Annotated in this window: 56 protein-coding genes and 1 riboswitch (2 of these 57 running past the window's edge); of the genes, 18 read left to right on the top strand and 38 right to left on the bottom strand. The window is 67.2% G+C overall.

What is annotated here, in order from left to right; translation table 11 throughout:
* Positions 1 to 23 carry the start of a LysR family transcriptional regulator gene (locus QZM67_RS15610; protein ID WP_301804581.1) on the bottom strand. 904 nt of this gene lie to the left of the window's left edge, so 23 of the gene's 927 nt are visible here — the first part of the coding sequence; it begins with the start codon at positions 21 to 23; its stop codon lies beyond the left edge, outside the window.
* Between the two features lie 160 nt (positions 24 to 183).
* Between QZM67_RS15610 and QZM67_RS15605 the strand changes: the two genes are divergently transcribed.
* Both QZM67_RS15605 and QZM67_RS15600 read left to right on the top strand, forming a co-directional pair.
* Entirely contained in the window at positions 184 to 909 is a 726-nt protein-coding gene (locus tag QZM67_RS15605) for a 5-formyltetrahydrofolate cyclo-ligase (RefSeq protein ID WP_301804578.1), read from the top strand.
* 14 nt (positions 910 to 923) lie between these two features.
* Positions 924 to 1,607: a hypothetical protein gene (locus tag QZM67_RS15600; RefSeq protein ID WP_301804575.1), complete on the top strand. Its 684-nt coding sequence runs from the start codon at positions 924 to 926 to the stop codon at positions 1,605 to 1,607.
* 60 nt (positions 1,608 to 1,667) lie between these two features.
* Here the strand turns inward: QZM67_RS15600 and QZM67_RS15595 are convergent, their stop codons facing one another.
* Positions 1,668 to 2,801: an AAA family ATPase gene (locus tag QZM67_RS15595; RefSeq protein ID WP_301804572.1), complete on the bottom strand. Its 1,134-nt coding sequence runs from the start codon at positions 2,799 to 2,801 to the stop codon at positions 1,668 to 1,670.
* Positions 2,802 to 2,842: 41 nt separating this feature from the next.
* The gene (locus QZM67_RS15590; RefSeq protein WP_301804569.1) at positions 2,843 to 3,712 is read right to left on the bottom strand and encodes an RNA ligase family protein; all 870 of its coding nucleotides are present in this window, start codon (positions 3,710 to 3,712) and stop codon (positions 2,843 to 2,845) included.
* 733 nt (positions 3,713 to 4,445) lie between these two features.
* Between QZM67_RS15590 and QZM67_RS15585 the strand changes: the two genes are divergently transcribed.
* From QZM67_RS15585 to QZM67_RS15575, 3 genes are all read left to right on the top strand, one after another.
* A complete protein-coding gene (locus QZM67_RS15585) occupies positions 4,446 to 5,594 on the top strand; it encodes an RNA ligase RtcB family protein (RefSeq protein WP_301804568.1) in 1,149 nt (382 codons plus the stop codon).
* Positions 5,594 to 6,202 (top strand): peptide chain release factor H, encoded by a 609-nt coding sequence (prfH, locus tag QZM67_RS15580; protein WP_367620447.1) that lies wholly within the window; start codon positions 5,594 to 5,596, stop codon positions 6,200 to 6,202. Before QZM67_RS15585 ends, prfH begins: the two co-directional genes overlap by 1 nt.
* Positions 6,203 to 6,584: 382 nt before the next feature.
* Complete coding sequence (locus QZM67_RS15575) at positions 6,585 to 8,048, top strand: MFS transporter (RefSeq protein ID WP_301804563.1); 1,464 nt, start codon at positions 6,585 to 6,587, stop codon at positions 8,046 to 8,048.
* A gap of 69 nt (positions 8,049 to 8,117) precedes the next feature.
* Here QZM67_RS15575 and QZM67_RS15570 read toward each other — a convergent pair whose 3' ends face one another.
* The 6 genes from QZM67_RS15570 to QZM67_RS15545 all read right to left on the bottom strand — a co-directional run bounded on the left by QZM67_RS15570 (position 8,118) and on the right by QZM67_RS15545 (position 11,439).
* Positions 8,118 to 8,852, bottom strand: coding sequence for an O-methyltransferase (locus QZM67_RS15570; protein ID WP_175020988.1), 735 nt, complete (start codon positions 8,850 to 8,852; stop codon positions 8,118 to 8,120).
* A gap of 104 nt (positions 8,853 to 8,956) precedes the next feature.
* The gene (locus QZM67_RS15565; RefSeq protein WP_301804830.1) at positions 8,957 to 9,253 is read right to left on the bottom strand and encodes a 4Fe-4S dicluster domain-containing protein; all 297 of its coding nucleotides are present in this window, start codon (positions 9,251 to 9,253) and stop codon (positions 8,957 to 8,959) included.
* 2 nt (positions 9,254 to 9,255) lie between these two features.
* The gene (locus tag QZM67_RS15560; protein ID WP_089450504.1) at positions 9,256 to 9,564 is read right to left on the bottom strand and encodes a hypothetical protein; all 309 of its coding nucleotides are present in this window, start codon (positions 9,562 to 9,564) and stop codon (positions 9,256 to 9,258) included.
* A gap of 12 nt (positions 9,565 to 9,576) precedes the next feature.
* Positions 9,577 to 10,134 carry an RNA polymerase sigma factor gene (locus QZM67_RS15555; RefSeq protein ID WP_301804559.1) on the bottom strand — a complete coding sequence of 186 codons (558 nt, stop codon included), beginning with the start codon at positions 10,132 to 10,134 and terminating at the stop codon, positions 9,577 to 9,579.
* A gap of 342 nt (positions 10,135 to 10,476) precedes the next feature.
* Positions 10,477 to 10,731 (bottom strand): hypothetical protein, encoded by a 255-nt coding sequence (locus tag QZM67_RS15550; RefSeq protein WP_301804556.1) that lies wholly within the window; start codon positions 10,729 to 10,731, stop codon positions 10,477 to 10,479.
* 33 nt (positions 10,732 to 10,764) lie between these two features.
* Complete coding sequence (locus tag QZM67_RS15545; RefSeq protein ID WP_301804554.1) at positions 10,765 to 11,439, bottom strand: GntR family transcriptional regulator; 675 nt, start codon at positions 11,437 to 11,439, stop codon at positions 10,765 to 10,767.
* Between the two features lie 58 nt (positions 11,440 to 11,497).
* Here QZM67_RS15545 and QZM67_RS15540 point away from each other — a divergent pair, with 58 nt between their 5' ends.
* Entirely contained in the window at positions 11,498 to 12,661 is a 1,164-nt protein-coding gene (locus QZM67_RS15540) for a pyridoxal phosphate-dependent aminotransferase (RefSeq protein WP_301804828.1), read from the top strand.
* Between the two features lie 223 nt (positions 12,662 to 12,884).
* Here the strand turns inward: QZM67_RS15540 and QZM67_RS15535 are convergent, their stop codons facing one another.
* Complete coding sequence (locus QZM67_RS15535) at positions 12,885 to 13,763, bottom strand: PhzF family phenazine biosynthesis protein (RefSeq protein ID WP_301804549.1); 879 nt, start codon at positions 13,761 to 13,763, stop codon at positions 12,885 to 12,887.
* 147 nt (positions 13,764 to 13,910) lie between these two features.
* A complete protein-coding gene (locus tag QZM67_RS15530) occupies positions 13,911 to 15,365 on the bottom strand; it encodes a hypothetical protein (protein WP_301804546.1) in 1,455 nt (484 codons plus the stop codon).
* A 279-nt stretch (positions 15,366 to 15,644) separates the two neighbouring features.
* On the opposite strand from QZM67_RS15530, the gene QZM67_RS15525 reads away from it, so the two are divergent.
* Positions 15,645 to 16,610 carry an NAD-dependent epimerase/dehydratase family protein gene (locus QZM67_RS15525; RefSeq protein WP_301804542.1) on the top strand — a complete coding sequence of 322 codons (966 nt, stop codon included), beginning with the start codon at positions 15,645 to 15,647 and terminating at the stop codon, positions 16,608 to 16,610.
* 92 nt (positions 16,611 to 16,702) lie between these two features.
* Here QZM67_RS15525 and QZM67_RS15520 read toward each other — a convergent pair whose 3' ends face one another.
* The 5 genes from QZM67_RS15520 to QZM67_RS15500 all read right to left on the bottom strand — a co-directional run bounded on the left by QZM67_RS15520 (position 16,703) and on the right by QZM67_RS15500 (position 21,335).
* On the bottom strand, positions 16,703 to 17,596 hold the full coding sequence (locus QZM67_RS15520) for a LysR family transcriptional regulator (protein ID WP_301804538.1): 894 nt from the start codon (positions 17,594 to 17,596) through the stop codon (positions 16,703 to 16,705).
* A 60-nt stretch (positions 17,597 to 17,656) separates the two neighbouring features.
* Entirely contained in the window at positions 17,657 to 18,520 is an 864-nt protein-coding gene (locus QZM67_RS15515) for an alpha/beta hydrolase (protein WP_301804536.1), read from the bottom strand.
* A gap of 231 nt (positions 18,521 to 18,751) precedes the next feature.
* Positions 18,752 to 19,135 carry a VOC family protein gene (locus QZM67_RS15510; RefSeq protein WP_301804533.1) on the bottom strand — a complete coding sequence of 128 codons (384 nt, stop codon included), beginning with the start codon at positions 19,133 to 19,135 and terminating at the stop codon, positions 18,752 to 18,754.
* 22 nt (positions 19,136 to 19,157) lie between these two features.
* Positions 19,158 to 20,120 (bottom strand): hydroxymethylglutaryl-CoA lyase, encoded by a 963-nt coding sequence (locus QZM67_RS15505; RefSeq protein WP_301804532.1) that lies wholly within the window; start codon positions 20,118 to 20,120, stop codon positions 19,158 to 19,160.
* 24 nt (positions 20,121 to 20,144) lie between these two features.
* On the bottom strand, positions 20,145 to 21,335 hold the full coding sequence (locus QZM67_RS15500) for a CaiB/BaiF CoA-transferase family protein (RefSeq protein ID WP_175020977.1): 1,191 nt from the start codon (positions 21,333 to 21,335) through the stop codon (positions 20,145 to 20,147).
* A 251-nt stretch (positions 21,336 to 21,586) separates the two neighbouring features.
* On the opposite strand from QZM67_RS15500, the gene QZM67_RS15495 reads away from it, so the two are divergent.
* Positions 21,587 to 22,552, top strand: coding sequence for a D-2-hydroxyacid dehydrogenase (locus QZM67_RS15495; RefSeq protein WP_301804530.1), 966 nt, complete (start codon positions 21,587 to 21,589; stop codon positions 22,550 to 22,552).
* Positions 22,553 to 22,839: 287 nt separating this feature from the next.
* On the opposite strand, the gene QZM67_RS15490 is transcribed toward QZM67_RS15495, so the two are convergent.
* Positions 22,840 to 23,052 (bottom strand): hypothetical protein, encoded by a 213-nt coding sequence (locus tag QZM67_RS15490; protein ID WP_006497261.1) that lies wholly within the window; start codon positions 23,050 to 23,052, stop codon positions 22,840 to 22,842.
* Positions 23,053 to 23,271: 219 nt separating this feature from the next.
* On the opposite strand from QZM67_RS15490, the gene QZM67_RS15485 reads away from it, so the two are divergent.
* Entirely contained in the window at positions 23,272 to 23,565 is a 294-nt protein-coding gene (locus QZM67_RS15485) for a DUF4148 domain-containing protein (protein ID WP_175020975.1), read from the top strand.
* Between the two features lie 154 nt (positions 23,566 to 23,719).
* Here the strand turns inward: QZM67_RS15485 and QZM67_RS15480 are convergent, their stop codons facing one another.
* The 11 genes from QZM67_RS15480 to QZM67_RS15430 form a co-directional block, all read right to left on the bottom strand.
* The gene (locus QZM67_RS15480) at positions 23,720 to 24,157 is read right to left on the bottom strand and encodes a hypothetical protein (RefSeq protein ID WP_301804526.1); all 438 of its coding nucleotides are present in this window, start codon (positions 24,155 to 24,157) and stop codon (positions 23,720 to 23,722) included.
* A 122-nt stretch (positions 24,158 to 24,279) separates the two neighbouring features.
* On the bottom strand, positions 24,280 to 25,203 hold the full coding sequence (locus QZM67_RS15475) for an ABC transporter permease (protein ID WP_301804524.1): 924 nt from the start codon (positions 25,201 to 25,203) through the stop codon (positions 24,280 to 24,282).
* Complete coding sequence (locus QZM67_RS15470) at positions 25,203 to 26,072, bottom strand: ABC transporter permease (RefSeq protein WP_301804521.1); 870 nt, start codon at positions 26,070 to 26,072, stop codon at positions 25,203 to 25,205. Before QZM67_RS15470 ends, QZM67_RS15475 begins: the two co-directional genes overlap by 1 nt.
* A gap of 37 nt (positions 26,073 to 26,109) precedes the next feature.
* Positions 26,110 to 27,195 (bottom strand): ABC transporter ATP-binding protein, encoded by a 1,086-nt coding sequence (locus QZM67_RS15465; protein ID WP_175020971.1) that lies wholly within the window; start codon positions 27,193 to 27,195, stop codon positions 26,110 to 26,112.
* A gap of 49 nt (positions 27,196 to 27,244) precedes the next feature.
* The gene (locus QZM67_RS15460) at positions 27,245 to 28,411 is read right to left on the bottom strand and encodes an ABC transporter substrate-binding protein (protein ID WP_301804517.1); all 1,167 of its coding nucleotides are present in this window, start codon (positions 28,409 to 28,411) and stop codon (positions 27,245 to 27,247) included.
* Between the two features lie 317 nt (positions 28,412 to 28,728).
* Positions 28,729 to 29,304: an alpha/beta hydrolase gene (locus QZM67_RS15455; protein WP_301804514.1), complete on the bottom strand. Its 576-nt coding sequence runs from the start codon at positions 29,302 to 29,304 to the stop codon at positions 28,729 to 28,731.
* A gap of 16 nt (positions 29,305 to 29,320) precedes the next feature.
* Entirely contained in the window at positions 29,321 to 30,649 is a 1,329-nt protein-coding gene (locus QZM67_RS15450) for an MFS transporter (RefSeq protein ID WP_301804511.1), read from the bottom strand.
* Positions 30,650 to 30,820: 171 nt separating this feature from the next.
* Positions 30,821 to 31,876: a 3-keto-5-aminohexanoate cleavage protein gene (locus tag QZM67_RS15445; RefSeq protein WP_175020967.1), complete on the bottom strand. Its 1,056-nt coding sequence runs from the start codon at positions 31,874 to 31,876 to the stop codon at positions 30,821 to 30,823.
* 118 nt (positions 31,877 to 31,994) lie between these two features.
* Positions 31,995 to 32,843: a TauD/TfdA family dioxygenase gene (locus QZM67_RS15440; protein WP_175020966.1), complete on the bottom strand. Its 849-nt coding sequence runs from the start codon at positions 32,841 to 32,843 to the stop codon at positions 31,995 to 31,997.
* 10 nt (positions 32,844 to 32,853) lie between these two features.
* Positions 32,854 to 33,834, bottom strand: a complete 981-nt coding sequence (locus tag QZM67_RS15435; RefSeq protein ID WP_301804505.1) for a quinone oxidoreductase — start codon at positions 33,832 to 33,834, stop codon at positions 32,854 to 32,856.
* 19 nt (positions 33,835 to 33,853) lie between these two features.
* Positions 33,854 to 34,843, bottom strand: a complete 990-nt coding sequence (locus QZM67_RS15430) for a universal stress protein (RefSeq protein ID WP_301804503.1) — start codon at positions 34,841 to 34,843, stop codon at positions 33,854 to 33,856.
* Between the two features lie 243 nt (positions 34,844 to 35,086).
* Here QZM67_RS15430 and QZM67_RS15425 point away from each other — a divergent pair, with 243 nt between their 5' ends.
* The 5 genes from QZM67_RS15425 to QZM67_RS15405 all read left to right on the top strand — a co-directional run bounded on the left by QZM67_RS15425 (position 35,087) and on the right by QZM67_RS15405 (position 42,210).
* Positions 35,087 to 37,789: a LuxR C-terminal-related transcriptional regulator gene (locus tag QZM67_RS15425; protein WP_301804500.1), complete on the top strand. Its 2,703-nt coding sequence runs from the start codon at positions 35,087 to 35,089 to the stop codon at positions 37,787 to 37,789.
* A 234-nt stretch (positions 37,790 to 38,023) separates the two neighbouring features.
* A complete protein-coding gene (locus QZM67_RS15420) occupies positions 38,024 to 39,148 on the top strand; it encodes a porin (RefSeq protein ID WP_043182853.1) in 1,125 nt (374 codons plus the stop codon).
* Between the two features lie 170 nt (positions 39,149 to 39,318).
* Positions 39,319 to 40,023, top strand: coding sequence for a glutathione S-transferase N-terminal domain-containing protein (locus tag QZM67_RS15415; RefSeq protein ID WP_301804497.1), 705 nt, complete (start codon positions 39,319 to 39,321; stop codon positions 40,021 to 40,023).
* 222 nt (positions 40,024 to 40,245) lie between these two features.
* On the top strand, positions 40,246 to 40,572 hold the full coding sequence (locus tag QZM67_RS15410; protein WP_301804493.1) for an EthD family reductase: 327 nt from the start codon (positions 40,246 to 40,248) through the stop codon (positions 40,570 to 40,572).
* Positions 40,573 to 41,199: 627 nt separating this feature from the next.
* Complete coding sequence (locus QZM67_RS15405) at positions 41,200 to 42,210, top strand: dienelactone hydrolase family protein (RefSeq protein ID WP_301804492.1); 1,011 nt, start codon at positions 41,200 to 41,202, stop codon at positions 42,208 to 42,210.
* A 202-nt stretch (positions 42,211 to 42,412) separates the two neighbouring features.
* On the opposite strand, the gene QZM67_RS15400 is transcribed toward QZM67_RS15405, so the two are convergent.
* Together QZM67_RS15400 and QZM67_RS15395 are read right to left on the bottom strand one after the other, a co-directional pair.
* Positions 42,413 to 43,135, bottom strand: coding sequence for a glutathione S-transferase family protein (locus tag QZM67_RS15400; protein ID WP_301804489.1), 723 nt, complete (start codon positions 43,133 to 43,135; stop codon positions 42,413 to 42,415).
* 18 nt (positions 43,136 to 43,153) lie between these two features.
* Complete coding sequence (locus tag QZM67_RS15395) at positions 43,154 to 43,585, bottom strand: DoxX family protein (RefSeq protein WP_175026638.1); 432 nt, start codon at positions 43,583 to 43,585, stop codon at positions 43,154 to 43,156.
* Positions 43,586 to 43,686: 101 nt separating this feature from the next.
* On the opposite strand from QZM67_RS15395, the gene QZM67_RS15390 reads away from it, so the two are divergent.
* Positions 43,687 to 44,574, top strand: a complete 888-nt coding sequence (locus QZM67_RS15390) for a LysR family transcriptional regulator (protein ID WP_301804481.1) — start codon at positions 43,687 to 43,689, stop codon at positions 44,572 to 44,574.
* Between the two features lie 314 nt (positions 44,575 to 44,888).
* Here QZM67_RS15390 and QZM67_RS15385 read toward each other — a convergent pair whose 3' ends face one another.
* A complete protein-coding gene (locus QZM67_RS15385) occupies positions 44,889 to 45,404 on the bottom strand; it encodes a MarR family winged helix-turn-helix transcriptional regulator (protein ID WP_301804478.1) in 516 nt (171 codons plus the stop codon).
* Positions 45,405 to 45,534: 130 nt separating this feature from the next.
* On the opposite strand from QZM67_RS15385, the gene QZM67_RS15380 reads away from it, so the two are divergent.
* Positions 45,535 to 46,713 carry an MFS transporter gene (locus tag QZM67_RS15380; RefSeq protein ID WP_301804475.1) on the top strand — a complete coding sequence of 393 codons (1,179 nt, stop codon included), beginning with the start codon at positions 45,535 to 45,537 and terminating at the stop codon, positions 46,711 to 46,713.
* A gap of 13 nt (positions 46,714 to 46,726) precedes the next feature.
* Here the strand turns inward: QZM67_RS15380 and QZM67_RS15375 are convergent, their stop codons facing one another.
* Positions 46,727 to 47,554, bottom strand: a complete 828-nt coding sequence (locus QZM67_RS15375; protein ID WP_301804474.1) for a hypothetical protein — start codon at positions 47,552 to 47,554, stop codon at positions 46,727 to 46,729.
* Between the two features lie 139 nt (positions 47,555 to 47,693).
* Positions 47,694 to 48,230: a MarR family winged helix-turn-helix transcriptional regulator gene (locus tag QZM67_RS15370; RefSeq protein ID WP_301804470.1), complete on the bottom strand. Its 537-nt coding sequence runs from the start codon at positions 48,228 to 48,230 to the stop codon at positions 47,694 to 47,696.
* Positions 48,231 to 48,371: 141 nt separating this feature from the next.
* Here QZM67_RS15370 and QZM67_RS15365 point away from each other — a divergent pair, with 141 nt between their 5' ends.
* Complete coding sequence (locus QZM67_RS15365; RefSeq protein WP_301804467.1) at positions 48,372 to 49,283, top strand: DMT family transporter; 912 nt, start codon at positions 48,372 to 48,374, stop codon at positions 49,281 to 49,283.
* Here QZM67_RS15365 and cobM read toward each other — a convergent pair whose 3' ends face one another.
* From cobM to QZM67_RS15340, 5 genes are all read right to left on the bottom strand, one after another.
* Positions 49,284 to 50,012 carry a precorrin-4 C(11)-methyltransferase gene (gene cobM, locus QZM67_RS15360; RefSeq protein WP_301804464.1) on the bottom strand — a complete coding sequence of 243 codons (729 nt, stop codon included), beginning with the start codon at positions 50,010 to 50,012 and terminating at the stop codon, positions 49,284 to 49,286.
* Positions 50,013 to 50,055: 43 nt separating this feature from the next.
* Entirely contained in the window at positions 50,056 to 50,787 is a 732-nt protein-coding gene (locus QZM67_RS15355; protein WP_301804461.1) for a cobalt-precorrin-6A reductase, read from the bottom strand.
* Complete coding sequence (locus QZM67_RS15350; protein WP_301804458.1) at positions 50,784 to 51,872, bottom strand: cobalt-precorrin-5B (C(1))-methyltransferase; 1,089 nt, start codon at positions 51,870 to 51,872, stop codon at positions 50,784 to 50,786. Before QZM67_RS15350 ends, QZM67_RS15355 begins: the two co-directional genes overlap by 4 nt.
* Positions 51,872 to 53,134 carry a precorrin-6y C5,15-methyltransferase (decarboxylating) subunit CbiE gene (cbiE, locus tag QZM67_RS15345; RefSeq protein WP_301804454.1) on the bottom strand — a complete coding sequence of 421 codons (1,263 nt, stop codon included), beginning with the start codon at positions 53,132 to 53,134 and terminating at the stop codon, positions 51,872 to 51,874. The genes QZM67_RS15350 and cbiE overlap by 1 nt, the downstream gene beginning before the upstream one ends.
* Before the next feature lie 130 nt (positions 53,135 to 53,264).
* Complete coding sequence (locus tag QZM67_RS15340) at positions 53,265 to 53,561, bottom strand: hypothetical protein (protein WP_175022500.1); 297 nt, start codon at positions 53,559 to 53,561, stop codon at positions 53,265 to 53,267.
* Between the two features lie 142 nt (positions 53,562 to 53,703).
* Positions 53,704 to 53,895, top strand: a riboswitch (cobalamin riboswitch).
* Between the two features lie 67 nt (positions 53,896 to 53,962).
* On the opposite strand from QZM67_RS15340, the gene cobG reads away from it, so the two are divergent.
* Positions 53,963 to 54,938, top strand: partial view of a precorrin-3B synthase gene (cobG, locus tag QZM67_RS15335; RefSeq protein ID WP_301804452.1) — the 5' portion only. It continues 428 nt past the right edge of the window; 976 of the gene's 1,404 nt are visible here — the first part of the coding sequence; the start codon lies at positions 53,963 to 53,965; its stop codon lies off the right edge, out of view.

The raw sequence follows: 54,938 nt of genomic DNA, 5'->3' as shown, positions 1-54,938 counted from the left end.
TTCATCGCATCGATTCGATCCATGGTCTGGGCGGGCTGGGCGCGAACGGTCGTGTGAGGGGCGGCAGGCAAGCGAGCGAGCGAGCGAGCGAGCGAGCAGTCTACCGCACGCCGGCGCGGTGCTTGGCCCGGGGGATACTGCACTTGCGGTTTTGGCCCTACAATGCGCAGGCGAAGTAACCGCATGACCGGCCGTCAGGATGCCGCGTTCCTCGAACGCTGCGTCCGACATTCAAGCGGTTCCGCTGAAAAACGAACAACATCCAAAACAGCACTCATGAAAAGAAGAACATTTCTCGCGCTGCCCGCCGTGGCAGCGTCCGGCATGCTCGCCGGCTGCGCCGATTTCGGTCCCGCCACGAAAGCGTGGATGAAGGATTCGGAATACGACGAAACCTTGTCGACCTTCCTGATTACCGCGGACGGCAAGCAACTCGTCGTGCTCGGCCAGAAGTATCACTACATCTTCGAGATGCCGCCGGGCCTCGCGACGGTGCTCACCGCGCCCTATCGTCCCAAGATCCACACGGCGTTCAACGATTTCGAGACGCACGGCGACGCGATCACCGGTCGCTACACAATGAGGCTGGACTACCCGGATGCGCCGACCGGCTCCGACGTCCGCGAGCGTGCGCTCGCGGACGGTTTCAAGAAGGACCATGGCTACCTGACGTCGGAAGGCACGATCAGCGGCAAGCGCTATCTGCCGAACGATGTCACGCCTTCGTCGGTTCCGCAGGCGTTCAATCGTCCTTACCATGTCACGGTGACGGACAAGCTGACGGCCGTCGGCCACGGCGCCAAGCTGGCGTTGTCGCCGATCGCGATGGCGGCCGATGGCGCGCTGGGCCTGCTCGGCCTCGCCCTGTTCCCGATCGCGCTCACCACCTTCATCATCATCGCAAGTTGAGACCGGAATCCACGATGAAATCCCCTGCCCGAAAGATGTTCCGGATCGGCTGCGTGGCCACCTGCCTGGCCTTCGCGCAGCACGCCTGCGCCGAAGGCGACTGGGACGCAGCGCGCCATGTCCGGACCGACTGGGTGTTCGCGTCGATGAAGGAAAGCGACGTACGGCCCGCGCTCGATCGCGCGCTGAAGGATCAGGTGCGCTGGGCCGACCTGCCCGGCAACGCGCCCGATGCGGGCGCGTTCCGCTGCACGAAGCTTGCGTTGCCGCCGCCGTCGGCCGAAGCCCAGGCCGCGTTCGACGCGGCGCCGTCACCGCGCGGCCGCGAAGCCGACATCGCGTATGCGAAGGCGGCATCGCTCGGTTCGTGGCGCGCGGCCGCCCGCCTGGCGAGCAGTTCGCTCGACGACGAGGATTGGGAAGGTGCGCAGCCTGCGATCGCGTGGCTGCTCGTTCATCACGTGCCGGCCGGCTACAACAAGCTCGCGGATGTCTTGCAGGCGATGTCGGGCTACGACGGCGAAACGCCCGGCGAGGGCATGAGCGGGATGATCGCGTCGCTGCGCTGGCGCGCGGCCCGTGAAGGCGACCCGGTCGCGCAGATGGAGATGGCCGACCTGTTCGACAAGCTGGGCAAGGCCGATCTCGTCACCGCGCTGCGCGCCTGCGCGACGCAGCAGAATCCGGCGCTGAAATGAAACGAGCCGGTACGCCGCGATGACGTGCGGCGTACCGGCTCGTGTGGTGACAGTGTCGCATCAGACTTCGTAGCGCACTGCGTGCGCTTCGGTGGGCAGCGGCAGATCCCAGCGCAGCAGCATCGCCTCGAGCGCACGATTCGTCAGTGACGTGTCGCGCCGCGCGTTGCGACGCAGCAGCGCCGCGCGTGGCTGTTCGAGGTAGACGAGCGTCACGTCGGCGCCGTACGCAAACAGCAGGTCGAGCGTCTTCTTGCGCATCAGCGGCGACAGGTTCGTCGCGTTCCACACGAATGGTTGCTGTTCGCGCAACAACGCCTTCGCGGCGTCGACCGCATGGTGCGCGACCGCGCCCTCGTTCTGGCCGTGGCGTAGCCCCAATGCATCGCGTGCATCGTCGAACGACACGACCGGCAGATCCGGATGATGCCGCGCAACCCACGTGTTCTTGCCCGACGCGGGCAGGCCCGACATCACGACGACCCGCGAGCCCGGCGTGCGGTACAGCGGATAGTCGGGATGCACGTCCGCGCCGCGAAAATAGCTGAGCGCCGTGTGCGCATCGGCGAACGCGCGTGGCTGGCCGTAACAGCCCTCTTCCCGCGCCAGCTCGCGCAACAGTTCGATGTTGTCGAGCACGCGCTGCGTGTCGTCGCAGATGCGCCCGCGAATGTCGGCTTCGGCGAGCAGGCACAGCAGCGGCAGGCTGACCTGCCACGACAGCTCGCGCGCGATGAACTCGGGCGTGCCGCGGCGCGACCCGCTCATCGCGAAGAACGGCACCTGATGCACGGCGATCATCCGGCAGATCGCCTCGCGCACCGCAAACGGCATGCCGGCATCCCACAGCGCGATCCGTGCATCGATTGCGCCCTTGCGCGAGTGGCCGGGATGGCCGATCGCCCCGGTATCGGGATCGACGACCGTCGTGCTGTACTTGGCGATGTCGTGCAGCAGCGCGGCGAGGAACACGATCTCCTGATCCGCGCGCGACGCGGCCTGGTACTCGGGCAGCGCGAGCAGCGCATCGATCACCATCATCGTATGCGTCCACACGTCGCCTTCTCCGTGGTGCGCGGGCTCCTGCGGGGTCGTCTTCGCGTGTTCGAGCGCGGGAAACGCCGCGAGGCACGCGCGATAGTCCGGCTGCCGGCCGGGCGCAGGCACGAGCGCCTGCAGTTGTTCGTACTTCATGATCAAGACTCCTCTCGAAACGGCGCTCGGCCGTTCCGCATTCATTGGTTCGGCTGCGCAGCGGGGTTCGATGCCCACGTGACCGTCGGGCGCGGCGCATACAGGTCGACATCCGGCGCGAGCAGGTTCGGGATGAACGGCTGCTCCGAGTGATGGCGCGCCGATTCGAGAATGGCCTGCACGAAATCGTGGCGCACCCACTTCAGGCGCGCGGTCGTCGTGTCGTCCGTCTCGACCTTCACGTAGAGCCCTTCGGAGCGCTCCGACTTGTCGCACTGCTGCCATGCCCGCGCGAGGTCGAGCCCCTGCCGCCGCACCGTTTCCTCGAACGCGCGACGCCAGTCCGGCGTCTTCGCGAGCGACGGGCCGAGCAATGCCTTCAGGTCCGCAAGCCGCGCCGGCGCGATGCCTTCGTACAGCACGGGCACCGACAGCACGGGCCCGTCGGCGAGCAGCGCGCGACGCGCGGGCGTCGACAGGAAGCGGCCCGTCGTGCGGTCGAACACGTCGAATTCGAAGAAGTGATGCGGCAGCGCGTCGTAGAACACCGCGTGCTTCTTGCTCATCGTCTCGCCGTACATCACGTAGCGATCGCCGAGGCGATCGAGCAGCCAGCCGGCATGGGCGGTCGCCCAGGTCTTCACGAACCCGAACTGCCGCTCGCGGCCGCCGCCGGCCAGGTAGTGGCCGCGCGACTGCAGCAGCAGTTCGCCCGCGGGGCTGAAGCTGATGCCCGTGTTCGCGCCGTCGAGCTTTTCCTCGACGACGAGATGGGCGCCCGCGAGGGTGCGATAGGGAACGTGGTCGTGACCTTCGTCGCCGTCCTGCAGGCGCGAGCCTTCGAGATGCGGCGTGCGCGGGTAGCGGGCGAGGTCAAGCGATTGCGCGTAGGCGCGAAAATCCAGCGTCATGGTCTTTCTCCGGAAACAGGGGAAAAAGCCGACGACGTGAACGAACGATGGGGTGTGCGTTGCGGTGTCAGTGCGGGTCCGGGCGCGTTCCTGCGATCGACGTTCCGGCGCTGCGAGGCAGGCGGAAACGGGCAGGACGACACGCGGCCGGGACGGCAGTCGTCGGCGTATCAGGCGAAGGGACGAATGTTTGCGGGCACTTGGATCACCGATTCGATGAGGGTTCAGGGATGAAGCAGGCGGATGCTACGAAACGGCTTTTGCGCTGTCAAGCGTGGTTGGGCACATCCGTGGTGGCTGTCTGCGGACGTGGCATGCCGGCTGCGGCGCGTCGGGCGCGACATCGACGAGGGAATGATCCGGATTCCTATGTGTGTGTTTTTCGCAACATCGAGCGACGATTCGATGGACAGCGCTGCGCTGCCCGCTTGCTGCGACCGTCGCGAGCATGCTAGAGTCGCCGCCATTCCGATCAACCCCTCACTCGCAAGGAGAAAAAATCATGACGTCACGCCAACACTCCTCCCGTCGCGGGTCGTAGTTCGGGTTTTTCGCGTCCGTTCGTTTCATCGTTCACGCCAAGCAGCACCACGCATCGCCATCACGGCGATGAGCCGGGTCGTTCCGATCCGGTCGTGCCGCCCTCTTCCCGACTTCCGATGTCGGGCAGCGCATCTGTGCGCTGCCTGCGCCATGGCCCGCCGTTCTTCCTTTTCATCGAACGGAAACCTCCATGGGCAATTCCATGCAATACCTGGCCAAGCACATCACGCTGTGCGCTTGTGCCACCACCTGGATCGAAGGTGAGGCGATCCGGCAGCTCGAACACGCTGCCACCCTCCCCGGCATGCGGCGCGTCGCCGGCATGCCCGATCTTCATCCTGGACGCGGCTACCCGGTCGGCGCTGCGTTCTTCTCGACGGGCCGGCTGTATCCGGCGCTGATCGGCGGCGATATCGGCTGCGGGATGGCGCTGTGGCAAACCGCGCTCGACGCGCGGCGCGTCAGCGCGTCGAAGCTCGCGAGCCGGCTCGGCTCGATCGACGCCACGCCCGATGCCAGCTGGCAGCCGCGCATTGCGGCCGCCGGCTTCGCGGATCACGCGTTCGCGGCGTCGCTCGGTACGATCGGCAGCGGCAATCATTTCGCGGAGGCGCAGCGGATCGACGCGGTGTACGACGCGGATGCCGTCCAGGCGCTCGGTCTCGACCGCGACCGTCTGCTGCTGCTCGTGCACAGCGGGTCGCGCGGCTTCGGCCAGTCGATCCTCGAGCAGCACATGCGCGAGCACGGCTACAACGGCCTCGACGACACCGATGCCGCCTGCACCGCGTACCTCGCGCGTCACGATGCGGCGTTGCGCTATGCGGGCGCGAATCGCGACCTGATCGCGCGGCGCATGCTGGCGCGCTGGCGTACCGACGGCCAGTGCGTGCTCGATGTGAACCACAACCTGGTGAGCCGCGCGAGCGTCGACGGCGAGCCGGGCTGGCTGCATCGCAAAGGTGCGACGCCGGCCGATGCGGGGCCGGTCGTCATTCCCGGGTCGCGCGGTGACTACAGCTACCTCGTCGCCCCGGTACGGCCGGACGATGCGGCCAGCCTTGCGTCGCTTGCGCACGGTGCGGGCCGCAAGTGGGCACGCGGCGATTGCAAGGAGCGCCTCGAACGGCGCTTCACGCCGTCGCAGCTCACGCGCACGCCGCTCGGCAGCCACGTGATCTGCGAAGACCGCGAACTGCTGTACGAGGAAGCGCCGCAGGCCTACAAGCCGATCGACAGCGTCGTCGACGCGCTCGAGGCGGCCGGCCTGCTGCGCAAGCTCGCGCGGCTCGCGCCGGTGCTGACCTACAAGACGTCCGCGGAGGCTGACCGATGCTGATGCAGATTTCTTCGGCGCACGGCCCGCTCGAGTGCCAGCTCGCGGCGGCCAACGCATTGCGGCGCCTGCAGGCGGAAGCCGACGCGCAGCGCGTTGTCGTCACGGTGCTCGATGCGCAGCCGGGCGAACGGCCCGGCACGCTGCGCTCGGCGCTGCTCGATCTCGACGGCGCTGGCGCACACGCGCTTGCCGACCGCTGGACGGGCACGCTGCAATGGATTTGCGCGAGCCCGTACCGGTTGCGCCATCCACGCAAGAACTGGTTCATCGGCGTCACGCGCTGTGCCGACGCACAGCCGCTGCCGGATGGCGATGTGCGGTTCGAAGCGATGCGCGCACGCGGGCCCGGCGGCCAGCACGTCAACAAGACGAGCTCCGCGATTCGTGCGACCCATGTCGCGACCGGCCTGTCGGTGCGTGTGGAAAGCGAGCGCAGCCAGCACGCGAACAAGCGTCTGGCGCTGCAGTTGCTGCAGGTGCGGTTGCAGCAGGAAGCCGACCGTCACGCGTCCGATGCACGCCGGCAGCGGCGCATGCAGCACTTTGCGCTGGAGCGCGGCAACCCCGTGCGCGTGTTTTACGGGGCGGCGTTCGTGCCGGCTGACTGACCACGTGGGCCTGGCCGCCGGCGGCTGTTGCGCCGGCGGTCACGCAACGGCGCTCATGGTTTTCCCGGCCTGCCGGTGGCGCGCAAGCGCAACCGGATCCGGGGCGTCAACGCGCGCCACGCAGGCTGCACGGGCCTGCCGCGGCCATGCCGGCCGCCGCGTGTTCCGCACCCTTTCTGCACAGGAAAGGATGCTTGAAACATCCGCAATTATCACGTGCCGCGGATTTGCCCACCATGTGCCGGACGATCGGTACAGCCCGCCTGTCCGGCCCTTTCATGGGCCTTGCGGTGCCTGCCGCCACGTCGTGCGGCCGGGTGCAGTGCGCCGGTCGCGAACGGCCGGGCCACGCGCCACGGCGTATCGATAATCAGGAGACACGATGAACAGCCATTCCCTCGATCTCGGCGGCAACGCGGGCGGACCCGCGTCCGCACGACCACCGGCCGCTGCCGCCGGCGCCGGCGCCGATGCGTCGGCCGGCCCCGCCCGCCGTGTCACGCTCGGCGCTTTCATGGACGACCTGCCGGTTGGCGCATTGCACCGGTTCGTCGTCTGGGTGATCGGCATCGGGTTGTTCTTCGACATGTACGAGATCTTCCTCGTCAGCACGATCGGTTCCGCGTTGCAGAACGAATACGGGCTGAGCCGGCAGAGCACCGATTTCAAGCTGCTGCTGGCATCGGCATTCATCGGCATGTTCGTCGGTGCGATGTGCCTCGGCAGCCTCGCCGACCGCATCGGCCGGCGCAAGGCGTTCCTGCTGACGCTCACGTGGTACAGCGCGTTCTCGCTGGTCGGCGCGTTTTCGGTGAACGCCGACATGCTCGTCGCGTGCCGGTTCCTGACGGGGATCGGCGTCGGTGCGATCTACCCGGTCGCCGACAGCTTCCTGTCCGAAATCCTGCCGAAAGAAAAGCGCGGGCGGCTCGCTGCGTGGGCCTATACGACTTCCTATGTCGCGGTGCCGCTCGTCGGCTTCCTCGCGCTGTGGCTGAACCCGCTGCATGTGGGGGGCGTGGCCGGCTGGCGCATCATCCTCGCGATCGGCAGCCTCGGCGCGGTGTATGTGCTGCTCGTCCAGCACCGGTTGCCGGAGAGCCCGCGCTGGCTGCTCGCGCAGGGGCGCACCGCGGATGCGCACGCGGCATTGCGGCGCTTCGCGGAAGGTACCGGCGTGCGCGTGCCCGAGCAGTTCGCGGAACCGGTCGAACCGCAACGGCCGCTCGGGCTCGGCGAGCGTATCGCGCTGCTGCGTCGCGAGCCGTATGGTGCGCGCTACCTGATGCTCGCGATCTTTCACCTGTTCCAGGGCTTCGGTTATTACGGCTTCGGTACGCTGGCCGGTACGGTCGTGAAGAGCCGCGGTTTCGATGTGACGGACAGTACGCTGTTCATTGCGCTGTCGTTCATCGGTTATCCGATCGGCTCGCTGCTGTCGATTCCGCTGCTCAACTGGATCGAACGCCGCACGCTCGTGATCGTGTCGATCCTGTCGATCGCCGTGTTCGGGCTGTGCTTCGCATACTCGGGCCATACGATGTTGATCGTCGGCTTCGGGTTCCTGACGACCTGTGCGTCGAACGTGTTCAGCAACGCGTATCACGTGTACCAGGCGGAGATTTTCCCGGCGCGCGTGCGTTCGACGGCGATCGGCAGTACCTATGCGTTGTCGCGGATCGTCAGCGGTGCGCTGCCGTTCGTGTTGCTGCCGGTGCTCGGCAGTTATGGCGCGGGTGCGATGTTCGGGGTGATCTCGATTGCGCTCGGTATCGTCGCCGTCACGCTGCGCGTGCTCGGGCCGCTGACGACGCGGCGCAGCCAGGACGAGATCAATCCGGTGTGAGCGTGTTTCGATGCGGGGGCGCGGGAACGCGCTCCCCGCATCATGTCTGGTCGCTTCGCGACAAGGACGCTACGACGACATTCCCGCTCGAGAAACGACGACCGTAAATTCGATCCCCGATTCAAAATCCAGCGTCGTGGTCGAGAACCGCGGATCGTCGTCGAGGTAGTGCTTGTACGGTCGAACGGCCTCCTCGGCCGTGTACATGTTGTCGGCCAGTACGATCGATCCCGGGCGTAGCAGGTGCTCGATCTCCTTGAACACCTTCAGATAGACGTCGGCCCATACGTCGATGAATACCATGTCGAACGTACCGTCCAGCTCGGCGACGATCTCGAAGACATCGCCCTCTCGCACGTCGACATAGGCGTCCAGGCCCGCCGTTCTGACGTGATCGCGCAAACGCGTGCACTTGAGCGCATCGCGTTCGGTCGCGACGACCACGCCGCTGCCCAACGTGCGCAGCGCCTCGGCAAAATACAGCGTGGACACGCCGCATGAACTGCCGAGTTCGAGGATTCTCGCCGGTCGTTGCGAGAGCACCAGGTTGCGTAGAAATCCGCCCGTTTCCGGCGACACGGCCAACGACAGCGGACTGCCTTCCGGGGACGCGAAGTCGTCGCTGGACAGCCCGAACGTTTCGAGAAACCGCCCCCGCAGACGCGGTGCGATCGCTTCGTAGTCTTCGGCTAACGACAGAAAATCCTCGTTCGATCCCTGGAACTGTGCGCGGGCGCGGGCGACGATTTCGGTCCGGCTCTCTTCGTGGAGCCGCCGCAGAAGAACGGTGGTGGGTGAAGCCATGTGCGTTCCTTGACGAAATTGATCACTTCGACGATGTATCCAGCGACCGCCTACCCGTCAGGGTTGCTGCACCGTCACTCGATAGCGGCGATACACGGATGTTGCTATGCCGTTCGGGCGAGCGTGATCGCGTGTTCGGGGCACGCCGTCACGCACAGTCCGCATGACCGGCACGAATGCGCGTTCGGCGCGTAGGCGACTTTCATTCCATGCACGCGCTGCTTCAGGCGATGCATCAGATCGAGGCCGACGTAATCAGCCTGGTCGATGCGCCGGACCTCGAACACGTTCTCGGGGCAAACCGCGACGCAATCCCCTTTGCCTTCGCAACGTTTCAGATCGACGACCGGCACGATCACGCCCGGTTTCTGTTTGCAGTCGCCCGTTGATTTTTCGCGCACGTTCACTCCCCGTCGGGCCGGTTGCTGCCGGATCGCCACGCGGTCCGGAAATGCTCGCGCTCTTCGGGCGTCATGGATTCCCACTTGCGCCAGTGGCGCCGACCGCGCCAGCCGCGGTGTCCACGGAAGCCGCCGAACAGGATGCGGCTCAACACGAGCAGGCCCAGCGCATGGGCGAAGTCGATCGTGCGGGCGCCGATGAATAGCGCCGGCATCACCCAGTTCCACAACATCATGACGACCCATCCGAGCACCGCGATGGCGATCACCACGAGCAGCGCCTTGCCGGCACATCTGATTCGAAAATTCATCTGTCGACTCCTCTAGGTATTGTCCAGTTCGTCATAAACAGGCTGCAGCCGGGCACGCAGATGCAGGACCGCATAGCGTTTGCGAGCGAGCAGCGTATTGAGCGCGATGCCGCTTTGCGCGGCCATCTCCTTGAAGGAGCGGCCCTCCAGTTCGTGCGCGATGAATACCTCGCGCTGATTCGCCGGCAACTCGTCGAGCGCATCCTGCAGGGCCTTGAGCAAGAGCGTGCGCGCGTAGAGCGCCTCGGGGCCGGCATCGTGCGCGGGTAGCGCGAGGTCCAGGCGATACTCGTCGTTCGCGTCATCCTCGGCGTCGAACAGATCCGCCAGCGGCTGCTCCTTCTTCTTGCGAAAGCGGTCGACGATACGGTTGCGCGCGGCACGGAAAAGCCACGCGCTCGCCTGTTCGATTGGCGCGGGAAGCCGGTAAGCCTGAACGAACTCGTGAAACACATCCTGCAGAACGTCCTCGGCATCGTCCGGGTCGCGTATCCGACGCCGGATAAAGCTCACGAGCCTCGTTCGTTCACGCATCACGATCGCGGTGATGTCGCGGTCTGGATCGGTCATCGTGCGTGAAGTGAGTGGCGGTCCATGTGCCTGAAGACGTTTCAGCCGCGCGAATATTGTGTCGAGTGTGAAAATTTACTGCGCGAGCGCGCAGGCTTTACGGGGGGATAGCGTGTGCGGCGCCACGCCCGGGGAACACGCGTGTTGTCCGGCCCGGCGGTCATCGCTGACGCAACTTGGCGCCGTGTAAAGAGAGTGAAAGAAACGGGCCGGCGACGACGGTCAAAAGGTCACGACCAAGCGTGCATGGCCTCCGACTGCTGCCGGACCCAGGCGGCGGCAACCGACCGCGGCTGAGTGACAACGCTCGGCGAACGTCTCGTGCGAGAAAGACTTCGCGTTTCACGCAGCCTCGATCCAGATCGGCTCGGCAGGATGATGCTCTTGAATGACGGCAACTGCGTGCACCATTTCCTGGACGTCTCCTGCGCGCGCATGGCCTGTGAAGTTCGTGACGAGCATGCCCGTAGAGCGAAGTGCAGCCATCTCTTCTTCAGTCAGTACGCCAGCATCCACCCACAGGCGGTGAGCCTTGTTGTCGCGCCATAGACTTTCGAATGCGTTGACGCCGATCCTGGAGCAGGCAAAGAACACCATGTGCATCTCCGTCGTTGTGCAACTGGCCAAGTATCAGGCATCCGGCTCCGCCGGGATCGCTTTTTGTCGTAGCGCATCGGTCAGTGCCTGACCGGCGTCGGTGATGTGTGCGGCCAGGCGCTCGCAGGCTTCGTCGACCCGGCCGGCGCGTGCCGCATCGAATATCTCGACATGCTCGTTGTCGGAGCGCGCACGCCAGTCGAGCCATTTCCACGCGGCAAACAGATGGCGCGCGCTGGCCTGGTGCAGATCCGCGATCACGGAGACGACCCGCGGCATGCCACACGGCGTGGTGATCGCCTGATGAAAGCCTCGATTGATGCGTTCGAGCGCGGCGATGTCTCCCGATGGTGCGTCGGCCTCGAGAAAGGACGCAGCGCGTGCCAGGTCATCTTCGGTGTAGCGGGGAATCGCGTACCGGAGCGCGAGCGGTTCGAGCGCAGCCCGCATGCGGGAGACCTCAATGACCGCCTCCACATCGAGCGGCGCCACGCGCACCCCACGCCGAGGCTCCGCGATGACCAGCCCTTGTGCCTCGAGCCGACGAAACGCTTCGCGGACCGGCACATGGCTCGTACTGAACGCGTCGGCCCACTCGTCCTGCTTGAGTCGCTCGTCCGGCGCAAGTTCACCCGAAACGATCCGGGCGGCAATCGACTGCGCGATATGCGCCGCGATCGAGCGATCGTCCTTGACATCGCCATTCATCTCAACCACCATCAGAATAGATTATCTATTATCTATAGTAACAGATCGGGAGACAGATATGCGCCACCGCCGCCCCGCCCGACTGCAGGAGATCGCCGGTATCGGCGTCGACCGCATGGGATCTATCGCGGACCACTCTGGCCGCGACGTGCTCCGGCTGGAGAATCTCGATACGGATATCCCGCCGCACGCCGATGCGCTCGCGCGAACGCGCGCGGCGGCGAGCGAGGATGCCGCGAATTCGTATCTGCCGTTCGTCGGCCAGGACCGGCTGCGCGCCAGCGTTGCAGCGCACGTCACCGTGCAGACGGGCGTGAACTACCGGGCCGACAACGTCATCGTATCGGCGGGCGGCCTGTCCGGCATCCTGAACGTCCTGCTGGCAGTGCTGGAAGTCGGCGACGAGGTCATTCTGACCGACCCGACCTATGCGGGGCTGCTCAACCGCGTGCGGCTGGCCGGCGGCTCACCCGTGCAGATCCCGTTCAGCTTTCACCCGGGCGCGGAATGGAAACTCGATCGCGCGGCGATGTCCGCCGCGTGTGGCCCGAAGACGCGCGCCATGCTGCTGATGTCCCCGTCGATGCCTTCCGGCGCGGTGCTTGACGAGGAGGACTGGGTCTTCGTCGCCGGTTTGTGCGTGCAGCACGACCTGTTGCTGATCGTCGACAGCGCGATGGAGCGGTTGTTGTTCGACGGGCGCAAGGTCGTTCATCCGGCTCGGCTGCCCGGCATGGCCGAGCGCACGATCACGGTGGGCTCGGCGTCGAAGGAGTTGCGGATGATCGGCTGGCGGGTGGGCTGGATCGTGGCGCCGGATGCGCGCATCCCCGATCTGGTTGCGGTGTCGCTCGCGAACGTGGTCGTGCCGGTCGGCATCGCGCAGGAGGCCGCCGCCATCGCGCTCGAGCGCTCGACGATCGACCTGCCCGATTACGTCGCGGAACTGCAGCGTCGACGCGACGCGATTGCCGCCGAGCTTCATGGCCTGCCGTTCGGCATGCCTGCGGGCGGCTGGTCGATGCTGCTGCGCGTGTCGGATTTCGGTCTCACGGGTGAACAGATGTCGGAGCGGTTGCTCGAACTGGACGTATGCGCGACGGCGATGACGGGCTGGGGTCGGCAACACGGAGGCGCCTATATCCGTTTCGTCTTCGCGAACGAGCCGGTGAACCGGTATGCGGGATTCGGCAAGAAGGTCATCGAGGCACTCGGGATGTGAGGATGCCTGATGAAATTCATCTGCCCGAGGTGATGCGGCCCGAGAACGGAACGTCATCAAAAAGCTCGGGAGGTGAGTTCATGGCGAGTTAGCACGCAAGGGATGCTATCCGGATGAGCTTCGATATCAAAAGGCGGTCGACGTAGCCGACGCAATCGGCAACGTGATTAACCGCCCTATTGAAGCCATTCGGACGTTCGGGAAGCGGACGTTCGAAGCAACATCAGATCTCGACAGTGATCGACCGCGTGACCACCGCGGTGCCTCCGGCCATCAATCGCGAGATCCTGCCGCCTTCGACATCGAGCATGACTTTGATGACGCTCGGCGAAGGTTGCGGCATCAAATGCCCTTGTTCAATGAGGATTTTCGTGTCGCCTACCCCCATCCGCTCGAATAGCAAGCACGCCAGCGGCCCGGCTGCCGTTCCGGTCGCCGACTCTTCCGCAATGCCGAAACGCGGCGCGAACATGCGGGCGCCCGCGTGGCGCCCGGGTATTTTCGTCGTCGTCGAGAAGACGTAGTAACCGATCAAATCCAGATCGTCGCTGATCGATTCAATCGCTCGCTGGTCCGGACGAATCGCAGCCACGGACGGCTCGTCGGGCAACGCAATCATCAGGAAGCTGTTGCCGGTGTTGACGACGGTTGGGCTTTCGACGCTATAAATTTGTGCCGTCGATACGCCCAGCGATTGAGCGATTCTTGCGGAGAACGGGGATTCGGCTTCGATCGAGCGATAAATCGGGGAACGCTGCTCCATCAGAACGGTATTGCCATCGATCATGATGTCTCGGCATCCGTCGATCGTCTCTTTCGACGACTGGCCGTCATCCACCCTGCCGATTGCTCTCAACAGAGAAAACGTGGCGATGGTGGCATGGCCGCAATGAGCGATCTGCCGCGTCGGCGTGAAAAATTCCACCTTGACCGTCGCAATATCCGATTTCGACACGAATGCGGTTTCCGACAATGCGGCCTGCTGGGCAACATACAACTTCTGGTTTGCCGAAAGCGCATCCGCATCAATCACCACGCCGGCAGGATTGCCCCCGGCATGTCCGTCTGTCAACGCATTGACGATTTGAACTTCAACTCGCACAAGTCCTCCCAATGGACGAAACGCAAACCAGGCGCGATAAACACCTGCGCTCGTATCGACTCTCGATGATCTCGAGGCCGGCGCCGACTGACTGTGACCGGTCGACGCTGCGCATTCAGCAAGATCTGCGAGCCGGTCCTTTCCTGCCTAATTGTTGCTCGTGGTGGTTGACCCTTGCAGCTGGATATCGTCCCCGCACCACGTCGCCCGCATCCGCTTGCCGTTGCCGAGATCGACCACGGTGTCCTCGAGTGTCGTATCGTCAGCAGTCTTGAAAAGATACCGGTAGTGCGTGTTTTCATAGCCGATCGAATAGCCGGCCGGCAATTTCTGTGGCGCGATGGGCCGGAGCGGACCAAACCGGTGCGCGGGCGTCGGCGCGGCGAGCTTCGCGAGCGCGCCGCACAGCGGCCCATCGTCCCTCGACAATGCACTCCGCAGGTTGATGAACCCGAGGTCGTCGGCCAGGTAGCCTGCTACCGGGCCACTCAAATGACCTGCGATTTGCACGCTACTTTTCATGACGCCTGCGCCGTAGCTTTGATGCAACGGGTCAAGATCGAAGATCTGCTTTCCACCGATACCGAGATACGACGAGCCCGATATCAGAAAATAAACGAAGTCGGGCACATTGGCGATGCGCTTGATATCGTCGAACTCGTGGAAATACAGCACATCCAGGCCACTGCGGGCTACCCGGAACTCGTCCGGCTGGACATTGTGGACGCATTTCAAATCGGGGGCGCCGGGCACCGGGCACACCGGAACCAGCATCTGGAACGTGGCCGCCCGCACGCCGTCAAGCGGCTTCCGGCCCAGGTAGACACGCTCGCCGTCGCTGATGATGGCGGGTTGGAGTGAGGCCGGCGGGCTCAGCAGCTTCAGCGGCGCCTTGATTTCAGGCCGATAAACGGGGCCCTCGAGGGCGTCGACTGAAAATACGCGTCCAGCATTGACTGCGAAGGTATTACCGATAACTTCGACCGGACCAGGCACCATCTTCGGGTCCATTCGCTCTTCCAGATACACGTGGTTGCGGTCGTACGCCCACCCGTCATCCGCTTTTGCGCCCTTGGGCACAAAGGTCTTGAAGGTCGCGGGATCGGCGCCTGGAATCACGTCGGCGCCGTCGAATACCTGCTGGCCGTCAGTGGCGTGGAGTCGATCCAGAATGCGCAGCGCCGAACCTCGTTGCGTGAGCAGATAATAATGTCGTGCCTCGTCGTCTTCATGACGGCGCATATGCGACGGTAAAAGACAGGCCAGATCGGGTACCGGCCCGCCGTGCGAACACGCATCATGTAATTCGTGCAATTCCGAGATGAAATACCCCCGGCCATTGATCACGCCATACTGGTCGCTCAGCATCTTGACTGACGGATGCTGGCACGGCCCCTCGCGTTCGGCGGTCAGCGCGCCCATGCTTTTGCCAGCACGCGCCTGCGGATACCAGTATTCCCGACAGATAGTGTCCGTGTATGCCCGTGCCGAACCGGCGAGGCTGAACATGAGCAATCCGAGTGCCAGCACGATTACGTCGCGCATTCGGTCGCTCGATCGCGGGCTCACGCGAACCCCGGCTTGCAAGGTATTTTCGTTCATAAGAGTGGGTTCGGTTTAGCTCGACTCCATATCGTCGACGTCCGATTGTCAGCGATCCGCGCCGGTATGTCGAACGCCCCGTCGTGGCCGATCGTAGTCGACGCCAAAGGCGTCACGAGAAACGCCCGATTACCGCCATTCGTTTTGAAATTTTGAAATCGCTGAGAAGCGAGCGCCCAGGTAATGCAAGCCTCGCGGGGCGATTGCACCCGAAATGGCAGCAGATTAATATCGTCGAATTCTCGGGACGAACGTGTAACCTTTATGCGCATACTCGTAATGGGCGGGACACTGTTTCTCGGTCGGCACATTGTCGAAGCGGCCCTGCAGCGCGGGCACGATGTAACGATATTCAACCGGGGGCAACAAAACCCGTCGTTATTTCCCGAGATCGAGCGTCTCGTTGGCGATAGGGATTCGGATCTCTCCGCCTTGGCGGGTCGGCAATTCGACGCCGTGATCGACCCTTCCGCGTATCGCCCTGAACACGTCGACCTTGTGCTTTCTGCGCTGAAGGCCCCGCCGAAGCACTACACGTTCATTTCCAGTATTTCCGTCTATCGCAGCTTCCCGCCCGGTACGTGCTATGACGAGAACGCGGACACCCTTCCGGGCCACGAAGGTTATGGTGCGCTGAAGGCCAGAACGGAAGCGGCCATTCAGTCGGCCATGCCCGGGCGCGTCGCGATTCTCAGGCCGGGGTTGATCGTTGGCCCCTACGATCCCACCGGCCGGTTCACGTACTGGATTCGCCGCGTCGCGACAGGGGGCCGCATCCTTGCACCCGGGCGGCCCGATCGCCCGATCCAGTTCATCGATGCGCGGGACGTTGCGCAATGGTGCGTGCAGATGGCGGAAAGCAACGCGAACGGCGCATTGAACGCAGTGGGTCCCGCATCGACGTTGACGATGGAGCAGTTTCTCAGCCGGTGCATCGAGGTTGCCTCGAGCCCCGCACAGCTGGTATGGCTCACGGATCAACAGGTTCTCGACGCGGGTATCGAAGGATGGACGGAGCTTCCGCTCTGGATCGCGGAAAGCGATGCTGAGGCGGGCGGCATATTCCTCGCCGACAACAGCCGCGCGCTACGGAGTGGTCTCGCGTTTTCGCCTCTCGCGCGAACTATTCAGGACACGCTCGACTGGGCGCGGGAAGCCGGCGCCGAGACCGCGTCGCCATTGCTGGTCGGCGCGCTGAGCGCACCGAAGGAACACGCCACGCTTGCGCGCCTCGGTGCTGCTTGAGTCGGCTTCCGCGACGATTCAAGCATGAACCTCGGAACGAGCACGGGTGATCACGCGCCCTGGAGGCCATGCCGCGGCTCTTGCCGACCGATTCACCGTGCCGACATGAAATCGAACAGCTTCGCGATATCGGTCGTCAGTACGCTGCCCGCCTTCACGCCAACCCACAGCGTTCGTGTGGCCCACGCATCGTCGAGCTTCACGACCCCGAGCCGCGCCGCGCGCTCGCCGGTCACCGCATCGCGCGGCAGGATGCCGATGCCAAGCCCCGCTTCGATCATCCGGCTCACGCCGTCGAAATTCGATACCTGGATCCGCAGCTTCAGCGAGCGCTCGACCGCGAACGCGGCGTCGGTCATGCGCGCGAGCAGCGAACTGCCGTCGCTGAGCCCGACGTAGTCCTCGTCGAGCGTATCGGCGAAGCGGATGCCGTCGCGCGCGGCGAACCGGTGCGTGCGCGGCACGAGCAGCACGAGCTCGTCGCGCCGGTACAGCCGCCGTTCGATGCCGGGGGCCGGGACGTTGTCGGCGAACACGCCGAGATCGGCCTTGCCGGACGCGAGCGCGTCGACGATCTCGTGGCTCAGCCGCTCCTCGAGGCTGACCTTGATGCCCGGATTGTCGGTGAGGAACGCGGCGAGATCGGCCGGCAGGAACTGGACGATCGCGGACGTGTTGGTCCACACGTGGATATGGCCGCGCACGCCGGCGACGTAGTCGCTCATCTCGTGCGCCATCCGGTTGACCTGCTCGATCACCTTCGCCGCATGGTCGAGCAGCGCACGGCCCGCGGGCGTCAGCTCGACGCCGCGCGCATGCCGGACGAACAGCGCACTATCCGTCACGCTTTCGAGTTCGGCGATGCGCTTGCTGACCGCGGACAGCGTGAGCTGGCCGTGTTCGGCCGCTTTCGTCAGGCTGCCGTGCTCGGCAACGAGCGCGAACACGCGCAGCGACTGCAGATCGAAATGAAGCGGGTTCACCATGTCGTGGGTCCTGGGAAGGCCGCGCCGGCGCATGCCGTCAGCGCGGCGGCCTAGCGCCGATCATACGCCCGGCCGTGTGAGCGCGAAATGGTACGCCTGGCGCGGCGCGAACGACCGCAATGCGGCAAGCATCGCGCCGTCCGGCTTCGCGAGATCGTCGAGCACGTCGAAGTGCTGCATGCCGGGCAGCACGACGTGGACGCTCCGCTCGCCCGCTGCTTCGCAGGCCGTCGCGTAGTCGCGTGCCTGCCGGACGAGTTCGGGCAGCTCGGCGTCGCCGACCGCAACGACCGTCGGCGCGCCGGGCCCGATATGGCGCAACGGGCTGTACGCGTCGACCTCGTGCGCGGTGAGCTGCAGCTTGTCGTTCAGGCAACACAGCGAGATCGGTTCGAGATCGACGAGCGGGCTGATCGCAAGCGCCGACACGACGGCCGGATGCGCGCGGTGCACGGCCGTCAGGTGGCCGCCTGCCGAATGGCCGCTCAGGTGGATCGGCCGCTGCGCGGTGCCGAGGCCGTCGGGATCGTTCGCGAGGTAATCGAGCAGCGCACCGATCTCGCCGACGATGTCGGTCATCGTCGCGACCGGCGCAAGCGTGTATTCGGCGAGTATCACGTCGAAACCGCACGCGAGCGGCCCGCTCGCCGCATACGCGAAATCCTCTTTCGCACAGTGCTGCCAGTAGCCGCCGTGAATGAACACGAACAGCGGCGCATCGGGCTGACCGCACGACAGCCAGTCGAACCGCTGCGCGGGTCGTGCACCGTAACGCAGGTCGCGCCGGCCGGATACCGCTGCATAAAGCGCCGTGCTACGCGCCTGCATCGACACCAGCAACGCCGGGAAATCGGGCACCACCTTCGTGTTCAGATAGGCGGCGTCGAGCGCCGCGCGGTCCATGCCGCGATAGAGGATCGTCATCGGGAATCGCCTGGTCGGGTTGCGGAAAGCGCGGACGCAAGCGTCGCGTCCGGTGCGAAGGCGGCCTCTCGGTCGCCGATGCACGCATTATCCGCAGCGTGCCACGGGCCGGCTATCCGGAATCGGCGAGCGCGGAATCCGGCTGTCCGTTTTCGGCGGGAGATCGGCGCGGCATGCGACCGCACCGACGCGCTCCTGCGGCACGCGATACGGCCAGCGCTGCGCCGACGGTCAGATCAACTCGGAGATCTCGATCAGGTTCAGGTCGGGATCGCGCACGTAGACCGACCGGATCTTCTGCGTTGCGCCCGTGCGTTCGACGGGCCCTTCGACGATCGGCCATTCGACGCGTGTCAGGTGCGCGATCACGTCGTCGAGCGGCACCGCCGCGATGAAGCACAGGTCGAGCGCGCCGGGCACCGGCACATGCGCTTTCGGTTCGAATTCCGCGCCGCGCACGTGCAGGTTGATCTTCTGGTTGCCGAAGCGGAACGCGAGCCGGCCGGCGCCGAAGGTTTCGAGCTGCATCTGCAGCACCTCGGTGTAGAAATGCCTGGTCCTGTCGGGATCGACGCAGGTCAGCACGAGATGGTCGAGGTGGTCAATCAGCGCCATGAAATTCGCTCCGGTTCGTTGTTCATGAGAAAGCGCGTTGCGCGGGCATGTCGCCGGCGTCCGCGCGCGGCGGCGGATGAAGGTCCGAGCGGCGCCCGGCCTTCAGGAGCTGGCTCGGCACGTCATGACCGATCAGCGCCGGCAGCCGTGCCGACGCGGCCAGCACGGCCGCGAGATCCACGCCCGTATCGTAGCCGTCGAGTTCGAGCATGTGCACGAGTTCTTCGGTGCACGCGTTGCCGGTCGCGCCCGGCGCATACGGACAGCCGCCGAGGCCACCGAGCGATGCGTCGAAGCGGTCGATCCCGGCATCGAGTGCCGCGAGCGTGTTCGCGAGCGCCATTCCCCGCGTGTTGTGGAAGTGCAGCGTGAGCTGTAGCGCACCGAAGCGTTCGCGTGCACGGGCCGACAGGTCGCGCACCTGAGACGGAAACGCCATGCCCGTCGTATCGCACAGCGTGAAGCCGTGCACGCCGAGATCCGCGAAGCGCTGCATCCACGCGAGCACGCCTTCGACCGGCACGTCGCCTTCCATCGGACAGCCCATCGCGGTCGACAGCGACACGTTGATCGCGCCCCCCGTGCCGCGTACCGCGTCGATCACGTCGCGCAACTGCGCGAACGATTGCTCGCGCGTCATCCGCAGGTTCGCGCGGTTGTGGCTTTCGCTCATCGACATCACGAGGTTCACTTCGTCGACGCCGCACGACAGCGCGCGCTCGGCGCCGCGCACGTTCGGCACGAGCACCGTATAGACCACACCCGGTACGCGCGCGATGCCGTGCATCACGGCCTCCGCGTCGCGCAACGCGGGGATCGCTTTCGGCGACGTGAACGACGTGACCTCGATCTTCGCGTAGCCGCACGCGCTCAGCGCATCGACGAGCGCGATCTTGTCGTCGGTGTCGACGAATGCCGCTTCGTTCTGGAAACCGTCGCGTGTCGCGACTTCGTGAAGGTAGAGCCGTTTGCGTTGCCCGTTCATGTTGTCTGCTCCTGTTTCCGCTTCTCAGATCACGCCGCGCGTGCGCCAGTCGTCGCGCGTCGCCGCATCGATGCCGAGCGAGTCGAGTACCGCGTCGGTATCCGCGCCGAGCGCAGGCGCCGCGTGCTCGATACGCCCGGGTGTCGCGCCGAGCTTCGGCACGATGCCGGGCACGAGCACGGGCGTGCCGTCGGGCAGCGCGGCATCGACGAGCATGTCGCGCGCGCGGTAATGCGGATCGGCCGCGATGTCGGCCACGTCGTAGATGCGCCCGGACGGGATGCGCGCTTCGTTCAGCGCGGCCAGCACGGCGTCGAGATCGTGCTGCGCGCTCCACGCGCCGATCGCCGCGTCGATGCGTTCGACCTGCGCGACCCGCCCGTCGTTGTGCGCGAGCGCGGGATCGTTGCCGAGATCGGACCGGCCGATCAGCTCCATCAGGCGCCGGAAGATGCTGTCGCCGTTGCCGGCGATCAGCGCGTACTTGCCGTCGCGGCAGCGGTACGCATTGGTCGGCGCAATGCCGGGCAGGCTGCTGCCGGCCGCCTCGCGCACGGCGCCGAACGCCGAGTATTCGGGCAGCAGGCTTTCCATCAGGTTGAACACCGATTCGTACAGCGCGACGTCGACGACCTGCCCCTTGCCGCCCTGCTGCTCGCGATGCCGCAGCGCGAGCAGCACGCCGATCACGCCGTGCAGCGCCGACAGCGAATCGCCGAGCGAGATGCCGACGCGCACCGGCGTGCGGCCGGGCTCGCCGGTCAGGTGCCGCAGGCCGCCCATCGCCTCGGCGATCACGCCGAAGCCGGGACGGTCGCGGTACGGGCCCGTCTGACCGAAGCCCGACACGCGCAGCATCACGAGCCCCGGATTGATCGCGGACAGCGCATCCCAGCCGAGCCCCCAGCCTTCGAGCGTGCCGGGCCGGAAGTTCTCGATCAGCACGTCGGTCTCGGCGACGAGGCGGCGCACGACGTCCTGCCCTTCGGGCGTACGCAGGTCGAGTGTGAGCGAGGTCTTGTTGCGCGACTGCGCGGCCCACCACACCGACGTGCCGTCGTGCAGCAGCCGCCATTTGCGCAGCGGATCGCCGAGCCCGGGCGGCTCGATCTTGAGCACGTCCGCGCCGAATTCGGCGAGCATCCGGCCCGCGAACGGCCCGGCGATCAGTTGGCCGAGTTCCAGCACGCGGATGCCGTCCAGGGGGCGTGTCATGGCTGTCTCCGATGAAATCGTGGTGTCGATGACGGCGATCATGACGGCGTTCGCGCCCGGCGAACATCGATCGATGCTCAACCAGCCTTTCCGAAACGGAAAGGCGTGTGCCGCGCACCTTCCCATCTGCGGTGCATCAGCCTTTCCATCCGGGAAAGCGCACTCGCGCAACGGTCAAACGACGGCATGCGCGCCGCCGGCAGAATCGAACCCGTTCCGCGCCCGCCGGGCGCCTGTCAGCGAGCCCCGCCATGTTTTCTGTTTCCTCTCCCGCGACGATCGTGTTTCTCGACCGCGCGACGCTGTCGCCGCACACCGTACTGAAGCCGTTTCCGTTTCCGCACGTGGTGCGCACGTTCGACCGGACGGCCGCGCACGAGATTGCCGCGCGCATCGGCGACGCGGACATCGTCGTGACCAACAAGGTACGGCTCGATGCCGCCACGCTTGCCGATGCGCGGCGCGTGCGGATGATCGCGATCGCCGCGACGGGCACCGACATCGTCGATCTCGACGCGTGCGCGGCGCGCGGCATCGTCGTGAGCAACATTCGCGGGTATGCGGTCCGCACGGTACCCGAGCACACGTTCGCGCTGATCTTCGCGCTGCGCCGCAGCCTCGTCGCGTACCGCGACGCGGTGCGCGCGGGACGCTGGCTCGACAGCGGGCAGTTCTGCTTCTTCGATCATCCGATTCGCGACCTGGCCGGCTCGATGCTCGGGATCGTCGGCGACGGCGTGCTCGGGCGCGCGGTGGCCGGCATCGCCCGCGCGCTTGGCATGCGCGTGCGGTTCGCGGCGCACGGCGAGGCGTCGGGCGACGACTACGCACCGCTCGACACGCTGCTGCGCGACAGCGACGTGATCACGCTGCACTGCCCGCTCACGCCGGCGACGCGGCACCTGATCGACGCGGCCGCGTTCGCGCGGATGGCGCGCCGGCCGCTGCTGATCAATACCGCGCGCGGCGGGCTCGTGGACGAAAGCGCGCTCGTCGACGCCTTGCAGTCGGGGCAGATCGCGGGCGCGGGGTTCGACGTGGTCACGCAGGAGCCGTTGCCGGCCGCGCATCCGTTCCACGCAATCCTGTCGCATCCGGCGTTCATCCTGACGCCGCACGTTGCGTGGGCAAGCGACGAAGCGATGCAGGCGCTCGCCGATCAACTCGTGGACAACGTCGCCGCGTTCGTGGGCGGCACGCCACGGCATATGGTGTGACGGGCGTTGTGCACGGTGTGGCGGGCGGTCATTTGAACCGCGCAAACAGAACGGCCCCGCTCGATTGCTCGAAGCGGGGCCGGCTGAATTCGGGGGGCTGCTGACGTCAGCGACTCGGCACGTGGCGGGCTCGTGCATCCGCCCGGTCTTGCGGCCGGTTGCGAATTCCCGATGGGCTCTATTTCAAGGAATCCGGGCCGCCAACGCTGTAGCGCGCGTCTGAAACTGAATCGGGCGAATCCTGGAAACGCCGTTTCGACAGCGGCGCACCGCTATCGGCGCGCATGTCAGTAAGCGGACATCTCGACGCAAGGATCGACCTTGGACGGCGAGCAGATGACCGAATACTTGGCGCTCTCGCGCATCAGCGCTTCGCCTTCGTGCAGCGCGATCTTGATCTCGGGGTGACGCTCGTACGCGAGGAATGCCGAGCACACGACGGCGGACATCACGACGAGGGAAAACACAAATTTTTCAAGGGTTTGGAAACGTTCAGGCATGGTTCGACCTATCTCTTAGGCCGTGATTATATCTCGAAATAAGGGTTTTCCCTATAAGGCGGCCCGCATACCGAGGATGCGTTCAATCGCGCGCGTACACGGTGCTCGCGCCCTTTTTCTCCGTTAATCCGCGCTTAAGCACCGGTCGAACAAGATGGGTGGACCGGTTGCGGTGTCCGCGCCGCGCCGGCCACCCTGTCCTGTTCGGAGATCCTGAAGATGAAACCCGCCCTTTCCCTGCTCGTCCTCGCAGCCGCGATCGCGGCGCCCGCCGTGTCGTTTGCGCAGACGGCCAATGGCCCTGTCACGCGCGCCGAAGTCGTCGCGCAGTTGCGCCAGGTTGAACAAGCCGGCTACAAGCCGCTGAAAGGCCAGTACCCGGAAGATATCCAGGCGGCCGAAGCACGCATCGCGCAGTCGTCGGGGATCGGCGCGGAAGCCGGTGGGTCGGCCGCGTCCGGCCGTCCGGCGCTGCCGGCAACCGTATCCGGCCAGCCGAGTCGAGGGCGCTGACCCGCCCCCACCCCCGCCCCGGTGCAGGCCGCGACGTGCGCGCGGCAACCGGTCGATGGCGTGCCGTCAGCCGAGCAGAAGGAACCGTGCGGCCTTCAGGCGCGGCAGACCGCGCATCGCGGGACGGAAGCGACCAGCCCGCCGCCCGCTTGCGTCACTGCGGCGCCGACGCGCCGCTCGCCGCATTGCCGGGCCACGCCTTGCCGATCTCGTCGACCAGCGATTTTGCGGTGCCCGTCACGATCGCCGCGTCGACGCCGGAGGTCTGCCACGCGCCGTCGGCGGCCTTCACGAAGGTCAGGTTCGCGCGCGACGGCTTGTAGTCGGCATTGCGCCACGTGACCACGACGTCGCACGAGTAGGTGCGATCGCCGAGCTTCTTGCAGTCGCCGTCGGGTTTCGCCGACACGACATCGGCCGAGACGGGCAGCGGCTGGCCGAACAACGCGTTCAAGCCGCCGTGGTTTTCCGCCTCGAGCGCGCGGCGCACGGCAGCGTCGACGTCGCTCGAACCGGGGCCGTCGTGGAGCAGGTTGCAGGCGGCCAGCAGCGTCGATGCCCCGGCGAGTGTCAGCAGCGTGTGGAACTTCATGGATATCCGTTATCGGGTGAACGCCGCGTAGTCTGCAACGTCCGCGTGTCGGGCGCGGTATCCATTTGTAACCAATTGCACGGATGCGCAAGCGGCATCGCACGCCCGTGCGTCGCCCTCGCCTACTGCCGCTCCTGCTTCACGCGGCTGACGAGCTGCGTCGGGCTCACGAACTGCAGCGCGATCACGACCCACACGAGCGTGATGGCCATGTAGACCATCGCCATCGCGTCGATCGACTGCGGCGCGCGCACGCCGGTCGAGAACACCGCGTAATACAGCGCGACGACTAGCGTCTGCGTGCTCGGCCCGGCGGTGAAGAAGGTCAGCTCGAACATCCCGATCGTGCGTACCAGCACGAGCAGCCCCGCCGCGAGCATGCCGGGCACGAGCAGCGGCAGCAGCACGTAGCGGAAATAGCGCCACGTGTTCGCACCGAAGATGCGCGCGGCGGCTTCGAGATTCGGGTCGATCTGCTCGATGAACGGCGTCATCACGAGGATCACGAACGGCAGCGCCGGCACGAGGTTCGCGAGGATCACGCCGGGCAAGGTGCCCGCGAGCCCGACCTTGTACATCACGGTGGCCATCGGGATCCCGTACGTGACGGGCGGCACCATCAGCGGCAGCAGGAACACCAGCAGCGCGAAGCGCTTGCCGCGAAACTGCACGCGCGCGAGCGCATACGCGGCTGGCACGCCGAGCGCGATCGACAGCAGCACGACCGCGCCGACGACCTCGACGGTCACCCACAGCACGCTCGCGAGCTGGAAGTCCTCCCACGCCTTCGCATACCAGTGCAGCGTGAAGCCCTGCGGCAGCGGCGTGCCGAACCAGCGGGTCGCGATCGAGTTCACCGCGACGGTCGCGATCAGCAGCATCACGTTCAGCAGGAAGAACGCCATCAGCCCCCAGACGAGCGCCTTCCACGCACGGCCGGCCAGGTTGCTTTTCATCTTGCGCGGTTTCCTTGCATCGACGGCCCGCGCATCGGACGCATCGTGTTTCGGCGGCCAGGTGCGCGCGGCATGATTGTCGGTCGCCATCAGCCCTTGCCTCCCGTCACCGCGCCGGTATAGAAGAAGCGGCGCGCGCCGAGCATCGAGGCGACCACCAGCAACTGCACGAAACCCATCACGATCGCGATCGCCGACGCGAGCGAATAGTCGTAGCTCTCGAACGCGGCTTCCGCCGCCGCGATCGAGATCACGCGCGTGGGCCCGGCCGGCGCGCCGAGCAGCACGGCCGACGGGAACACCGAGAACGCCTGCACGAACGACAGGCACGCGGCCATCGTGAGCCCCGGCACGAGCAGCGGCAGGTAGATCTGCCGAAACTGCTGCCACGGGTTCGCGCCGAGCGTCGCGGCCGCGCGCGCGAGCGTCGGGTCGATGCCGCTGATGTACGACAGCATCAGCAGGAACGCGAACGGAAAGCCCGACACGATCAGCGACAGCAGCACACCCCAGTAGTTGTGCGTGAGGCGCACTTCGTCGGTGTACAGGTGCAGCCCCTGCAGCGCCTGCGGAAACCAGCCGTTCGGCCCGAAATACGTGAGCATCCCGTCGGCGACGAGCACCGTGCCGAGCGTCACGGGAATCACGAGCAACGTCGTGACGAACTTCTGGTACGGCGAATGGCGGCGCAGCGCGAACGCGACGGGCACCGCGATGCCGACGTTGAGCAGCGTCGCCGGCACCGCGAGCTTCAGCGTGACGAGCACGGTCGGCCACATGGCCGTGTCGGTGAAGAACTGCACGTAGTTCGCGAGCGCGCCGCCGCCGTTCATCGGCTGAAACGACAGCACGAGGCCGTACGCGAACGGATAGATGAACAGCGCGACGATGAACGCGAGCGCGGGCGTGACGAGCCAGGCTTTTGAGTCGCGCGGGGTGCCGGCCGAGAGCGTGCTCATGCGGTCTCCCGGTGTAACCGGGCTGCGGCCACGCCGCTCATTTCGGCGCTCCCGGGTAGACGAGTGTGCGTGACGGCGCAACGCGCAGCCGCAACCGCTCGCCTTCCGCGAATTCGCCGGCCACGCGCGCCCAGATCGCGCCGAACGGCGTGACCGCGCGGATCAGCGAATCGCGGCCGCCGTATTCGACCGTTTCGACGGTCGCATCGAACGTGTTCGTGTTGTCGCCCGCATCGTCTGCCCGCTCGATGTCGTCGGGCCGCAGCGCGACTGTCACGTCCTTTGCATCGAAGCCATCCATCGGCACACCGGTGAGCTGCGCGCCGCCCCCTGCGACCTTCACGTAATCGCCGGCCATCCCTTCGAGCATGAACGGCAGCACGTTGCGATAGCCCATGAAGCGCGCGACATGCAGGTTGTGCGGACGCGTGTAGACGTCCTTCGGCGTCGCAACCTGCTGCACGACGCCCTCCTTCATCACGACGATGCGGTCGGCCATCGACAGCGCTTCGTCCTGATCGTGCGTCACGTAGATCGTCGCGCGTTCGAGCTGCGTGTGGATCCGGCGGATCTCGGCGCGCATCTCGATGCGCAGCTTCGTGTCGAGGTTCGACAGCGGTTCGTCCATCAGCACGAGCGGCGGCTCGATCACGATCGCGCGTGCGATCGCGACGCGCTGCTGCTGCCCGCCCGACAGCTGCCCGGGCAGCTTGCCCTCGTGCCCGACGAGCTGCACGAGTTCGAGCGCCTGCTGCGCGCGCCGCCGCGTTTCCTGCTTCGGCACGCCGCGCATCTTGAGGCCGAAGCCGACGTTGTCGAGCACCGACATGTGCGGAAACAGCGCGTAGTTCTGGAACACCATCCCGAAGCCGCGGCGCTCGGGCGGCAGCACGTCGATGCGCGTGTCGTCGAGCCAGATGCCGCCGCGCGTGAGCGGCTGCAGCCCCGCGATGCAGTTGAGCGCGGTCGACTTGCCGCAACCCGACGGGCCGAGCAGCGCGATGAACTCGCCGCGTCGGATCTCGAGATCGAGCCCGTTCAGCGCGGCGACCTGCGCGCCTTCCGCATTGGTGAAGCTGCGGCACACGCCATCGAGCCGCAGCCGTTCGAAACTGTGTTTCATCCGGCCCACTCCGTTGACGCGGGCGCCTCGGCGCCTGCGGGTTCATGCGTCACTTCGACTTCTGCGCGCCGATTTCACGATCCCACTTCTGGAACGCGGCGACCATCGCCTGCGCGCTGAGCGGCTGCACGTGCGGGCGATCCGCGAGCAGCTTCGCGTACTCGGGGCGGCCGAACTTGCGGACCACCTCCTGGCTGTGCGCGGGCGCCATCTCGAGCGTCACGCCTTTCACCGCCGGGCCCGGATAGAAGTAGCCGTCGTCGTAGGTCATTGCCTGTTGCGCCGGTTCGAGCAGGAAGTTCATCAGCTTGAACAGCACGTCGAGCTTCTCTTTCGGCACGCCCTTCGGGATCACCATGTAGTGCGCGTCGTTGACCCACGTCATGTTGTCGAAGGCCTGGATCCGGAACTCGGCCGGCACGATGCCGAGTGCGCGCGGGTTGAGATCCCAGCCGGTGACGGTCACGGTCATGTCGCGCGTGCCCTCGCCGAGCTCCTTCATCACGGCCGACGTGCCGCCCGGGTAGTACGGCACGCAGTCGTTCAGCGCCTTGAGGAACGCCCAGGTCTTGTCCCAGCCGTTGATCGGATCCTGCGGATTCTTGTCGCCGAGCACGTACGGCAGCCCCATCAGGAACGTGCGGCCGGGGCCCGAGTTCGCCGGGCGCGCATAGATCAGCTTGTTCGGGTGTGCCTTGCACCATGCGAGAAGCTGATCGGGCGTCTTCGGCGGGTTGCTGACCTTCGCCGGGTTGTATTCGAGCAGCGGGCCGGCCGGCATGTAGGTGACTTCGAGACCGAAGCCCTGTGCGAGATCCTGCATCTTGCGCGGGCCGGGCGCGTATTTGTCGAGCACACCGGGGAACGCGGCCGCGTCGTCGGGCAGCAGCTTCAGCCACAGGTTCTGCTCGATGCCGGCGGCCAGCGCGTCGGTGCCCGTCAGGACGAGATCGATGTCCGAGCGCCCCGCCGCCTGCATTGCCTTGATCTTGCCCGGCAATTGCGGCGCCGGCGCGTTCGTGAACGTGACGTTCGACACAAGATTCGGGTTCTTGTCGCGGAAGGCCTCGATGGCCTTCTGCGTGAGCTGCAGGTTGCCCGCGACATCGACGATGTTCAGCGAGACGGGAGCGGCAACGGCTGCCGCGGCCGACAGCGTGAAACCCAGGGCGAGTGCGATCCGGCGGACACGGCGAGCGATCGTGGTGGCGTTCATGTCTCCTCACTTCGGTCGGTGGATGGGACCTTTCTTTTCAGGAAATCATGACGGCGTTATACGATGTCGGTCAACAAAAAACCACCGTGCACGGGGCGGGATTTTCCCTGACAAACACCTTCCGTTTGTTGAGGATTTGTGTGTCGACCGCTGGTGTGGCGCCGTGCGACGTCGATTGTGCGGCGTGTTAAGACGTCGTATCTCGGCGGGCGGCGAAATGGAATCGGTTCGGGGCCGTATCGCGGCCCGACAGCGACAGGTTGCGCGCCGGCTGCCCGGTCGGGCGCGGCGCGCGGAACACAGGGATATTCAGCCAGTCAGGCCGCGCCGAGTGCGGCCACCTCCCCGATCAGCCGTTCGGCATCCTGCCACTCGCCATACCCGGACGCCGGGTTCAGGTGCCCGACATCGCCCAGATCGACGAGCTTGCTGCCCCACCCGGCCGCCAGCGCCTCGACGCGCTCAAAACGCGCGAGCGGATCGTTGCGGCTCGCGGCGACGACGCTCGGAAACGGCAGCCGTTCGGTCGGTATCGGCGTCCAGCCGTTGGCTTCGATCGCATCGGACGCCGGATAACCGGCGGGCATCGGCGACTCGAGATCGGCGGGCGCCGCGAGCAGCGCGCCGTGGATCTTGCGCGTGGCCTGCCGCGCCCAGTGCACCGTAATCATCACCCCCGCGCTGTGCGCGACCAGGATCACGGGGCCGTCGATCTCGGCCAGCGCCGCATCGAGCGCCGCGACGCGTGCGGCGCGGCTCAGCTTGTCGGCTTCGAGCGGCGCGACCGAGCGCGCGTTCGGCAGGCGCCGTTCGAGGTGCGTTTGCCAGTGGTCTTCGACGTGATCGCGCAAGCCGGGCACGATCAGGATGGCAGGGGTGGTTGTCAGGGTCATGCAGTCTCCGAAGCGTTCAGGAAAGGTGGGACGCGCGCCGTTCGCGTTCGACGCGCGCGAGATCGGCCACGTAGCTCGCGCGTCCGATCGCGAACAGCACGGCGGCCATGAGCGGCACGACAGGAATCCATTGCAGCGCGCCGACGAGCCCGGCGTGATCGGCGACCCACCCCGTCAGCAGCGGGCCCGGCGCCATGCCGAGCAGGTTGTTGGCGAGCGTGAGCGTCGCGAACGCCGATGCGTGGATCGCGGCCGGCGTCAGGTTCGCGACCATCGCGCCCGACGCACCGGACGCACCCGCGCCGACCAGCATCCCCACGCAGATCAGCGCGAGCTGCAGCGGCCCGGGCGGCAGCCGGAACGCAATCGCGAGGCACACGCCCGTGAGCACGCAATACGCGATCGCGGTCAGCCACTTGCGCTTGCCGTCGGTCTTGCCGACGCGGTCGGTGACGATCCCGCAGCCGACCATCCCGACGCCCGCGAGCAGCACGAAGCCGGCCGCGAGCACGGCCGCACGGTCGGGCGCCATCGCGTAGTAGCGGTTCAGGTAGCTGGGCAGCCACGCGAACAGCGCGCCCGGCACGAACAGGTGCAGCCCGCTGCCGAGATACGCGCAGATCACCGAACGCGACGCGAACAGCCCCGACATCAGCGCACGCGCGCTGCCGCGCAAGTCACGCGGCGCGCTGGCGTCGCGCCGGCACGGCTCGATCCGATAAGCGGCGAGCCGCCGTTCGGTCACGACGCAGCGATAGGCGACGAGCAGCACGATGCCGAGCGCGGCCATCACGCCGAACGACCAGCGCCAGCCGAGATGCGCGCCGACCAGCCCGCCGAGCGCCATCCCGAACACGGAGCCGAACGCGCCGCCGGCCATGAACGCGCCGGTCAGCGTCGCGCGCAGGCGTGCCGGAAAGATGCTGAGGATCAGCGCGACGCCGACACTGCCGTATGCGGCTTCGCCGAGCCCGACGAGGCCGCGCGCGACCAGCATCTCGGCGTAGTTGGTCGACAGCGCGCAGCCGAGCGTCGCGACGCTCCACAGCGCGGCCATCAGCACGATGCTGCGCACGCGGCCGAAGCGGTCGGCGAGCACCGACAGCGGAAACGTCAGCAGCCCGACCAGCAGCGCGACGACGCCGGACAGCGAACCGAGCTGCGTGTCCGACAGCGCCCACGCGTGCTTGAGCAGCGGGAACACGGCGTTGAGCACCTGCCGCGACATGTAGTCCGACAGCAGCAGGCCGACGGTCAGCCCGAACACGAGCCACGCATACGCGGGCGCGCGCCGGCCGGCGGCGGCGACGTCCTGCATCGACGGCTCGACATGATGGATCAGCATGCGTGTCTCCTCCGGCACCGGAGCGGTCGTGCTCCGGCGCGGCTTGCGTGGCCCCGCTCCGTTGACCGGAGTCCGCTCCCGCGCGCTGCGCAGGGGTGGGTGCCACGCCACAACGATCGGCGGGCGGCGGCCGTCACGGCCGCCTACCCGGATGCGCGGATGCGCGGCGCGTCAGGCCGCCCGCAGCGGCACGTTCGCCTGGCCCGGCCGGCGGTTCGGCGCCATCCCGAGGTGCGCCAGCGTCTCGTCGATGCCGTCGTACTGCACGCCGATCCGGTAGATCGCCTTCGCCTCCTTGCCGGTGGCGATGTCGCGGCCGAGTTCGCGCGCGATCCGTGCACACTGCTCGACCTGCTGCACCGACGTCATCCGGTTGCCCTTCTGGTCGATGATCGTGTCCTCGATCCCGCAGCGCGGATGCAGGCCCAGCGCCATCGCGACCGTGTTGATCGGCAGCACGTTCTTCATCAGCGATTCGAGCGTGATGCACGCGCCATCCGGGCAACGCCGCACGAATTCCATGAAGTTGTACGGATTCGGGCCGTCGAAGCCGCCGCCGATGCCGACCCACGTCACGTTCAGCGGGCCGCGATAGACGCCGCGGCGGATGATCCGTTCGAGCGTTTCCAGCGCGTGCATGCCGGTGAGCTGGAAATGCGGCTGGATGCCGGCCGCCTGCAGGCGGCGCAGGTGTTCGTCGACCCAGCCGGGGCCGGCCGGCACGGTCATCTCGCGGTACGCGTCCCAGTACGCGGCATCGTTCAGCGACGTGCCGGCGATGTCCTTGCGGTTCATCAGCTCGGTGATGTTCATCTGCACGGTGTTGATCGCGACCGTCACCTGGTCGGGCTTCGGCGTCAGCTCGGCGAGCATGTGGCGCGTGTCGTCGGACAGCCATTTCGCATCGGCGCCCTCGCCTTCCGGCGCGAACGAGATCGAGCCGCCCACCTGCAGGATCATGTCGGGCACCGCCTCGCGCAGCCGGCCGAGCAGCTCGTTGAACTTCGACAGCCGCTTGCTGCCCTTGCCGTCGAGTTCGCGCACATGCATGTGCAGCACCGTCGCGCCGGCGTTGTAGCAGTCGACGGCCTTCTGCACGTGCTCGTCCATCGTCACCGGAATGTCTTCCGGAAAATCGGCGGGCATCCATTCGGGGCCGTACGGGGCGACCGTGATGACTACCTTGTCCTGGTTTTCCGGGTGCAGCGAATCGTCGAGAAATTGCATGTCGTCCTCCAGTGGAAATCGTTGTATGTCGGGCGTACGGGCGTGCGTATCCCGCCGCGCCGGGCGGCAGGCCCGGCGCGTGGTTCAGGGTTGCGAATCGGTTACGGTGCGGACGCGCTCAGAACGGCACGTCGCCGACGATGCCCGCGCGCTCCATCCGGCGCACGCACGGCGGGTAGTCCATCACCGCGTAGTGCTGGGTGCTGCGGTTGTCCCAGATCGCGACGCTGTTCTTCTTCCAGCGCCAGCGCACCTGGTATTCGGGGATGTAGGCCTGGCTGATCAGGTATTGCAGCAGTTGCCCGGCGCCCGGGTTCGCGTCCTGCCCGAAGCGCACGCGCTCCGGTGTATGGAAGTTGGTGAAATGCGTGGTGAACGCGTTCACGTACAGCACCTTCTCGCCCGTTTCGGGATGCGTGCGCACGACCGGATGCTCGGCGTCCGGGTATTGCGCCTTCAGCGCGAGGCGCTTGTCGATCGGCATCGCCGCGCCGAAGCTCGCCTCGATGCTGTGGCGCGCGCGCAAGTCGTCGATCTGCTGCTTCACGTGCTCCGGCAGGCGCTCGTACGCGAGCACCATGTTCGCCCACATCGTGTCGCCGCCAACCGGCGGACCGTCGACGCAGCGCAGCACGCAGCCGAACGGCGGCGCCACGCGCCAGCTCGCATCGCTGTGCCACGCATTCTCGTAGCGGTCGTTCGGCTGGTCGGGCGACTTGTAGATCCGCACGAGCCCCGGGTGCTCGGGATCGCTGCCGGCCACCGGATGATCCTCGAGCTCGCCGAAGCGCCGCGCGAACGCGACATGTTCGGCGCGCGTGATGTCCTGGTCGCGCAGGAACAGCACGCGATGCCGGAGCAGCTGCGCGCGGATCTCGGCGAACAGGCCGTCGTCGTGCACGGCGTCGGCGAGGCTCACATCCAGCAGTTCCGCGCCGATCGCGCAGGTCAGGGGTTCGACTCGCATGCGCGTCTCCTCAGACGATGAACACCGACGAACCGGTCGTCTTGCGCGATTCGAGATCGCGGTGTGCCTGCGCCGCGTCCTGCAGCGCGTAGCGCTGGTTGATCTCGATCCGGATCCGGCCGGCCGCGACGTGCGCGAACAGTTCGCCGGCCAGGTCGTTCTTCTCGGCGGGATCGGCGATGTAGTCGGCCAGCGCCGGGCGCGTCAGGTACAGCGAGCCCTTCATCGCGAGGCGCTGCGGATCGAACGGCGGGATCGGGCCCGACGCGGTGCCGACGCACACCATCAGCCCGCGCCGCTTCAGCGAATCGAGCGAGCCTTCGAAAGTGTCCTTGCCGACGCTGTCGAACACGACGTCGACGCCTGCACCGTCCGTCAGTTCGCGCACGCGTTTCGCGACGTCCTCGCGGCTGTAGTCGATCGTATGGTCGCAACCGTGCGCACGGGCGATCCCGGCCTTGTGCTCGCTGGAGACGGTGCCGATCACCGTGAGCCCGAGCAGCTTCGCCCATTGCGACACGATCAGCCCGACGCCGCCGGCGGCTGCGTGCAGCAGGATCGTGTCGCCCGGTGCGAACGCGTGGATGCGGCGCATCAGGTAGGCCGACGTCAGGCCGCGCATCGTCATCGCCGCGGCCGTTTCGCACGTGATGCCGGCCGGCAGCCGCACGAGCGGCGCGGCGGGGATCAGCCGTTCGGTGCTGTACGCGCCGAGCGTGTTCAGGAAACCCGTGTAGGTGACGCGGTCACCGACGGCGACATTCGTCACGCCGGGGCCGACGGCCTCGACCACGCCGGCTGCCTCGACGCCGAGGCCGGCCGGCAACGGCACCGGATACAGGCCGCTGCGGAAATACGTGTCGGCGAAATTCAGGCCGACCGCGTCGTGCCGCAGGCGTACCTGGCCGGGGCCCGGGTCGCCGACCTCGACTTCCTCCCAGCGCAGGACCTCGGGGCCGCCGGTTGCGTGGAATCGCACTGCATGTGCCATCTTTGTTCTCCGTATGGTGTCAGTCGGATGCGCGTCGCGCACCGTCGGGTTCGTTCGGTTCGTTCGGTTCGTTTGCGCGTGGCGGCTGCGCGGCTGCGCCGTCCGCCAGCGATTCATCCAGTCCCGCCCAGTCCGCGTCGCCCAGGTAGCGCCGCGCGGCCGGGAAAATCACGCCTTCCATCCGCCCCATCTGCTCGAACGCGCCGTGCGCATAGCGGGCGAGCGCCGCGTCGAACGCGATCGACGGCAGCCCGTCGGCGGCGATCCGCAGGAGCGCATCGAGCGCTTGGGCGTCGCGCCGCCGCTGGCGGTCGAGTTCATCCAGTTCGGCCGCGACGCACTCCGCGCGGACGCGCAATGCCGCGAAGAGGCGCGCTTCGGCGGCCGTGCCGACCCGGGCGCGCTGCAGGGCGGCGAGCGATGCCAGCACATCCTGCGTGTCGGCCCGTTGCTGCTGCGCGTTCACGTCCACGTCTACGTCCGCGCCGGACGCCGTCAGCGCATGCAGCAACCCGCCGACTGCGCGATGCGCATCGAGGCAACGCGCCATCACGCGCGCCTCGGCAGGCGATCGCCGCGACGGGCACACGAGCACCGGCACGCCGCTCGTCGTGAGCAGATGCTGCCGTTGCGCGCAGGCCGCTGCATCGGCATCGTGCGGCAGCGCCGCGACGCCGATCAGGTCGCAGCCGAGTTCGGCCGCCAGCACGCCGGGCGCTGCGTCGCAGGCCCCCGGACGGCCGGCCCCCGGTTGGCCGGCCCCCGGTTGGCCGGCCCCCGGTTGGCCGGCCCCCGCGATCGCATGGGACAACCCTTGCGCCCGCGCGGCGGCTTCCACTTTCGCACCGTGCTCCGGCAGCCGCGCTCCGGATAAACGCGAGTCCGGCGCGGCGCCGGTCAGCATGAACGTGACCCGGGCGCCGACCGCGCGCGCCAGTTCGAGCGCATGGCCGATCGCGTCGATGCCGCCGGGCGTGCCGTCGACCGTCACGAGCAGATGGCGGTACATCGTGCCGCTCCGCTTATCCGGCGAGCGGCGCGCTGCGCCGCGTGCCGGTCGATACGATGTTCATGGGTGGGCTCCTCGTGGTGTTCGTCATGCATCGGAACCCATGCTATCGATGCGGTGCCGGTGCGGCCCCACTCGTCGCGGGGGGGATTGACGGGCGAACGCGGTTCGACCGATCCTTCCCCCCACACCCACCCCGGACGCTGGCCCGCACGGCACCGCCGGATTCCGACTGCTGCCCCGATGGCCTACCCACCCGATCGCGCCGACGCGCCTCCCACCGAACTGGTCCTGAAGACGACCGCGCCGCGCGTGCCGGCGCAGTTGCTGGCCCGCGCGCGGCTGAGCCTCGCCGCGCCCGCCTTCGACGGCCGGCCGGTCACGCTCGTGCAGGCGCCGGCCGGTTACGGCAAGACCTCGCTGCTCGCGCAATGGCGCCGCGAAACCCTCGCGCTCGGCCGCGCGGTCGTGTGGCTGTCGGCCGACGAACGGGACGATGCGGCCCGGTTGCTGCAGGGGCTCGTGCAGGCGGTACGGACCGGCTGCGCGCGGCCCGGCTTCGGGCGCCTGATTCCGGTCGGCGCGGCCGACGCGGCGCGCGCGCTGGAGGGCGTGACCGCGTGGCTGGCCGAAGTCGCGCAACTGTCGATCGATGCGCTCCTGATCGTCGATGATGCGGAGCGTCTGCCGCCAGCCGGCCTCGATGCGCTGACCTACGTGCTGCACAACGCGCCGCAAAACCTGCATGTCGTCGTCGCCGCGCGGCGCGGGCTCGATCACGTGGCCGGCGACCTGCTCGCCGGCGGGCAATGCACGCTCGCGGGCCCCGACTGGCTGCGCTTCACGCTCGACGAGACGATCGCGCTGGTCGGCGCGCGCTTTGCGCAGCGGGTCGATGCCGACGCCTGCGCGCGGCTGTTCGAACGCGTCGACGGCTGGCCGCTCGGCCTGCAGCTCGCGATGGCTGCGATGGCGCACTCGGCCGATCCGCGTCAGGCGGTCGACGCGCTCGCCGCCCGCGTGGACGGCACGCGCGACCGGCTGGTCGAGCTGCTGCTCACGAACCTGTCGGCCGACGACACCGCGTTCCTGACCCGCACGAGCGTCGCCGATCGCCTGCATCCGTCGCTGTGCGCGGCGCTGCTCGACGACGCGGACGCACCCGATCGTCTCGCGCGGCTCGCACGCGACACGCCGCTGTTCATTGCGTCGGACGATTCGGACTGGTGCCGGCTGCATCCGCTCGTCCGCGACACGCTGCGCGACCGCCTGGCCGCGGGCCCGGATACCGAGCGCAGCGCGCTGCATGCGCGTGCGGCCGCATGGCTCGACGCGCACGGAATGACCGAGGAAGCCGCCCGCCACGCGTATGCGGCGGGCCAGTTCGAGGTGGCGTACGCGCTCGCGCAGCGTTGCCTCGAAGATGCGATCAAGCAGGGCCGCATCAACGACGTGCTCGACTGGCTCGCGCTGCTGCCCGATGCGGAGCTCGACAAGCGTCCGACGCTACGCGTCGCGGTGGCATGGGCGTTGGCGCTCGGCGAGCGCCATGTCGAGGCGCGGCGCCAGATCGCGGGCATCCTCGCGGATCCCGGCACGCCCGCGGCGATGCGCTACGAATGCGCGTTGATCCTCAGCGCGGCCGCGTATTACGCCGACGAAATCGACCGCTTCGTCGAGCTGTTCGAACCGTGGGCCGATTTCACGCCGCCGGCGGCGACCTGGCTCGCGCAAATGCACGCGAACCGGCTGTCGGCACGCGCGATCATCGTCGGCGAACCGGCGCAGGCGCGCCGCTTCCAGCACGCGGCGCCGCGCGGCGAGACGGCGGCCGGGTTCGGCTATGTCGCGCGCTGGGGCGAACTGATCACGGGGCTGAGCTACCTGCGCGAAGGCCAGGTCCGGCTGGCCGACGACGCGCTGTCGCCGACGCTGGCGCGCGCGGAAGCCGATCTCGGGCGCCGCCATCCGCTGACCTGCATGCTCGCGGCGATGTGCGCGGCGCTCGCCTACGAGGCCGATCGCGTCGACCAGGCCGCCGCGCTGCTCGCGAACCGGCTCGACGTGCTCGAGCATACGGGCACGCCCGATACCGTGCTGCTCGGCTATCGCACCGCCGCGCGCATCGCGCTGCTGCGCGGCGTCGAGCACCGTGCGATCGACCTGCTCGAAGCGCTCGATGCGATGGGCGTCGCGCGCCGCCTGCCGCGCCTGTCGGTCGCGAGTCTCGCCGAACAGGTGCGCATCCACGCGGCGCGCTATCGCGAAGCGACCTGCCATGCGCTCGTCGAGCGGATCGATGCGATCGCCGCGGCCGAGTTTCCGTCGCACGGGCCGTTGTGGCGGCGCCCTGTCGTGCTGCTGCAGGCGACCGCGCACGCGGGCGCCGCGCTGGCCGCGCGCCGCTGGGACGATGCGAGCGCGGCGCTCGACGAAGCCGCCGTGCTGGCCCGCGAAATGAGCATGGGGCAAGCGCGCATCGAGATCATGGCGCTCAGTGCGTTCGCGCTCGAACAGTCGGGAGGCGCCGGCCGCGCGCTGCTCGACGAGGCGATGAACCTCGCGGACGTGTTCGGGCTGACGCGCACGCTCGTCGACGCACACCCGGCCATCGCCGACTGGGCACGCCGCGCGGGCGACGAAGCTGCCGCCGGCGCCGGCCCCGCGCGGCACACACTGCCGCAGCCGCGCATCGTGCCGCCCGCCCCGCGCGCGGCGGCCAGCCCGCGCGCGGTGCCGAGCGTCGTGCTGACGCCGAAGGAGCGCGCGATTCTCGAGCTGCTCGCGCGCAACCTGTCGAACAAGGAGATCGCGGTGGCGCTCGCCGTCGGCGAGGAAACCGTGAAGTGGCACCTGAAGAACCTGTTCGGCAAGCTCGACGCCAGCTCGCGCAAGCATGCGGTACGCCGCGCGCTGGTGTTGGGTCTCCTCGAAAGCGCGCCCTGACGTCGTAACGCCGGTTCCGCGAATCGGGCGCGTTGCCGCGCCCGCCTTCCTCCGATTCTCCGCAACCCTGCCCCCCGCGCGTGGGGGGGAGCGGCCGCCCGCCGTTGCGTAGTCTTTCCGCACGGCTCGCACGGGCGATGCCTGTCACACCTGCCCGCCCGCCTCGATGTTGCCCCGCTTCACCCGGCTGGGCTCGATCCCGACCGGTCACGACACGAAACCCTGGAGACTTGGATGAAGACGAAACTGGCCGCGCTCGCGGCGCTTGCCGGCTGTTCGGCGCTCGCGCATGCGCAATCCTCCGTCACGCTCTACGGCGTGATCGACTCGGGCCTGATGTACCAGAGCACGTCGGCGGCGTCGTTCAGCCCGACCGCGCCGAATACCGGCAAGGTGTTCCGCATGAAGGACGGCGGCATCTATTCGAGCTTCTGGGGCATCAAGGGCAGCGAGGACATCGGCGGCGGCTACAAGATCAACTTCAAGCTGCAGGGCTCGTTCGACAGCAGCACCGGCAAGCTGCAGCTGAGCGATACGCCGGGCACCGTCGCGATCTTCAACCAGGTCGCGTCGCTCGGCGTGTCGGGCCCGTTCGGCACGTTCACGGCCGGCCGCCAGATCGTGCCGATGATCTACGCGATGGCCGACACCGACGTGCGCAACGCGCAGTTCTTCGGCAGCGTGCTGATCGCGTGGCTCGGCCTGAACACGGCGGCCGGCTGGCCCGGGACGAGCACCAACGCCGCGATCGGCGCGCTGTACGACAGCAACGCACTCGTCTACCAGTCGCCGACCTTCGCGGGTGCGTCGATCGCGCTCGAATACGCGCCGGGCGGCGTGGCCGGGCAGTTCCAGGGCGGCACGCGCGAATCGGTCGTGCTCAAGTATGCGAACTACGGGCTGAACGCATCGGCCGTCTACTACAACGGCCACGACACGAACCCGGCGCCGGGCGTCGCGCCGACCGGCGTCGACAACAACCGTTTCATCTACTTCGGCGCGAAATACACGATCCACGATTTCTCGGTGTCGGCGTCGTACGGCAACGGCCGGAATCCGTCGCACGCGGACAAGGTGAACCTCGACATGCTGTCGGCCGGCATCGGCTATCGCTTCACGCCCGCGCTGCAGGTGACGTCCGCGGTGTATTACCTGAAGGACCGCAACCAGTCTGCAAACAAGTCGACGGCGGTCGTGCTCGCGGCCGACTACAGCCTGTCGAAGCGGACGATGATCTATGCGCAGGTCGGCCACGTGAACAACCGCGGCACGATGGACCAGATGCTCGTGTACGGGCAGCCGGTCGCGCCGGGCGTCGGCACGACGGCCGCGATGGTCGGGCTGCGGCACAACTTCTGATCTCTGCCGGCGGCGGCTCCCGGCGGTGTAGCGGCCGCCGTCGGCATCGATCGCCGGGATCGGCTACAGTGGGCGTTTTCGGCGCGCTCCGCTCCGCCGCCGCACCACTGGCCGTGGCGCGCGGCAGCATGGACGGAGCGCGGATCATTCACTTCGACGAGCGAACCTCCATGCCCGACCTGTCCGCCTTCCCGATCACGCAAAAGTGGCCGGCCCAGCATCCCGACCGTCTCCAGCTCTACTCGCTGCCGACGCCGAACGGCGTCAAGGTGTCGATCATGCTCGAGGAAACCGGCCTGCCGTACGAGCCGCACCTCGTGAGCTTCGACACGAACGACCAGCTTTCGCCCGCGTTCCTGTCGCTGAATCCGAACAACAAGATCCCGGCGATCATCGATCCGAACGGCCCGGACGGCAAACCGCTGCCGCTGTTCGAATCGGGCGCGATCCTGATCTATCTCGCGGACAAGACGGGCCAGTTGATTCCGAAGGATCTCGCCGGCCGCTACGAGACGATCCAGTGGGTGATGTTCCAGATGGGCGGCATCGGGCCGATGTTCGGCCAGGTCGGCTTCTTCCACAAGTTCGCCGGCCGCGACTTCGAGGACAAGCGCCCGCGCGACCGCTACGTCGACGAATCGAAGCGCCTGCTCGGCGTGCTCGACGCGCATCTCGCGAACCGCCAGTGGATGATGGGCGATACCTACACGATCGCCGACATCGCGATCTTCCCGTGGGTGCGCAACCTCGTCGGTTTCTACGAAGCGGGCGATCTGGTTGGCTTCAGCGAGTTCCGGAACGTCAAGCGGGTGCTCGACGCGTTCGTTGCGCGTCCGGCTGTCGCGCGTGGGCTCAATATTCCGGCGCGAGGCTGACCGGCTAAGCGGTCGCACGCCGTGCGGGCCGCGAAGTGCAAGGCCCGCCGCATTACGCGGCGGGCTTTTTTGGGTTTATCGCGAATCCCCGGCGAACGGCGGGATTAGAAGAATGGGTACGCCGTTTCTGGAAGAAGCCTACGCCACGCCTTATATCGGCGACCTCGATGTCGTCTCGCGGGCAGCGGCGCCTCGATGACCGTGCAACAACAGGAGAACCCGATGATCAAAGTCAGTGTCATGTACCCGTACGCCGCAGGCGCGCGATTCGATCACGCTTACTATCGCGAAAGGCATATGCCAATGGTGAAGCAGCGGCTCGGCGCTGCATGTCTGTACTACACGGTGGACAAGGGCATCGCAGGCGGTGCGCCGGGCACGGCCCCTGCATACGTGGCCAAGTGCGACTTCGTCTGCACGTCGGTCGAAGCTTTCCAGGCAGCCCGCGACCCGCACGCGCAGGAGATCATGGCCGACATCGCCAATTACACGGATATACAACCCGTGCTGCAAATCAGTGAGGTGGTCGTGGAGCGTTCGGACATCTGACCAAGGTTCGGATCTCGCGAAGCACCGCCTCCGCGTATCGCGTACCCGGGCAACAAGGCGGTGCTTGTCCAGCGCTCCACCCCTTCAATGACCCACGTGGTCGCAAGCATGACCTCGCGCTTTACGCCGACCATGCGGTATGCACCCTCACCGCCCCTCGTACCTGGCGTCGAGGTCATCACGGCTTGGTACGGATCGCTTTGGCGCGCATTCGCGGATTGCCACGTGGACCGCGATGGGCGCCTGAGTTTGCCGGCGGGTCGCACGAGAGCGCTCGACGTTCGCCGTTCGGCCAGTTGCCGGAGATCACGACCGGCCGGTGCCGGCCAGTAGTCGCCGGTCGCCATGACCGTCACGTGGTCATTCAAGCGGCCATTTTGTGTGGGTTAGCTGACAGTTCTTGCTGTGACCATTGCTGTCTTTACCGCCGAGTCATCCGTCTTATCGGACGGGAGCGCCGTCATCGCATGGTCCCTGTCTGCCGTCTCCTTTGCACCCTGAAGCCCGACTCGCGGCTATCGTGAGAGCCAGGCCCGCATCTGGTTCGGTGGACGTTGTAAGTTCCCGAATCCGGACTATGCTACTCGGAGCAAGTCGCCGACGAATTCATGATTAAAGGACCTCGGTATGCTTACTGCAGAATGGTATGGCGCATGTCGCCGTCGTATGGTCCTCGTCGCAGCCTGTATTCTCCTCGTCTCGCTCGCGCATACCGGATATGCGCAGGTTGCGCGCATGGAAGTCATCCCGTTTGAGTCACTCACATTGACAGACCAGGAATTCCTGGTCGGCCGCGAGGATGGCAAGCCCGTCACCATCGCTGGCGAACTGCGTCTGCCTCGCTCAGGCAATGAGCGGTTTCCACTGGTTATCCTGCTGCACGGTTCAGGCGGCGTCGGCAATTATGTTCTGGATTGGGAGCAGGAGTTTCTTGCGCTGGGCGTTGCCACCTTCGTCATTGACAGCTTCGCGGCTCGCGGCATCGTCAATGTGAACGACGACCAGTCCCAGCTCGGTCGCTTGGCGCAAACCGAGGATGCGTACCGAGCGCTCGCACTGCTGGCCACGCACCCAAGAATTGACCCCAGCCGGATCATGCTGATGGGGCTTTCCCGAGGCGGCCAAAATGCGCTTTACGCGAGCCTGACGCGTTTTCAGCGGATGCATGCTGATGCGTCGGGCGCACATTTCGCGGCCTATGTTGCTTTCTATCCGGATTGTACCTACGCCTTCCGAGACGACGAAGACATTGTGTCTCAGCCGGTGCGCGTGTTTCACGGTACTGACGACAATTACGCGCCTGTTGCGCCATGCCGAGCCTATGTCGAACGGCTAAAAGCCAAAGGCAAAGACATTCGCCTTACGGAATATCCCGGCGCCGGTCATGTGTTCGACGGACGCGCGTTCAGGCCGCCGGTGAAGTTGCGGCAAGCCCAGACAATGCGCAATTGCCGATGGGTGGAAGGTGACAACGGCCAGATTTTCAATGCTAAGACCAACCAACCTTTCTCGTATGACGACCCCTGTGTCGAACGTGGCGCCACTATCGCGTATGACGAGACGGCAGCGAAGGCAGCCCGACGGGCGGTGGCGGAACTTGTTGCTGCCACACTCAAACCGGCACGCCCGCCGAACTAATTCCGTAACGATGACATGGAAGGCGCGACTGTGAGGCGGGGGAGCCAGACGCAGTCGATTTCTTCGACGCTGCCACTGGCCGCTTTGTCGCAAACAACTGACACCCGAGTCAGCTGGCCGGCGCCTCCCACCTTGCCGAGATACGTGTCGCCGGCCGACAGCGTAATCCAAACGAGAATGAAACGGATCCTTGTTGGGGGTTTCAGGGGTGTCGTGACTCAGTCCAGTTCTGGGCCGGATTAGGCGCAGGCAACCCCTGAGTGCGGATGCGCGCTGACAGGGCCGAGCCGCGCTCGCGCAGGAAATCGATCAGCAACTGTGGATAATCCGCCCGGACTGCTGCGTGAACGGACGGCCGCTCGGCGAGCCGTTTCCGCCACGCGCTGACCCTGGGCACGCCCGCGAAAAATCCGAAATCGTCGATCCGCTCGAACACATCGAAGTAGCGGAACACCGGACCGAAAGCGGCATCGACGATGCTGAAGCGCTCTCCACCAAAATACGGACCGGTGCTCAGAGCGCTCTCCAACTGCTCGATTCGCGCGCGAATATCTCGGACTTTTGCGTTCAGGGCCGATTCGTCCGGAGCGATGTAGAAGCCCCCGATCGCGTTCAACAGTGCCGACGAAAACTCGATCCACGCGCGGTGCCGTGCGCGTTCGAGCGGGCCGAGCGGATGCAGCCGCGGTTCGAGCGTCTCGTCGAGATAGTCGCAAATCACGGCCGACTCGAAGATCGGTACGCCAGAGACGACCAGCACCGGCGTCTTGCCTAACGGTGAAATCCCGCGAAACCAATCAGGCTTGTTGCTCAGGTCGACGTCCGTGCGCTCGAACGACACTCCTTTTTCCGTCAGCACGATCACTGCGCGCTGCACGTACGGACAAAGCACATGACTGACGAGGTGATACGAGGTGGTATTCATGACATCGCCCCCTCGGTCTCAGGCCGCACCGGGCGAGAAGCGCGCGCTGCGATGCAACGCCAGCGCTCCATCGCCAAGCAGCCAGACAGCGACTGACGCGATGATCAGGAACACCGGATATTCCCAGCCGCCCCCCGGGCTCGTATGCACCCAGCCGTTGCGCAAATGAACCGATGCCGCGCATGCCATGACCGGCACCAGCAGCAGTGCGATCTGACGAGCGTAGATTCCCAGTATGAGCGCGACGCCGCCCGCCAGTTCGGCAGCGAACACGGGGTAAGCCAGAAAGCCCGGGAAACCGACGCTCTGAAAATATTGCGCAGTGCCCGGCAGCGTGAAGACAAGTAATTTCAGCAATGCGTGAGCAATCCACATCACCCCCAACGCGACGCGAAGCAGCAAGACGCCATACGTGGCAGAGGTATCGTTCGCAGCAGTCAATGAATTCATGGCCGTGCCTTTGAGAGAAGTTAGCAGACAGGCGCCCAATTTATCATTGCGCATACGCGCTCGATACTCACACGATTACAATCATGCATTGCGAAAATGCAATGATCTGGAACCTGAGAATGCAGTTCAAACTGAGTGCTGTGGACCTTGAAACGATCCTGACGCTTTCCCGCGCCGGCACGCTGGCACAGGCCGGCGAGCGGCTGGGGGTGGATGCGTCGACGGTTTTTCGCAACCTGCAACGGATAGAGCGCGGCCTGGAGCAGCGCCTGTTCGAACGCACACGCTCCGGCTACCGTGCAATGGAACTCGCGCTTGCGCTGGCCGAACATGCCGAGCAAGTGGAAGTGCAAATCGAGTCGGCCCGCTCGATCGCGCAACACGTTCCCGAGCAGGTGGCGGGTACGGTTCGGATTACGACGACCGACACGATCCTGCACGCACTGGTGGGGCCGGCGCTCAAGCGGCTGGAAGCCACGCACCCGTTGCTGGCGTACGAATTGCACACCGGAAATGAAATTGCCGACCTCGGGCGCCGGGATGCCGACATCGCTGTTCGCGTCACGACGCAGCCACCGGAATACCTGGTCGGCAAGCACGTCGGCCCAATACAGGTTGCGCTTTTCGCGTCCAGCTGCCGTACCGCGCCGGGTTATGAAGACGTCATGGCGGGCAAGGCGCGCTGGATTGCCCCTGACGATTCGTTACCGGGCCATCCGTCCGTCATCTGGCGCAAACGCCATTTCCGGAAGGTGATTCCACACTACAAGGTCAACAGCATCCTGACCGTCATGGAGCTGGTCGCCCTGGGCATGGGCGTAGGCATCTTGCCCACCTTCCTGACGCGCAATCGCACCGACCTCGTCCAGCTGACCGACGTGCTGCACGATTGCCAGACCGAGCTGTGGGTGCTGACGCACCGGGAATCAAGGCACTTGCGGCGGGTGTCGGCCGTGTTCAAGCACTTGTCCTCGACCCTGAGGATCTGATCGGAAAAGCGCAGCTTCCCGTGGCCGACCGAGTGCTCGCCTGCCCTGCTCGAACAGTTGCAGCGACACTAACGTACGGCGAGGCTCGCCCTGCCCTGCGAGCGGCTGACGACAATGAATGTCATCCGCAACTCCGGCCAGCAATGGTTGCGTTGCGTGTCGGGACCATACCTCGAGCGACCGCTTTCCAGGACTCAACGGACGCTCCCATGCATGCGCCGACGGTCCGCAACGGGTCGGCAAGCGACGCCCACGAAAATTCACGAAGGAATTTTTTACCCGCCGCGTACGTGTGCGTCACGCATTCCTCAGCGCTACTTTCCTTCCGCCCCTTTCGGCACCCCGTCTCCCAGCCCCGCCAGCAGCTTTTCCAGCAGTTGCGACAACTGCGCCTGTTCCGCGTCCGACAGCACGGCCAGCAGTTCACGCTGGTTGTCGATATGCGCGACAACCGCCTCATCGATCAGCGCACGACCGGTATCCGTCAGTGCGACGAGCGTGCCGCGCCCGTCGGCCGGGTTTGGCCGGCGCTCCACCCAGCCGGCCTTCTGCAGCCGGTCGATGCGTGCGGTCATCCCGCCCGACGACATCATCAGCGCGTCGTACAGCGCCGTCGGCGTCAGCGCGAACGGCGCTCCGCCGCGCCGCAGCGTCGCGAGCACGTCGAATTCGCCCGGCTGCATCCCGTAGCGCGCAAACAGCGGATTGAGACGGTCGCGCGCGATCACGAGCGCGGCTTCCTGCAGCCGCCCCATCACCACCATCGACGACGCGTCGAGATCCGGACGCTCGGTGCGCCATTGTGCGAGCGCATGCGCGGCTCGATCCATTAACCCTCCTCGGCTTGGCAGTTATCTTGACGTCGAGATAAATCGGCGTTTATCTTGATGTCGAGATACTTTACATGAAAAACGCGCGGCGCCTCACCGGGGCCCGCGCACCGATTTCGAGGGCCTCTTGATGAAACGCTTCACTTCCCCCGGATGGCGGCTGGCCGCCATCGTGCTCGTCGGGCTGAACCTGCGGCCGGCGCTTGCCGCGGTCGGCCCGCTGCTCGACATGATCCAGCGCGCAACCGGCATCGGCGACGGTGCGGCCAGCCTGCTGACGACGATCCCGATCCTGCTGATGGGGCTCGGCGCGCTGAGTGCGCGACGCTTGCAGCGCGTAACCGGCATCGCGGGCGGCGTCTGGCTCGGCGTCGCGCTGATCGGGCTGGCCTGCGTGTCGCGCGTCGGCGCGCAGCACGCGTGGCTGCTGCTCGCGAGCGCCTGCTGCGCGGGCGTCGGGATCGCGATGGTGCAGGCGCTGCTGCCCGGCTTCGTGAAGGCGCATTTCTCGACGCGGATCGGCGGTGCGATGGGCGTCTATTCGACGTCGATCATGGGTGGCGCCGTGCTCGCGAGCGTCGTCGCGCCGTTCGCCGCGGCCCGCTGGGGCTGGCTCGTCGCGCTCGCGGGCTGGGCGCTGCCGGCCGCGGTGGCCGCGCTGGCGTGGCCGCTGGCCAGCCGCGGCGGCGACGCGCTCGCCGGCGGGCCGGCGTCGGCATCGAATGCGCAACCGTCGCGCTCGCCGCGTGCGTGGCGACTCGCGCTGTTCTTCGGCATCGCGACGGGCGCGTACACGCTCGTGCTCGCGTGGCTGCCGCCTTACTACATGCGGCTCGGCTGGTCGCCGACGGCGGCCGGCAGCCTGCTCGGCGGCGTGACGCTCGCGGAAGTCGTCGCGGGGCTGACGATCTCGGCGATGATCGACCGCCTGCCCGATCGCCGGCCCGCGCTGCATGCGGCGATCGCATCGCTGTTCGTCGGCTTGCTGGTGATGCTGGCCGCGCCCGAAGCGCTCGCGCTGCCGGCCGCGCTGCTGATGGGTGCGGGGATCGGCGCGCTGTTTCCGCTGTCGCTGATCGTCACGGTCGACCACGCGGCGACGCCGGCCGATGCCGCATCGCTGACGGGGTTCGTGCAGGGCATCGGCTACCTGATCGCCGGGCTGTTCCCGTTCGCGGCAGGCATCGTGCGCCAGCATCTCGCGGACCTGTCACCCGCGTGGATCGCGATGGCCTGCCTGTGTGTCGCGCTGTTCGCGCTGGCGGCAGGCTTTGCACCGAAGCGGGCGCTGCACGCCGCGCGCGCGTAGCGGCGGCCGCCGCTCAGTTGACGGGCTCGCAAAACGGGATCTTGTCGCGCAGCGCGTGGCCTGCGGCGACCGGGTCCCGCCCTGCCGGCAGCGTGACGGAAACCGACGTATGCCCGGTTTTGCTGCGCGGTTCCTGGCCGGGCCAGTGGCTCTCCTTCCACGTGGCGATCCAGTCGAGATTGCCGGCGCTCGCTCCGGGCACGAAGCGCAGCCGCAGCGAACCGTCGAAGTCTTCGCTGCAATGCGGCGAGTGCTGATAGTCGTGCTCGGAGAAGCAGGCCCGAATCTGCTTGTCGCAGCTGAACGGGAGCTTCGAGACGCGTGGCGTGCGGGCATGGCCGCCGTTCGGCCGCAGTTCGACGAAGTCGGCGTTTTCCCAGCTTCCGCCTCCGCCTGAATAGCTTTCGGACCAACCGGCCAGCACCGCGACCGCGAAGCGCTCGCCGCCCAGCGGGTACAGCGCGGGGTAGATCTGGAGCGGTGGCGGATCGCCGTCGCCTGCGCCCCGGTCGGCGGGCTGGTAGTCGGAGAAATTCCACTGCTGAACGACCTTCCAGCCGGCGGCAGGCACGAAGCTCACTTTCAGCAGCTGCGGGCCTGGCAGGATCGCGTAGTAGATGCCCGACGCGTCGTTCCTGACCCGGTACAGCGACGGCGCGTTGTCCGCATCGCCTGACTGGCCGGGCGCGCCGCACGATGCCGACGCCAACGCGCAAACCTTGCGCGGCCAGTCGCGATCGGGCACGGCGGTTTTCGCGACCGCGACGAACGGCACGGCGCGGGCTTCGGTGGCTTCACCGGCGGCGTTGACCGCGGATGCCGCCAGCAGCGCGGCCGTCAATCCCGCCAGGCCGACAATGCCCGATCGAATACGGGTACCCATTCAATGGTGTCCTTGTAAGGTGGTTGGCGCGCCGTGATCCCGCGAAGTGGCCCAGTCTGCCTGAAAGCGCCCGCCTCGCCCAGACACTGCACCGTTCTCAGTCGCCCGCTTCCTGTTCCGCCAGGAACCGCCGATAGGCGCGTTCAGACGGGCAGCGCCGCAGGTCGCACGCGTCTTCGTCGCACTGACGGCACACGCGGATCGCGCTCGACATGTCGTCGGCGAGCGCGCCGACCAGTTGCTCGCAGATCGGCATGAGCTGCGCGCATTGCTCGGGCGTTAGCGTGCGCGTGAGATCCGCGATCGCCGTGCCGCGCGCGGCAAGCACCTGCTGCACCGCATCGTGCCCCGCCTCGGTCAGCGTCAGCACGACGGTGCGCTTGTCGTCGCCGGGCTCGCGCGTGACGAGCCCTTCCTGCGCCATCCGCTCGGCAAGCCGCACGGCCGACGAATGCACGAGCATCAATTGCCGCGCCAGCGCGTCGATCGTCAGCGCATGAGATTGCGACAGCAGCACCAGCGCATCCACGCTCGACCCGTGCAGCCCCGTGTCGCGCGCGATTGCGTCCTCTACCCGATCGTTCAGCCCGAGCGCAAGCGCGCCCAGTAAATTGTTCAGGCGTTGCTTTTTCACGTAGGCGCTCCTAGTATATGTGTGCGTCACGCATATAATTTAACCGATCGTTTCACCGATGTCAGCCGCGGCGCGGCCCGCTCGATCCGGGCGGCCGCACGCCCGCATTCTACGGGTCGACAGGCCGAGTGGAGTCCACGCATGAACGGCAACACGCGCAAGACCGGATATCTGATCATGGCGACGCTGTGCTGGGGCGTCGCCATTCCGTTCAGCAAGATGGTGCTGCCGGCCCTGTCGCCCGCGTGGCTCATCGTGCTGCAGATCGCCGCCAGCGTCACGGTGCTCGCCTGTCTCGCCGTCGCGCAACGCGTGAGCCTGACAGGCATCGCGCCGGCGCAGCTCGCCGTCGTCGCGCTGATCGGCATGCTCGAACCATGCGGCGCGTACTACCTCGGGTTCGTCGGCATGCAATCCACGTCCGCGTTGCACACGGCGGTGATCTTCGCGCTCGAACCGCTCGGCATCCTCGCGTTCAACATCGCGCTGTTCCGGTTCAAGGTCGACAGGCGGCTGCTGGTGGCGGGCGTCGTCGCGTTGCTGGGTGTCGTCGTCATCACGCTCGGCGACCCGTCGGCGGACGGGCACGCGTCGCTGCGCGGCGATGCGTTCGTGTTCGCCGGCGTGATGGTGGCCGCGCTGTACGTGTCATTGTCGACGCAGGCCGTGACGCTTCCGTCCACGACCGCGATGCTGCTGATCCAGCAGGCCGGCTCGCTGCTGCTGGCGCTCGTGCTGCTCGGCGTCGATGCGGGCCGCGGCGGCCCGCTCCGGTTGCCGGCGTGGCCGGCCGTGTGGCCCGCGCTGGCGATCGGCGTGCTGCAGTTTACGCTCGCGTTCCTGTTCTATTTTCGCGGCGCGCGCGACAACGCATCGTACTGGAGCGTGGTCGTACTCAACCTGATTCCCGTCGTGGGCATCGCCGCGTCGATCCTGATCCTCGGCGAATCGGCCTCGCCGATCTATTTCGTCGGCGGCGCAATCACGATCGGCGCGGCGCTCTACACGCACCTGCGCGAACGCCGTACCGGGCTCGCGCCCGCCCGCGCGTGATCAGCCCGCGCTCGCGTACAGCGTCGAATCCGCGAACCCTTCGGCGTCCAGCACGCGCCCGATCAGGATCAACGCGGTGCGCTCGATCTGCGTGCTCTGCACCCTGGCGACGATGTCGGCGAGCGTGCCCGTCACGCGTTCCTCGTCGGGCCAGCTCGCGCGATAGATCACCGCGACCGGGCAATCGGCGCCGTAATGCGGCAGCACTTCGTCGACGATGCGGGCGAGATGGCGCACGCCGAGATGGATCGCGAGCGTCGCGCGGTGCGCGGCGAGCGAGCCGAGCGCTTCGCCTTCCGGCATCGTCGTCTTGCCCGCGAAGCGCGTGAGGATCACCGTCTGCGCGACGCCGGGCAGCGTCAGCTCGACGCCGAGCGTGGCCGCGCACGCGGCCGTGGCGGTCACGCCAGGTACGATTTCGTACGGAATCCCGAGCGTCTTGAGGCGGCGGATCTGCTCGCCGATCGCGCCGTACAGCGATGGGTCGCCCGAATGTACGCGGGCGACGTCCTGCCCTTTCGCATGGGCGCCGGCGAGCAGCGCAACGATTGCGTCGAGGTCGAGCTCGGCCGTATTGACGACCTGTTCCGCGCGATGGCCGTCGAGCACGGCGGCCGGCACCAGCGAGCCCGCATACAGGATCACCGGGCACGTGCGCACGAGGCGCTGGCCCTTCACCGTGATCAGCTCCGGGTCGCCGGGACCCGCGCCGATGAAATACACCGTCATCGAAAAATCTCCGTCAATTCATGGGATGACTGGCCGCGCGGCGTCATGCGCGCGCGGCCGGATCGAGCGCGTCGATGAGCGCCGCGGCCGAGTCGAACGCACGGTCGGCGTCGGGCAGCGGCGGCCGGCGCAGCATCACGACCGGCAGCCTGCGTTCGCGCGCGACGTCGAGCTTGGCTTCGGTGGCCGCGCCGCCGCTGTTCTTGCTGACGACGACGTCGATGCCCATCAGCGCGAACAGCGCGCGCTCGCCGTCGAGCGTGAATGGCCCGCGCGCGGCGACGATCTGCGCCCGTGCGTTGCCGGGATGCGCGTCGAGGCAGCGCACGAGCCAGAACTGGTGTGGCGGGATCGCGTCGAGATGCGCGAGCGGTTCGCGGCCGAGCGTGAACAGCGGCCGCTTGAACGGCGCGAGCGCGGCTTCGATGCCGGCCCAGTCGTCGACCATGCGCCAGTCGTCGCCGGGTTGCGGCGACCACGGCGCGCGGCGCAGCGCCCACAGCGGCACGCCCGCTTCACGCGTCGCGGCGGCGGCGTTCGCGCTGATCTGCGCGGCATAGGGATGCGTCGCATCGATCACGAGACCGATGCCGGCGCTGCGCAGATACGCGGCCAGCCCGGCAGCACCGCCGAAGCCGCCGACGCGCACGTCGCAGCGCAGGTCGTCGGGCACCTTGCCGAGGCCGGCCAGGCTGTAGACGTGACGGGGCCCGAGTGCGCGTGCGATTTTCAGTGCGTCGCCGGTGCCGCCGAGCAGCAGGATGCGCGTGCTCATCGCGCCTCCCCGACGAAGCGGCCCTGCCGGTCGATCGCGAACATCTCGACGGCGACCGACGGCGGCACGATGTCGCGCGCGACGCGCAGCGCGTGCGCGCAGACGAGATCGCCGAGCGGCACGCCGTCGGCGTGCGCGAGCTTCAATGCTTCCTGGCTCGTGTTCGCGGCACGCATTGCGGCCTGCAGCGTGTCGCTTGCGCCCGCCTCGGCCGCCCACTGCGCGAGCAGCGGCAGGTCGATGCTCGAATGGCGGCTATGCAGGTCGAGATGGCCGGCGGCGAGCTTGCTGAGCTTGCCGAAGCCGCCGCACATCGACAGCCGCGCGATCGGTGCGCGCCGCAGGTGCTTGAGCACCGCGCCCGCGAAATCGCCCATCTCGATCAGCGCCATGTCGGGCAGTTGGTAGTGCGCGCGCATCGCGTCCTCGCTCGCGTTGCCCGTGCACGCGGCAATGTGCGCGATGCCGTTCGCCCGCGCGACGTCGATGCCCTGGTGGATCGACGCGATATAGGCCGAGCAGGAGAACGGCCGCACGATGCCGGTCGTGCCGAGGATCGACAGCCCGCCGACGATGCCGAGGCGCGGGTTCATCGTCTTCAGCGCGAGCGCTTCGCCGCCTTCGACGCCGATCGTCACGTCGAAGCCGCCCGCATAGCCATGCTCGGCCGCCAGCGCCTCCAGGTGCGTCGTCATCATCTGTCGCGGCACCGGGTTGATCGCCGGTTCGCCGACCGGCAGCGTCAGCCCCGCGCGCGTGACCGTGCCGACGCCGGGCCCCGCATGAAACCGCACGCCGGGTACGGCCGCGAGCGCGACACGCGCGAAGATCAGCGCGCCGTGCGTGACGTCCGGATCGTCGCCGGCATCCTTGATCGTGCCGGCTTCCGCACCGTCGGCGGTGGCCCGGCAGAACTCGAGCCGCATCATCACGCGCTGCCCCTTCGGCAGCACGATCTCGACCGCATCGTCCGCCAGGCCCGCGAGCAGCAACCGCGCGGCGGCGAGCGACGTCGCGGTCGCGCAACTGCCGGTCGTATAGCCGAAGCGTAGTGGCGCGGGCTGTTCGGGGGTCTCGTCGCGCATCACGCGTCCGTTGCGTTCGTCGCGTTCGTCATGGCCGGCGATTCGGTCGTGTCGGCCGCGTCGGGCTTGCGCACGTCGTACAGCGTGACCGGCAACGGCTGCCGCCACGTATCGAAGCGGCCGAGCGGCTCGGCATGTGCGAGCGACACGCGCGTGAGCGTGCCGCCGTGCGCATCGCGCCAGGCGGCAAGCGCCATCTCGCCCTGCAGCGTGACCGCGTTCGCGACCAGCCGGCCGCCGGGCTTCAAGGATGCCCAGCAAGCATCGAGCACGCCCGGCGCGGTCGCCCCGCCGCCGATGAAGATCGCGTCGGGCGCGGCGAGCCCCGCGAGCGCATCGGGCGCGCGGCCGGCGACGAGTTGCAGGCCCGGCACGCCGAGCGCGTCACGGTTGTGCTCGATGAAGCGCTGTCGCTCCGCATGCGCTTCGATCGCGATCGCCTGGCAGGACGGATGCGCGCGCATCCATTCGATGCCGATCGAGCCGCTGCCGGCGCCGACGTCCCACAGCAGCTCGCCGGGCGCGGGTGCGAGGCGCCCGAGCGTCATCGCGCGCAGGTCGCGCTTGGTGAGCTGGCCGTCGTGACGGAACGCATCGTCGGGCAGGCCCGGCGTGAGCGCGCGGCGCGGCGCGTCGGGGCCGGCCTGGCAGTCGAGTGCGACGAGATTGAGCGCGGCCGTTTCGTCGACGCGCCAGTCCTGTGCCAGCCCGTCGAGACGCCGCTCGAGCGGGCCGCCCAGATGTTCGAACACGCTGACGCGCGTCGGCCCGAAGCCGCGCGCGACGAGCTCGGCCGCGACGGCGGCCGGCGTCCGGCCGTCGGCACTCAACACGAACAGGCGGCGGCCGGGCAGCAGGTGACGCGCGAGCGTCGCAAGCGGCCGGCCGACGAGCGAGACCGCGCCGACATCCTGCAGCGCCCAGCCGAGGCGCGCGGCCGCCAGCGACAGCGACGACGGCGCGGGCAGCACGCGCCATTCGTCCGGGGACAGCGTGCGCGCGAGCGTGGCGCCGACGCCGAACAGCATCGGGTCGCCGCTGGCGAGCACGCAGACCGGCGACGCGCGCCGCGCGAGCACGCCCGCGAGATCGAATGGCGACGGCCACGCTTCACGCGCGGCCGGCAGCCGCGCGGGCAGCATGTCGAGATGCCGCTTCGCGCCGACGACGAGCGTCGCGTCGAGCAGCGCGCGGCGCGCGCTGCGTCCGAGCCCCGCGTAACCGTCGTCGCCGATGCCCACTACCGTCAGCCACGCCGTCATGCACCCTTCCCCATCGTTCGATTTCCTACCGTTTGTTGCAATGCGCGGCTGCCGGGCCGCCGCGCGTTGATCCGTTCATGTGCGGTGCGCATCGCCCGCCAGCCGGTGCGATGCGGCTACAACTACGACGTCAGCCGAGCGGCACGCCGACGACAAACGTCAGCAAGGCCAGAATCATGCCGCCGATCGACGCGATCAGCAGCCAGCCGAGCAGCAGCCACATGAGCGAGCGTGCATCGGTTTTCCGGTACAGGAACGTTCCGCCCGCCACGATCGGCATGCCGAGACCGGCGAGCGCGACATTCTTCGGCCACTCGGCCAACGGTGCAAGCGGGATCAGCATGCCCTCGAGCAGCATCCATGCCGGGATGGCCAGCAAGCCCAGTGCAATGCCCATGCCGAACAGCTCCGTCCTGGCGAGTTTCATCGCGAATGCCGGCAGTCGCCGATCTGATGTCGAGCTGCCAATCGTACCATTTGCGAGACAGTGCAAACCCGGCTGCGGCCGTGCTGCGACGCGGTTGCGCGGCGAATTCCCGATGCCGGATCGTCGTGAAAATCGGGTATCCTACGGCCGTTCGTTCGCCGGTGCCCTTCGGGGCCGAAGAGGGAACACAGGGCGCGCCACGCGCCGCTGTGGCTGCCCCCGCAACTGTAGACAGCGAGCCGATCTCCCCCTCATGCCACTGGTTCCACCGGGAAGGCAGGGAGCCGGCGCGGACCTGTCAGCCAGGAGACCTGCCGGCCTGAAAGTGCGTGCGTGCCAGTCGGCGTCGGGCGGGGTGTACCGATGCGTTGGCCGCGGCGCGACACTGTCCCGGTACCCCGTTGAGTTCCGCCCCCGTTTCGATTCCTGCGTCGCCCGTCACGCGCCCGTCGGCCTGCCCGGGGCTCGTGCGCGTAGTCGCGGCCGCCGACGGCGGGCTGTGCCGGATCAAGCTGCCGGGCGGCCGGCTCGATGCGCGCCAGGCGCGTGCGATCGCCGCCGCCGCGCGTGCCTTCGGCTCCGGCACGATCGACGCGACCAATCGCGCGAATCTCCAGCTACGCGGCATTCGCGACGGTGCGGCCGACGCGCTGACGCGCGCGTTGCTCGACGCGGGTCTCGGCCCGTCCGTCGATGCAACCGCAGACGCTGCCGCCGATGCGGTCGCGCTCGCCACGAGCGACGACGTCCGCAACCTGATGCTCAGCCCGCTCGCCGGCCACGACCCCGCCGCGCTCATCGACAGCCGCACGCTCGCCGCGCCACTCTTCGACATGCTGGCGCGCGAGCCACGTCGCGGCGAACTGTCGCCGAAATTCTCGATCCAGCTCGACGGCGGCGAATCGGTGGCGGCGCTCGATCATCCGCACGACATCTGGCTGGCCGCATGGCGTCGCGGCGACGGCGCAGTGCGCCTCGCAGCCGGGCTGGCCGGCTGCCCGCCGGTCGCACATGGCGATCCACCCGCTTCGGTCGATGTAGCGCCCGATCAAGGTGTCGCGCTGGTGCGCGCGCTGCTGCTCGCGTTCCTCGATCTTGCGCCGGCCGACGTCACGCGGATGCGCGCCCTGCTTGCAACATGCGGTGAACGCGCGCTGCTCGAACGCGCGCAGCACCATGCGCCCTTCCCGCTCACGGCCGATCCGGCGCTCGCCGGCTGGCGCCGCTCGCACACCGACGAGGCGCTGCGTTTCGGCGTACGCCCGTCGCTCGATGCGGCGCGCTGCAACATCGGCGCACAATTCGCGCTCGGCCGGCTCGATGCAACCCAACTGGAACGGCTCGCCACGCTGGCCGAAACCGACGGCGACGGCACGC

The sequence above is a fragment of the Burkholderia sp. AU45251 genome (assembly GCF_030482905.1).
GTDB classification, from domain to species: domain Bacteria; phylum Pseudomonadota; class Gammaproteobacteria; order Burkholderiales; family Burkholderiaceae; genus Burkholderia; species Burkholderia aenigmatica.
The sequence above is the reverse complement of the archived record's forward strand: the minus strand, read 5'-3'. Positions and strand labels throughout refer to the sequence as shown.

What these genes read in the sequence shown, in the direction of transcription:
- QZM67_RS15605 (WP_301804578.1), top strand. Translation starts at nt 184, where the DNA reads ATGACCGGCCGTCAGGATGCCGCGTTCCTCGAACGCTGCGTCCGACAT.
- QZM67_RS15600 (WP_301804575.1), top strand. Translation starts at nt 924, where the DNA reads ATGAAATCCCCTGCCCGAAAGATGTTCCGGATCGGCTGCGTGGCCACC.
- QZM67_RS15595 (WP_301804572.1), bottom strand. Translation starts at nt 2,801, where the DNA reads ATGAAGTACGAACAACTGCAGGCGCTCGTGCCTGCGCCCGGCCGGCAG.
- QZM67_RS15590 (WP_301804569.1), bottom strand. Translation starts at nt 3,712, where the DNA reads ATGACGCTGGATTTTCGCGCCTACGCGCAATCGCTTGACCTCGCCCGC.
- QZM67_RS15585 (WP_301804568.1), top strand. Translation starts at nt 4,446, where the DNA reads ATGGGCAATTCCATGCAATACCTGGCCAAGCACATCACGCTGTGCGCT.
- prfH (WP_367620447.1), top strand. Translation starts at nt 5,594, where the DNA reads ATGCAGATTTCTTCGGCGCACGGCCCGCTCGAGTGCCAGCTCGCGGCG.
- QZM67_RS15575 (WP_301804563.1), top strand. Translation starts at nt 6,585, where the DNA reads ATGAACAGCCATTCCCTCGATCTCGGCGGCAACGCGGGCGGACCCGCG.
- QZM67_RS15570 (WP_175020988.1), bottom strand. Translation starts at nt 8,852, where the DNA reads ATGGCTTCACCCACCACCGTTCTTCTGCGGCGGCTCCACGAAGAGAGC.
- QZM67_RS15560 (WP_089450504.1), bottom strand. Translation starts at nt 9,564, where the DNA reads ATGAATTTTCGAATCAGATGTGCCGGCAAGGCGCTGCTCGTGGTGATC.
- QZM67_RS15555 (WP_301804559.1), bottom strand. Translation starts at nt 10,134, where the DNA reads ATGACCGATCCAGACCGCGACATCACCGCGATCGTGATGCGTGAACGA.
- QZM67_RS15550 (WP_301804556.1), bottom strand. Translation starts at nt 10,731, where the DNA reads ATGGTGTTCTTTGCCTGCTCCAGGATCGGCGTCAACGCATTCGAAAGT.
- QZM67_RS15545 (WP_301804554.1), bottom strand. Translation starts at nt 11,439, where the DNA reads ATGAATGGCGATGTCAAGGACGATCGCTCGATCGCGGCGCATATCGCG.
- QZM67_RS15540 (WP_301804828.1), top strand. Translation starts at nt 11,498, where the DNA reads ATGCGCCACCGCCGCCCCGCCCGACTGCAGGAGATCGCCGGTATCGGC.
- QZM67_RS15530 (WP_301804546.1), bottom strand. Translation starts at nt 15,365, where the DNA reads ATGAACGAAAATACCTTGCAAGCCGGGGTTCGCGTGAGCCCGCGATCG.
- QZM67_RS15525 (WP_301804542.1), top strand. Translation starts at nt 15,645, where the DNA reads ATGGGCGGGACACTGTTTCTCGGTCGGCACATTGTCGAAGCGGCCCTG.
- QZM67_RS15520 (WP_301804538.1), bottom strand. Translation starts at nt 17,596, where the DNA reads ATGGTGAACCCGCTTCATTTCGATCTGCAGTCGCTGCGCGTGTTCGCG.
- QZM67_RS15515 (WP_301804536.1), bottom strand. Translation starts at nt 18,520, where the DNA reads ATGACGATCCTCTATCGCGGCATGGACCGCGCGGCGCTCGACGCCGCC.
- QZM67_RS15510 (WP_301804533.1), bottom strand. Translation starts at nt 19,135, where the DNA reads ATGGCGCTGATTGACCACCTCGACCATCTCGTGCTGACCTGCGTCGAT.
- QZM67_RS15505 (WP_301804532.1), bottom strand. Translation starts at nt 20,120, where the DNA reads ATGAACGGGCAACGCAAACGGCTCTACCTTCACGAAGTCGCGACACGC.
- QZM67_RS15500 (WP_175020977.1), bottom strand. Translation starts at nt 21,335, where the DNA reads ATGACACGCCCCCTGGACGGCATCCGCGTGCTGGAACTCGGCCAACTG.
- QZM67_RS15495 (WP_301804530.1), top strand. Translation starts at nt 21,587, where the DNA reads ATGTTTTCTGTTTCCTCTCCCGCGACGATCGTGTTTCTCGACCGCGCG.
- QZM67_RS15490 (WP_006497261.1), bottom strand. Translation starts at nt 23,052, where the DNA reads ATGCCTGAACGTTTCCAAACCCTTGAAAAATTTGTGTTTTCCCTCGTC.
- QZM67_RS15485 (WP_175020975.1), top strand. Translation starts at nt 23,272, where the DNA reads ATGAAACCCGCCCTTTCCCTGCTCGTCCTCGCAGCCGCGATCGCGGCG.
- QZM67_RS15480 (WP_301804526.1), bottom strand. Translation starts at nt 24,157, where the DNA reads ATGAAGTTCCACACGCTGCTGACACTCGCCGGGGCATCGACGCTGCTG.
- QZM67_RS15475 (WP_301804524.1), bottom strand. Translation starts at nt 25,203, where the DNA reads ATGGCGACCGACAATCATGCCGCGCGCACCTGGCCGCCGAAACACGAT.
- QZM67_RS15470 (WP_301804521.1), bottom strand. Translation starts at nt 26,072, where the DNA reads ATGAGCACGCTCTCGGCCGGCACCCCGCGCGACTCAAAAGCCTGGCTC.
- QZM67_RS15465 (WP_175020971.1), bottom strand. Translation starts at nt 27,195, where the DNA reads ATGAAACACAGTTTCGAACGGCTGCGGCTCGATGGCGTGTGCCGCAGC.
- QZM67_RS15460 (WP_301804517.1), bottom strand. Translation starts at nt 28,411, where the DNA reads ATGAACGCCACCACGATCGCTCGCCGTGTCCGCCGGATCGCACTCGCC.
- QZM67_RS15455 (WP_301804514.1), bottom strand. Translation starts at nt 29,304, where the DNA reads ATGACCCTGACAACCACCCCTGCCATCCTGATCGTGCCCGGCTTGCGC.
- QZM67_RS15450 (WP_301804511.1), bottom strand. Translation starts at nt 30,649, where the DNA reads ATGCTGATCCATCATGTCGAGCCGTCGATGCAGGACGTCGCCGCCGCC.
- QZM67_RS15445 (WP_175020967.1), bottom strand. Translation starts at nt 31,876, where the DNA reads ATGCAATTTCTCGACGATTCGCTGCACCCGGAAAACCAGGACAAGGTA.
- QZM67_RS15440 (WP_175020966.1), bottom strand. Translation starts at nt 32,843, where the DNA reads ATGCGAGTCGAACCCCTGACCTGCGCGATCGGCGCGGAACTGCTGGAT.
- QZM67_RS15435 (WP_301804505.1), bottom strand. Translation starts at nt 33,834, where the DNA reads ATGGCACATGCAGTGCGATTCCACGCAACCGGCGGCCCCGAGGTCCTG.
- QZM67_RS15430 (WP_301804503.1), bottom strand. Translation starts at nt 34,843, where the DNA reads ATGTACCGCCATCTGCTCGTGACGGTCGACGGCACGCCCGGCGGCATC.
- QZM67_RS15425 (WP_301804500.1), top strand. Translation starts at nt 35,087, where the DNA reads ATGGCCTACCCACCCGATCGCGCCGACGCGCCTCCCACCGAACTGGTC.
- QZM67_RS15420 (WP_043182853.1), top strand. Translation starts at nt 38,024, where the DNA reads ATGAAGACGAAACTGGCCGCGCTCGCGGCGCTTGCCGGCTGTTCGGCG.
- QZM67_RS15415 (WP_301804497.1), top strand. Translation starts at nt 39,319, where the DNA reads ATGCCCGACCTGTCCGCCTTCCCGATCACGCAAAAGTGGCCGGCCCAG.
- QZM67_RS15410 (WP_301804493.1), top strand. Translation starts at nt 40,246, where the DNA reads ATGATCAAAGTCAGTGTCATGTACCCGTACGCCGCAGGCGCGCGATTC.
- QZM67_RS15405 (WP_301804492.1), top strand. Translation starts at nt 41,200, where the DNA reads ATGCTTACTGCAGAATGGTATGGCGCATGTCGCCGTCGTATGGTCCTC.
- QZM67_RS15400 (WP_301804489.1), bottom strand. Translation starts at nt 43,135, where the DNA reads ATGAATACCACCTCGTATCACCTCGTCAGTCATGTGCTTTGTCCGTAC.
- QZM67_RS15395 (WP_175026638.1), bottom strand. Translation starts at nt 43,585, where the DNA reads ATGAATTCATTGACTGCTGCGAACGATACCTCTGCCACGTATGGCGTC.
- QZM67_RS15390 (WP_301804481.1), top strand. Translation starts at nt 43,687, where the DNA reads ATGATCTGGAACCTGAGAATGCAGTTCAAACTGAGTGCTGTGGACCTT.
- QZM67_RS15385 (WP_301804478.1), bottom strand. Translation starts at nt 45,404, where the DNA reads ATGGATCGAGCCGCGCATGCGCTCGCACAATGGCGCACCGAGCGTCCG.
- QZM67_RS15380 (WP_301804475.1), top strand. Translation starts at nt 45,535, where the DNA reads ATGAAACGCTTCACTTCCCCCGGATGGCGGCTGGCCGCCATCGTGCTC.
- QZM67_RS15365 (WP_301804467.1), top strand. Translation starts at nt 48,372, where the DNA reads ATGAACGGCAACACGCGCAAGACCGGATATCTGATCATGGCGACGCTG.
- cobM (WP_301804464.1), bottom strand. Translation starts at nt 50,012, where the DNA reads ATGACGGTGTATTTCATCGGCGCGGGTCCCGGCGACCCGGAGCTGATC.
- QZM67_RS15355 (WP_301804461.1), bottom strand. Translation starts at nt 50,787, where the DNA reads ATGAGCACGCGCATCCTGCTGCTCGGCGGCACCGGCGACGCACTGAAA.
- QZM67_RS15350 (WP_301804458.1), bottom strand. Translation starts at nt 51,872, where the DNA reads ATGCGCGACGAGACCCCCGAACAGCCCGCGCCACTACGCTTCGGCTAT.
- cbiE (WP_301804454.1), bottom strand. Translation starts at nt 53,134, where the DNA reads ATGACGGCGTGGCTGACGGTAGTGGGCATCGGCGACGACGGTTACGCG.
- QZM67_RS15340 (WP_175022500.1), bottom strand. Translation starts at nt 53,561, where the DNA reads ATGAAACTCGCCAGGACGGAGCTGTTCGGCATGGGCATTGCACTGGGC.